Origin of the sequence: Hydrogenophaga sp., assembly GCF_025699295.1 — a bacterium.
Classification (GTDB): domain Bacteria; phylum Pseudomonadota; class Gammaproteobacteria; order Burkholderiales; family Burkholderiaceae_C; genus Hydrogenophaga.
Genome location: NZ_JAILWB010000030.1, coordinates 1 through 42,532, shown reverse-complemented (window position 1 = coordinate 42,532; position 42,532 = coordinate 1). Strand labels below are relative to the sequence as shown.

General features: G+C 67.9%; 46 protein-coding genes, 1 pseudogene and 1 riboswitch. Of the genes and pseudogenes, 21 read left to right on the top strand and 26 right to left on the bottom strand.

Annotation, left to right across the window (positions count from 1 at the left end):
* Together K5880_RS22525 and K5880_RS22520 are read left to right on the top strand one after the other, a co-directional pair.
* Nucleotides 1-1,123 (top strand): annotated as a pseudogene (locus K5880_RS22525) (excinuclease ABC subunit A); the annotation flags it as partial.
* A 4-nt stretch (nucleotides 1,124-1,127) separates the two neighbouring features.
* Nucleotides 1,128-1,454, top strand: a complete 327-nt coding sequence (locus K5880_RS22520) for a hypothetical protein (RefSeq protein ID WP_297658023.1) — start codon at nucleotides 1,128-1,130, stop codon at nucleotides 1,452-1,454.
* 7 nt (nucleotides 1,455-1,461) lie between these two features.
* On the opposite strand, the gene K5880_RS22515 is transcribed toward K5880_RS22520, so the two are convergent.
* Genes K5880_RS22515 through K5880_RS22505 form a run of 3 tightly spaced genes read right to left on the bottom strand, consistent with a single transcriptional unit; the run spans nucleotide 1,462 to nucleotide 3,963 of the window.
* Entirely contained in the window at nucleotides 1,462-1,842 is a 381-nt protein-coding gene (locus K5880_RS22515; protein WP_297658020.1) for a hypothetical protein, read from the bottom strand.
* A gap of 55 nt (nucleotides 1,843-1,897) precedes the next feature.
* On the bottom strand, nucleotides 1,898-3,163 hold the full coding sequence (locus K5880_RS22510; RefSeq protein ID WP_297658017.1) for an MFS transporter: 1,266 nt from the start codon (nucleotides 3,161-3,163) through the stop codon (nucleotides 1,898-1,900).
* A complete protein-coding gene (locus K5880_RS22505) occupies nucleotides 3,160-3,963 on the bottom strand; it encodes an HAD-IIB family hydrolase (RefSeq protein ID WP_297658014.1) in 804 nt (267 codons plus the stop codon). Before K5880_RS22505 ends, K5880_RS22510 begins: the two co-directional genes overlap by 4 nt.
* 102 nt (nucleotides 3,964-4,065) lie before the next feature.
* Nucleotides 4,066-4,154: riboswitch (S-adenosyl-L-homocysteine riboswitch) on the top strand.
* A gap of 71 nt (nucleotides 4,155-4,225) precedes the next feature.
* Between K5880_RS22505 and ahcY the strand changes: the two genes are divergently transcribed.
* From ahcY to K5880_RS22475, 6 genes are all read left to right on the top strand, one after another.
* Nucleotides 4,226-5,659 carry an adenosylhomocysteinase gene (ahcY, locus tag K5880_RS22500; protein WP_297658012.1) on the top strand — a complete coding sequence of 478 codons (1,434 nt, stop codon included), beginning with the start codon at nucleotides 4,226-4,228 and terminating at the stop codon, nucleotides 5,657-5,659.
* Between the two features lie 8 nt (nucleotides 5,660-5,667).
* A complete protein-coding gene (locus tag K5880_RS22495; protein ID WP_297658010.1) occupies nucleotides 5,668-6,423 on the top strand; it encodes a TlyA family RNA methyltransferase in 756 nt (251 codons plus the stop codon).
* A gap of 15 nt (nucleotides 6,424-6,438) precedes the next feature.
* On the top strand, nucleotides 6,439-7,287 hold the full coding sequence (metF, locus tag K5880_RS22490) for a methylenetetrahydrofolate reductase [NAD(P)H] (RefSeq protein WP_297658007.1): 849 nt from the start codon (nucleotides 6,439-6,441) through the stop codon (nucleotides 7,285-7,287).
* 192 nt (nucleotides 7,288-7,479) lie between these two features.
* Nucleotides 7,480-9,690: an autotransporter outer membrane beta-barrel domain-containing protein gene (locus K5880_RS22485; protein WP_297658004.1), complete on the top strand. Its 2,211-nt coding sequence runs from the start codon at nucleotides 7,480-7,482 to the stop codon at nucleotides 9,688-9,690.
* The gene (locus K5880_RS22480; RefSeq protein WP_297658001.1) at nucleotides 9,678-10,565 is read left to right on the top strand and encodes an alpha/beta fold hydrolase; all 888 of its coding nucleotides are present in this window, start codon (nucleotides 9,678-9,680) and stop codon (nucleotides 10,563-10,565) included. The genes K5880_RS22485 and K5880_RS22480 overlap by 13 nt, the downstream gene beginning before the upstream one ends.
* A 156-nt stretch (nucleotides 10,566-10,721) precedes the next feature.
* Nucleotides 10,722-11,135, top strand: coding sequence for a septal ring lytic transglycosylase RlpA family protein (locus K5880_RS22475; RefSeq protein ID WP_297657998.1), 414 nt, complete (start codon nucleotides 10,722-10,724; stop codon nucleotides 11,133-11,135).
* Between the two features lie 17 nt (nucleotides 11,136-11,152).
* Here the strand turns inward: K5880_RS22475 and K5880_RS22470 are convergent, their stop codons facing one another.
* From K5880_RS22470 to paaA, 5 genes are read right to left on the bottom strand one after another with little or no spacing between them, the layout of a single operon-like run.
* The gene (locus tag K5880_RS22470) at nucleotides 11,153-12,265 is read right to left on the bottom strand and encodes a 2Fe-2S iron-sulfur cluster-binding protein (protein WP_297657995.1); all 1,113 of its coding nucleotides are present in this window, start codon (nucleotides 12,263-12,265) and stop codon (nucleotides 11,153-11,155) included.
* A gap of 4 nt (nucleotides 12,266-12,269) precedes the next feature.
* Complete coding sequence (gene paaD, locus K5880_RS22465) at nucleotides 12,270-12,797, bottom strand: 1,2-phenylacetyl-CoA epoxidase subunit PaaD (RefSeq protein WP_297657992.1); 528 nt, start codon at nucleotides 12,795-12,797, stop codon at nucleotides 12,270-12,272.
* A 5-nt stretch (nucleotides 12,798-12,802) separates the two neighbouring features.
* Entirely contained in the window at nucleotides 12,803-13,654 is an 852-nt protein-coding gene (paaC, locus tag K5880_RS22460; RefSeq protein ID WP_297657990.1) for a 1,2-phenylacetyl-CoA epoxidase subunit PaaC, read from the bottom strand.
* Nucleotides 13,654-13,989 carry a 1,2-phenylacetyl-CoA epoxidase subunit PaaB gene (gene paaB / locus K5880_RS22455; RefSeq protein ID WP_297657987.1) on the bottom strand — a complete coding sequence of 112 codons (336 nt, stop codon included), beginning with the start codon at nucleotides 13,987-13,989 and terminating at the stop codon, nucleotides 13,654-13,656. The genes paaC and paaB overlap by 1 nt, the downstream gene beginning before the upstream one ends.
* Nucleotides 13,986-14,999 carry a 1,2-phenylacetyl-CoA epoxidase subunit PaaA gene (gene paaA / locus K5880_RS22450; protein WP_297657984.1) on the bottom strand — a complete coding sequence of 338 codons (1,014 nt, stop codon included), beginning with the start codon at nucleotides 14,997-14,999 and terminating at the stop codon, nucleotides 13,986-13,988. Before paaA ends, paaB begins: the two co-directional genes overlap by 4 nt.
* 183 nt (nucleotides 15,000-15,182) lie before the next feature.
* Between paaA and K5880_RS22445 the strand changes: the two genes are divergently transcribed.
* Nucleotides 15,183-15,866 (top strand): CAP domain-containing protein, encoded by a 684-nt coding sequence (locus K5880_RS22445; protein WP_297657981.1) that lies wholly within the window; start codon nucleotides 15,183-15,185, stop codon nucleotides 15,864-15,866.
* A gap of 13 nt (nucleotides 15,867-15,879) precedes the next feature.
* Here K5880_RS22445 and rlmJ read toward each other — a convergent pair whose 3' ends face one another.
* Nucleotides 15,880-16,797: a 23S rRNA (adenine(2030)-N(6))-methyltransferase RlmJ gene (gene rlmJ, locus K5880_RS22440; protein ID WP_297657978.1), complete on the bottom strand. Its 918-nt coding sequence runs from the start codon at nucleotides 16,795-16,797 to the stop codon at nucleotides 15,880-15,882.
* Nucleotides 16,798-17,003: 206 nt separating this feature from the next.
* Between rlmJ and rplM the strand changes: the two genes are divergently transcribed.
* The 5 genes from rplM to erpA all read left to right on the top strand — a co-directional run bounded on the left by rplM (nucleotide 17,004) and on the right by erpA (nucleotide 19,567).
* Entirely contained in the window at nucleotides 17,004-17,435 is a 432-nt protein-coding gene (gene rplM, locus K5880_RS22435; protein ID WP_297657974.1) for a 50S ribosomal protein L13, read from the top strand.
* A gap of 12 nt (nucleotides 17,436-17,447) precedes the next feature.
* Complete coding sequence (gene rpsI, locus K5880_RS22430; RefSeq protein WP_297657971.1) at nucleotides 17,448-17,840, top strand: 30S ribosomal protein S9; 393 nt, start codon at nucleotides 17,448-17,450, stop codon at nucleotides 17,838-17,840.
* Between the two features lie 102 nt (nucleotides 17,841-17,942).
* Entirely contained in the window at nucleotides 17,943-18,650 is a 708-nt protein-coding gene (locus K5880_RS22425) for a DUF6776 family protein (protein WP_297657968.1), read from the top strand.
* Between the two features lie 29 nt (nucleotides 18,651-18,679).
* Nucleotides 18,680-19,078, top strand: a complete 399-nt coding sequence (locus K5880_RS22420; RefSeq protein WP_297657965.1) for a polymer-forming cytoskeletal protein — start codon at nucleotides 18,680-18,682, stop codon at nucleotides 19,076-19,078.
* 123 nt (nucleotides 19,079-19,201) lie between these two features.
* The gene (gene erpA, locus K5880_RS22415; RefSeq protein WP_297657962.1) at nucleotides 19,202-19,567 is read left to right on the top strand and encodes an iron-sulfur cluster insertion protein ErpA; all 366 of its coding nucleotides are present in this window, start codon (nucleotides 19,202-19,204) and stop codon (nucleotides 19,565-19,567) included.
* 88 nt (nucleotides 19,568-19,655) lie between these two features.
* On the opposite strand, the gene K5880_RS22410 is transcribed toward erpA, so the two are convergent.
* A complete protein-coding gene (locus tag K5880_RS22410) occupies nucleotides 19,656-21,023 on the bottom strand; it encodes a M23 family metallopeptidase (protein ID WP_297657959.1) in 1,368 nt (455 codons plus the stop codon).
* 198 nt (nucleotides 21,024-21,221) lie between these two features.
* On the opposite strand from K5880_RS22410, the gene tyrS reads away from it, so the two are divergent.
* Nucleotides 21,222-22,472: a tyrosine--tRNA ligase gene (gene tyrS / locus K5880_RS22405; RefSeq protein WP_297657956.1), complete on the top strand. Its 1,251-nt coding sequence runs from the start codon at nucleotides 21,222-21,224 to the stop codon at nucleotides 22,470-22,472.
* A 6-nt stretch (nucleotides 22,473-22,478) separates the two neighbouring features.
* Here the strand turns inward: tyrS and K5880_RS22400 are convergent, their stop codons facing one another.
* The 4 genes from K5880_RS22400 to K5880_RS22385 form a co-directional block, all read right to left on the bottom strand.
* Nucleotides 22,479-23,171 carry an ankyrin repeat domain-containing protein gene (locus K5880_RS22400; RefSeq protein ID WP_297657953.1) on the bottom strand — a complete coding sequence of 231 codons (693 nt, stop codon included), beginning with the start codon at nucleotides 23,169-23,171 and terminating at the stop codon, nucleotides 22,479-22,481.
* Nucleotides 23,168-23,662, bottom strand: coding sequence for a heme-binding protein (locus tag K5880_RS22395; RefSeq protein WP_297657950.1), 495 nt, complete (start codon nucleotides 23,660-23,662; stop codon nucleotides 23,168-23,170). Before K5880_RS22395 ends, K5880_RS22400 begins: the two co-directional genes overlap by 4 nt.
* A gap of 104 nt (nucleotides 23,663-23,766) precedes the next feature.
* A complete protein-coding gene (locus K5880_RS22390; protein WP_297657947.1) occupies nucleotides 23,767-24,420 on the bottom strand; it encodes a response regulator in 654 nt (217 codons plus the stop codon).
* Nucleotides 24,417-25,901, bottom strand: a complete 1,485-nt coding sequence (locus K5880_RS22385) for an ATP-binding protein (protein WP_297657944.1) — start codon at nucleotides 25,899-25,901, stop codon at nucleotides 24,417-24,419. Before K5880_RS22385 ends, K5880_RS22390 begins: the two co-directional genes overlap by 4 nt.
* Nucleotides 25,902-25,943: 42 nt before the next feature.
* On the opposite strand from K5880_RS22385, the gene K5880_RS22380 reads away from it, so the two are divergent.
* Nucleotides 25,944-26,873, top strand: a complete 930-nt coding sequence (locus K5880_RS22380; protein WP_297657941.1) for a cation diffusion facilitator family transporter — start codon at nucleotides 25,944-25,946, stop codon at nucleotides 26,871-26,873.
* Nucleotides 26,870-27,319 (top strand): D-aminoacyl-tRNA deacylase, encoded by a 450-nt coding sequence (gene dtd / locus K5880_RS22375; RefSeq protein WP_297657938.1) that lies wholly within the window; start codon nucleotides 26,870-26,872, stop codon nucleotides 27,317-27,319. The genes K5880_RS22380 and dtd overlap by 4 nt, the downstream gene beginning before the upstream one ends.
* Here the strand turns inward: dtd and ybeY are convergent.
* The 3 genes from ybeY to K5880_RS22360 are packed head-to-tail and all read right to left on the bottom strand — an operon-like array spanning nucleotide 27,310 to nucleotide 29,181.
* Entirely contained in the window at nucleotides 27,310-27,765 is a 456-nt protein-coding gene (gene ybeY / locus K5880_RS22370; RefSeq protein ID WP_297657935.1) for an rRNA maturation RNase YbeY, read from the bottom strand. The genes dtd and ybeY overlap by 10 nt on opposite strands.
* Nucleotides 27,765-28,181 carry an MliC family protein gene (locus K5880_RS22365; RefSeq protein ID WP_297657932.1) on the bottom strand — a complete coding sequence of 139 codons (417 nt, stop codon included), beginning with the start codon at nucleotides 28,179-28,181 and terminating at the stop codon, nucleotides 27,765-27,767. Before K5880_RS22365 ends, ybeY begins: the two co-directional genes overlap by 1 nt.
* Before the next feature lie 16 nt (nucleotides 28,182-28,197).
* Nucleotides 28,198-29,181 carry a PhoH family protein gene (locus K5880_RS22360; protein ID WP_297657929.1) on the bottom strand — a complete coding sequence of 328 codons (984 nt, stop codon included), beginning with the start codon at nucleotides 29,179-29,181 and terminating at the stop codon, nucleotides 28,198-28,200.
* A gap of 29 nt (nucleotides 29,182-29,210) precedes the next feature.
* On the opposite strand from K5880_RS22360, the gene ruvA reads away from it, so the two are divergent.
* The gene (gene ruvA, locus K5880_RS22355; RefSeq protein WP_297657926.1) at nucleotides 29,211-29,789 is read left to right on the top strand and encodes a Holliday junction branch migration protein RuvA; all 579 of its coding nucleotides are present in this window, start codon (nucleotides 29,211-29,213) and stop codon (nucleotides 29,787-29,789) included.
* Between the two features lie 3 nt (nucleotides 29,790-29,792).
* Entirely contained in the window at nucleotides 29,793-30,845 is a 1,053-nt protein-coding gene (gene ruvB / locus K5880_RS22350) for a Holliday junction branch migration DNA helicase RuvB (protein ID WP_297657923.1), read from the top strand.
* A 55-nt stretch (nucleotides 30,846-30,900) separates the two neighbouring features.
* Here ruvB and K5880_RS22345 read toward each other — a convergent pair whose 3' ends face one another.
* Both K5880_RS22345 and K5880_RS22340 read right to left on the bottom strand, forming a co-directional pair.
* Nucleotides 30,901-31,269 (bottom strand): YciI family protein, encoded by a 369-nt coding sequence (locus K5880_RS22345; protein WP_297657920.1) that lies wholly within the window; start codon nucleotides 31,267-31,269, stop codon nucleotides 30,901-30,903.
* 74 nt (nucleotides 31,270-31,343) lie between these two features.
* Nucleotides 31,344-33,065, bottom strand: a complete 1,722-nt coding sequence (locus tag K5880_RS22340; RefSeq protein ID WP_297657917.1) for a lysoplasmalogenase family protein — start codon at nucleotides 33,063-33,065, stop codon at nucleotides 31,344-31,346.
* Between the two features lie 103 nt (nucleotides 33,066-33,168).
* Here K5880_RS22340 and K5880_RS22335 point away from each other — a divergent pair, with 103 nt between their 5' ends.
* Nucleotides 33,169-34,281 carry an SPOR domain-containing protein gene (locus tag K5880_RS22335; protein WP_297657914.1) on the top strand — a complete coding sequence of 371 codons (1,113 nt, stop codon included), beginning with the start codon at nucleotides 33,169-33,171 and terminating at the stop codon, nucleotides 34,279-34,281.
* A gap of 22 nt (nucleotides 34,282-34,303) precedes the next feature.
* Here the strand turns inward: K5880_RS22335 and K5880_RS22330 are convergent, their stop codons facing one another.
* On the bottom strand, nucleotides 34,304-35,488 hold the full coding sequence (locus K5880_RS22330) for a DSD1 family PLP-dependent enzyme (protein ID WP_297657911.1): 1,185 nt from the start codon (nucleotides 35,486-35,488) through the stop codon (nucleotides 34,304-34,306).
* Nucleotides 35,472-36,113, bottom strand: coding sequence for a histidine phosphatase family protein (locus K5880_RS22325; RefSeq protein WP_297657909.1), 642 nt, complete (start codon nucleotides 36,111-36,113; stop codon nucleotides 35,472-35,474). Before K5880_RS22325 ends, K5880_RS22330 begins: the two co-directional genes overlap by 17 nt.
* A gap of 105 nt (nucleotides 36,114-36,218) precedes the next feature.
* Between K5880_RS22325 and K5880_RS22320 the strand changes: the two genes are divergently transcribed.
* A complete protein-coding gene (locus K5880_RS22320; protein ID WP_297657906.1) occupies nucleotides 36,219-38,585 on the top strand; it encodes a PAS domain-containing sensor histidine kinase in 2,367 nt (788 codons plus the stop codon).
* A gap of 212 nt (nucleotides 38,586-38,797) precedes the next feature.
* Here K5880_RS22320 and K5880_RS22315 read toward each other — a convergent pair whose 3' ends face one another.
* From K5880_RS22315 to K5880_RS22295, 5 genes are all read right to left on the bottom strand, one after another.
* A complete protein-coding gene (locus K5880_RS22315; RefSeq protein WP_297657902.1) occupies nucleotides 38,798-39,493 on the bottom strand; it encodes a DUF4136 domain-containing protein in 696 nt (231 codons plus the stop codon).
* 45 nt (nucleotides 39,494-39,538) lie between these two features.
* Entirely contained in the window at nucleotides 39,539-40,462 is a 924-nt protein-coding gene (gene ttcA, locus K5880_RS22310; RefSeq protein WP_297657899.1) for a tRNA 2-thiocytidine(32) synthetase TtcA, read from the bottom strand.
* A complete protein-coding gene (locus K5880_RS22305; RefSeq protein ID WP_297657896.1) occupies nucleotides 40,459-41,679 on the bottom strand; it encodes an ATP-binding protein in 1,221 nt (406 codons plus the stop codon). The genes ttcA and K5880_RS22305 overlap by 4 nt, the downstream gene beginning before the upstream one ends.
* Nucleotides 41,680-41,772: 93 nt before the next feature.
* The gene (locus K5880_RS22300) at nucleotides 41,773-42,147 is read right to left on the bottom strand and encodes a dihydroneopterin aldolase (RefSeq protein ID WP_297657893.1); all 375 of its coding nucleotides are present in this window, start codon (nucleotides 42,145-42,147) and stop codon (nucleotides 41,773-41,775) included.
* Between the two features lie 16 nt (nucleotides 42,148-42,163).
* Nucleotides 42,164-42,532: SDR family oxidoreductase (locus K5880_RS22295; protein WP_297657890.1), on the bottom strand; the 369-nt coding region annotated here is incomplete at its 5' end.

Below are 42,532 nucleotides of genomic sequence, written 5' to 3'. Positions count from 1 at the left end.
GACAAGATCACTTCGGACGTGCCCCCACCCCAACCCTCCCCCAGCGGGGGAGGGGGCAAGTCCCTGGCTGCAGATCCGCGGCGCCAACCTGCACAACCTCAACCAGCTCGACGCCGCCGTGCCGCTGCAGCGCCTGGTCGTCATCACCGGGGTGTCCGGCTCGGGCAAGTCCACGCTCGCGCGCGATGTGCTGCTGAGCAACGTGGCCGCCGCCGTGGCCGCGCGCAACACCTTTGCCGGCAAACAAGCCTGGGACGCTGGCGCGCGCCCGACATGGACCGGCTGCGACAAGCTGCTGGGCAGCGAGACCGTGGACCGCGTGCTCGAAGTCGACCAGACGCCCATCGGCAAGACGCCGCGCAGCTGCCCCGCGACCTACATCGGCTTCTGGGACACGGTGCGCAAACTGTTCGCCGACACGCTCGAAGCCCGGGCGCGCGGCTACGGCCCCGGGCGCTTCAGCTTCAACACCGGCGAAGGCCGCTGCCCGGGCTGCGAAGGCCAGGGCATGCGCACCATCGAGATGAGCTTCCTGCCCGATGTGAAGGTGCCTTGCGAGGTCTGCCATGGCGCGCGCTTCAACCCCGAGACCCTGGCCGTGACCTGGAAAGGCAAGAGCATTGGCGACGTGCTGCAGATGGAAGTCGATGAGGCGGTCGACTTCTTCGCGTCCATGCCCCACATCGCCCACCCGCTGCAGCTGCTCAAGGACGTGGGCCTGGGCTACCTCACGCTGGGCCAGCCCAGCCCGACGCTCAGCGGCGGCGAGGCGCAGCGCATCAAGCTCGTGACCGAACTCAGCAAGGTGCGCGACAACGTCACGCGCCGCGGCCAGAAGGCGCCGCACACGCTCTACGTGCTCGACGAGCCCACGGTCGGTTTGCACATGGCCGACGTGGAAAAGTTGATCCGCGTGCTGCACCGCCTGGTCGACGGCGGCCACAGCGTGATCGTGATCGAGCACGACCTGGACGTGATGGCCGAAGCCGACTGGATCATCGACCTCGGCCCCGAAGGCGGTGCCGGTGGTGGCCGCATCGTCGCTGCCGCGCCGCCCGACGAGGTGGTGCGGCTGGACACGCACACCGGGCGTGTGCTCGGGCCGGTGCTGGCCCGGTCGTGATGCGGTGAACGTGTCCCAGGTCATCCACATCCACGCCGAAGCGCCGGACAAGCCCGCGCTGGGTGCACCGTGCAACGGCTGCGGCGTGTGCTGCCTGGCCGAGCCGTGCCCGCTGGGCCGGGTGATCTCCCGCAAGCGTGTCGGTGCGTGCGACGCACTGCGCTGGGACGGCGCCTTGTCGGTCTACCGGTGCGGCGCGCTCACCGACGCGGCGGGCGTGCTGGGCCCGCGCTGGCGCTGGGCCGCGCCGCTGCTGCGCACACTGGCCCACCGCTGGATCGCGGCCGGCGTGGGCTGCGACGCCACGCTGCAGGCCGAGCGCGGCCGCTGAGCGCCGCTCAGCGCACGAACAGCCAGACCACGCCGACCGCGAGCACGGCCACGACCCACAGCAGCAGGCGCGTGCGGGTGCGCAGCACATCCACGGCCGCCACCAGGCGCGTGTTCTGCTCGGCCAGCGCGGCCAGGGTCTGCGCCATCTGCTCCTGCGCGGCGGCCTGCTGGTCGATCAGCTGGCGCGCCTCGATCAGGCGGTTCTTCAACTCGCCCGGGCTGGGCGGCGCGTCGCCCAGGTCCAGTGGTTCGGGCAGGGGCGCGTTGGCCGGCGGCGCCTTCTGGCGGTCCATCAGCTTGCGCGCGGCGTTGAGCACGGTGGGCGCGTGTTCGATCACGTCGCCCCAGGGAATCACTTTCAGGGCAACCAGCCAGGGAATGGCCATGCGGGAGTCCTTTCGCTTGTCATGACGGGGAACGGGCGTTCACCGTGGGAGCAGCTTAAACCCGTGGGGTTCCTGCAGGTGGGGCCGATGGGGCCCGCCGCAAGAGCCACCAGCCCCAGCCGGCCACGGCCAGCAGCAGCGCCGGGAAGCCCAGCGTGGGCGCCCACTGCAGCGCGGCGGCGCCCAGCGCGGGCGCGAGCACGCCCCCCAGCGTATACGACAGCACCAGCACGGCGGTGCTGTTGACCAGGGTGATGCCCTCCTCGCGCGAGCCGATGTCGATCATGGCCAGCGTGTAAAGGCAGCCGCCCGCGCCGCCCCATACGAAGGCCACCGGTGCGGCCAGCCAGGGCGTGCCGGCCACGAAGGGAATGACCAGCGTGGCGAGCAGGGTGATCAGCGCGCACAGGCGCATGAGCGCGATCCGCGCGTCACGCTCGTTGCCCCAGCGTTGCCGGGGGTGGTGCGCCATGCGGTCGGCCATGACCCCGGCCGGCAGCATCATGAGCGCGCTGCCCAGGCCGCTGGCCGAGACCAGCAGCGCCGCCGCCGTGGCGCCCAGCCCGAGGGCCAGGCCGTACAGCGGCAGGATGGACGTCAGGCCGCTTTCGAAGAAGCCGCCGACGAAGCCCACCGTCATGACCAGCGGGTGCGCCAGCAGCGCGTGCCAGACGCCCGAGAGGCCGACCTTGGCGCTGTGCGCGTCGGCCGCGTCGGGCAGGCGCGGGATGAGCAGGCTCCAGAACAGGCCGATGGCCATGGAACCCAGCGCGATCCACAGCGCCGCGTCGCTTTCTGCGCCGACCCAGGCCAGCAACAGCGGGCCGACCACAAAGGTGACGCCGACCATGGTCTCGAAGATGCCCACGTAGCGCCCGCGCTGTCCCGGTGGCGAGAACTCCGCCACCACCGCTTCGGCCAGCACCCAGCGCAGGCCCGAGGCCATGCCGGCGGCGATCTTGAACACGAACCACAGTGCCAGCCACTGCGTGAAGGCAAAGCCGGCGGTGGCGATCACCGGGATCAGCGCGGCCAGCCACAGCGTGGGCCGGCGGCCCAGGCGCTGCGTGATGGCCGATGCGAAGGGCGTCATCAAAAAGATGCCAAGCCAGCCGCTGGCGGCGAACAGGCCGGCCAGCGCGGTCGACTCGCCGCTGCCCTTGAGGCGCAACAACAGCAGCGGCGCGAGCATGAAATAGCCGACCAGCTCGAAGAAGGTGGAGCCGAAGATGACGAACAGGCCGAGGCGCGCCTGGTCGCGCGCGGGCGCCACCGTCGCCGGCAAGCCGGTGTGTGCCGGTGGCAGCGGGTGTTCGCTCACCCGGCGTCTCCGCTGCGCGGCGCCAGCACGGCGTCGGCCACCTCGGCGAAACCCGCGCCGCGTTCGCCCTGCGTCACGTAACGCGGCTTGTGCGCCAAGGCTTGCCAGAAGCGCGCCACGTTGGCCACGCCCACGCTGTGCGGGAAGTGGCCGAACATGCGCGCGTCGTTGGTCGAGTCGCCCACATAGACCCAGTGGTCGAGTTCGTCGTCCAGCGCGCGACCCAGGTGGGACTGCACGATCCAGCGCGCGCCAGCGAGCTTGTCATGTTCACCGATCCAGCCGTTGATGTGGATGGAGCTCACGGTGGCGTTGAGGCCCTCGCTCGTCATGAGTTGCACCACCCGTGCGATGTCGGCCTCGCCCAGGTGCGCGAACTCGCTGTGGTCGATCGCGATGTCGGTCTCGCGCCCGGGGCTGTCGGTGGCCAGGTGGGTGTGCGGCAGCTCGGCGAGCACATGTCGGGCGGCGGCCTGCAGACGTGCGAAGTTCGTGGCGCGCGTGGCCGCGTCCTGCAGGTAGTCGCGCCTCAGTTCGCCCGAGGCGCCGCGCCACAGCGCGACCGCGCCGTTCTCGGCCACGATCGCATCCACCGGCCAGGCCAGGGCGAAGGCTTCGCTCCAGCCCGCGGGCCGCCCGGTGATGGCGAACACGGGCAGGCCGGCCGCGCGCAGGCGCTGCAGGGCTTGCAGCGCATCGGGCGTGATCGCGCCCTCGGTCGTCAGGGTGTCGTCGATGTCGGTCAGCACGCCGCGGATGCGGGCGCGGGCCTCGGCGGGCCATAGGGTGAGCGGGTTCATGGTCATGGGCGGGCGGCAGTGTCGCACAGGCCATGCGGTTTGCGCGGTGCCACCGGCGACGCGCGGCAGGGGCCAGCCGGGGCCTGCTGCGGTAGAATCCCGCGATCCGAGGAGCGTTGCAGCGTCCCCACCGACACCGTCGGCCGCGGGGCGTGAGGCTCGGACCATCCATGCAACGACGCTCATCCACTTCTCGTGCGATGAGTCCTTTCTTACTCAATGTTTGCGAGATGTGGTTTGTCCATCCCTACCGGAGCGAACCATGAATGCACGTCTGAACAACCCCGCTGTCAACGACAGCTCGATCGCCGACCTTTCCCTGGCCGAATGGGGCCGCAAGGAAATCCGCATCGCCGAAACCGAAATGCCCGGCCTGATGGCCATCCGCGAGGAATTCGCGGCCTCGCAGCCGCTCAAGGGCGCGCGCATCACCGGCAGCATCCACATGACCATCCAGACCGCGGTGCTGGTCGAGACCCTGCAAGCCCTGGGCGCGAGTGTGCGCTGGGCCTCGTGCAACATCTTCTCCACGCAGGACCACGCTGCCGCCGCCCTGGTGGCGCAGGGCACGCCGGTGTTCGCGCACAAGGGCGAGACCCTGGCCGAGTACTGGGACTTCACGCACCGCATCTTCGAGTTCGGCGCCGCGGGCACCGAGAACGAAGGCCCCAACATGATCCTGGACGACGGCGGCGACGCCACGCTGCTGATGATCCTGGGCAAGAAGGCCGAGAAGGACCCATCGGTGATCAGCAAGCCGACCAGCGAGGAAGAGACCTGCCTGTTCGCCGCCATCAAGGCCAAGCTCGCGCAGGACCCGACCTGGTACACCCGCAAGGCCGCGCAGATCATCGGCGTGACCGAGGAGACCACCACCGGCGTGCACCGCCTGAAGGAAATGAGCCTCAAGGGCACGCTGCCGTTCCGCGCCATCAACGTGAACGACTCGGTGACCAAGAGCAAGTTCGACAACCTGTACGGCTGCCGCGAGTCGCTGGTCGACGGCATCAAGCGCGCCACCGACGTGATGATCGCCGGCAAGGTCGCCGTGGTCGCCGGCTACGGCGACGTGGGCAAGGGTTCGGCGCAGGCGCTGCGCGCGCTCTCGGCCCAGGTCTGGGTGACCGAGATCGACCCCATCAATGCCCTGCAGGCCGCGATGGAAGGCTTCAAGGTCGTGACCATGGAGTACGCCGCCGACAAGGCCGACATCTTCGTCACCACCACCGGCAACAAGTCCATCATCACGCACGATCACATGGTCGCGATGAAGGACCAGGCCATCGTCTGCAACATTGGCCACTTCGACAACGAGATCGACATCGCCTCGATCGAGAAGTACCAGTGGGAAGAGATCAAGCCGCAGGTCGACCACGTGATCTTCCCCGACGGCAAGCGCATCATCATGCTGGCCAAGGGCCGCCTGGTGAACCTGGGTTGCGGCACCGGCCACCCCAGCTTCGTGATGTCGAGCTCCTTCGCCAACCAGACCATCGCGCAGATCGAGCTGTTCTGCCACCCGGACGGCTACGACATCGGCAAGGTGTACGTGCTGCCCAAGCACCTGGACGAGAAGGTGGCGCGCCTGCACCTGAAGAAGGTCGGGGCCATGCTGACCGAGCTGACCGACGAGCAGGCCGCCTACATCGGCGTGAACAAGGCCGGCCCCTACAAGCCGGACACCTACCGCTACTGATCGCGGCCATGCGGGCCGACCAGCTGCTCGTCGAGCGCGGCCTGGCAGCCACCCGTTCGCAGGCCCAGCGGCTCGTCGCCGCGGGCGTGCAGTGGCGCTTGCCGGGTGGTGACTGGCACGGTGTGACCAAAAATGGCGAGGAACTGCGTGACGCGGTCGAGCTGCGCCTGCTGGACACGGCGGAAACGCGCTACGTCTCGCGCGGCGGCCTCAAGCTCGAGGGCGCACTCGCGCACACCGCGCTGGACGCGGGCGGCCTGCGCTGTCTCGACGTGGGGCAGAGCAGCGGTGGCTTCACCGACTGCCTGCTGCAGCGTGGTGCGCAGCAGGTGGTGGGTGTGGACGTGGGCCAGGGTCAGCTGCACCCGCGCCTCAAGGGCGATCCGCGCGTGGTCTGCATCGAGAGATGCAACGCGCGCGAGCTCTCGGCCAAGGTGCTGACGCAGGCCGGCGGCGCGCCGCCGTTCGACCTGATCGTGGGCGACCTGTCGTTCATCTCGCAGACGCTGGTGTGGCCGGCCGTGGTGCCGCTGCTGGCGCCGGATGGGCACCTGCTGATGCTGGTCAAGCCGCAGTTCGAACTGCAGCCCGGACACATCGGCAAGGGCGGCCTGGTGAAGGACGCGGCGAGTTACGCGGTCGTGCGCGAACGCATCGAGAAGGCCTGTGAGGAACATGGCCTCGTGATGCGGGACTACTTCGAGAGCCCGATCACCGGGGGTGACGGGAACCGTGAATTCTTTGTGTTTGCAAGCAACAAATGATGCAAGGAGGGGGCCGTGAGTCTTCCCATCAGCCTGGAATTTTTCCCGACCAAGACGCCCGAGGGCGCGGTCAAGCTGCGCGCGGTGCGCCAGCAGCTGTACAAGCTCAAGCCCGAGTTCTGCTCCGTGACCTTTGGCGCGGGCGGCTCGACGCAGGACGGCACGCTGCAGGCCGTGACCGAGATCATGGCCGAGGGCTGCCCGGCAGCGCCGCACCTGAGCTGCATCGGCCAGTCGCGCGAGAGCATCCGTGAGCGCCTCGCGGCCTACGCGGACGCGGGCATCCGCCGCATCGTCGCGCTGCGCGGCGACCTGCCCAGTGGCTACGGCATGGGCGGCGAGTTCCGCTACGCGAGCGATCTCGTGGATTTCGTGCGCGCCGAGACCGGTGAGCGTTTCCACATCGAAGTCGCGGCCTATCCCGAGACGCATCCGCAGGCGAAGTCTCCGCTGGCCGACCTCGATGCGTTCGTGGCCAAGGTACGGGCCGGCGCGAACTCGGGCATCACGCAGTACTTCTTCAACAGCGATGGCTACTTCCGCTATCTGGATGATCTGCGCGCACGCGGCGTGGATGTGCCGGTGGTGCCGGGCATCATGCCCATCACCAGCTCCACCCAGCTGATGCGCTTCTCCGATGCCTGTGGCGCCGAGATTCCGCGCTGGATCCGCATGCGGCTTCAGGCGTACGGCGACGACACCGCATCCATCAAGGCGTTCGGGCTGGACGTGGTGAGCGAGCTGTGCGAGCGCCTGCGCAGGGGCGGCGCGCCCGGGCTGCACTTCTACACCATGAACCAGAGTGTGGCGACGCTGGAGATCGTGCAGCGGTTGGTGTCCGCGACGTCCGGCGATGCGGACTGAGCGGCGACACAGCGGGTGCTGAAACAGGAGCAAGTACTGCTGTTCCGGCGCGCGTTAAGGAGATTGTGACAAACTGCTCGCAGCTATTTGTGAGAATTGTAAGAAAATATAACTGAACGCGGTCTGATGCTGCGTTCAAGCAGCGGACCACAGATCCGTTTTTTCTGAAGTTGCCTCACAGGTGCTGCTCGCATGACCCGATATGTCCCGTCCTTGACCTTCAAACGCCTGGCGTTGCCCGGCCTGTTTGCGTTGTCCCATGGATTCACCCTGGCTGGAACGGGCTCCTGCGTGGGTGCGGGAGCGATCAGCGTGTCCGTTCCAGTGGTGGGGGAGTGCGGCCTCGACAACGGTGATTCCCTCACGGTCACTTCCGGGGGCAGTCTCACAGGTGATGGTCTGGGCGCGTCAGTCGGGGTTCGCGTCGGGGCAGGTGTCACGGGCATCCAGATCACCAACGACGGCGCCATCGTGGGAGCCCCGTTCGATGCCATCTGGAACTTGGGCAGCATCGACCGCATCGTCAATCGTGGGCAACTCCAGGGTGGCAGTGCTTTCGCGCTCGGTGTGTACAACCTGGGCAACATCACCGAGCTCAACAACGAGGCGTCGGGCGTGATCTCAGGTTCCAGCACGTGGCCGAACGTCATGGAAAGCACGGGCACTCTGGGCACGCTCAACAACGCAGGCAGGATTCTGGGTGGAATCGAAACGGTCAACACCGTGATTAACGTGCTTGGAACGTCCTCGCGCATCACCGGAGCAGTCGTGAATACAGGCGGCTCCATCCGGTTGCTGTCGGGTTCCGCGTTCACGACAGAGAACACCTTCAGTTCCGCATCCTTTCACATCCTGGGTGGGGCGCGGCTGCAGATCGGATCCACGGGGCATGGCATCAGCGTCAGCAGTGGTGCCGCGGACGCCTTCAACAACGCCGGCACCCTTTATGTACCGGCCGGCGTCCAGGCCCAGATCACCGGCAACTACGCCCAGAGTGGCTCCCTGCGCATCGGTGCCCACAGCACGGCGAGCTATGGGCGCCTCAGCGTTTCCGGCGATGCCACGTTGCCCTTGGGCGCCCGTTTCGATGTGGACGTCAGCGCATTCAACACCCTGGCCGCCGGTGACACGCTCGCGGGGGTTCTGACGGCTGGTGGCACGCTGACCAATTCGGCGCCGGCGGGCAATGTCAGCGACAACAGTGCGCTGTTCAACTTCGAATCCAGGACCAACGGCAATGCCGTTGACCTGGACATCGTGGCAGCTGGCGCGTCGCCCGCGTCCGGCGAAGGCATCGTGCCGGCGGTGATCGACAACCATCTCCTCAACGGCGTACCGACCGCCCGTTTGCTTGATGGCTACATCCGCGGTGGCCATACCGGCACCGACTGGGACAGCGTGGTCGCGGCACTGGGGCGCTTGCCAACGAGTCACAACGTGGCCGAGGCCGTAGGTCAGATCATGCCGCTCATGCATGGCAATGCGGCGCTGGCGGCCCTGGCGCACGGGGCCAGTTCGGGCCCGGCCATTGAGGAACAGAGGGCCCTGACGGGCCAGTCGGGCGGCTCGCAGGCGGGTGGCAACGGCCTGTGGGTCAAGCCGCTGGGCAACTGGATCGACCAGGACGGGCGGAACGCTTTCAGCGGGTACGAAGTCGGCACCTACGGTCTTGTGGGTGGCGTGCAGCGGGACCTGAATGCCGCATCCACCCTGGGTTTCGGCCTGGCCTATCTCGAGAGCACCGTTGACGGCAAAGGATTTGCAGCTGGCCATCGCAGCGACATCGAGAGCGCCCAGCTGATTGGCTACGGGCGCCATGCGATCAACGATGCCGGTTGGCAGTTGTCCTGGCAGGGTGACTACACCCGCAGCCGCATCGAATCGCAACGCGCGTTGAGCTTCATCGGTCGCACGGCGCAGGCCAGATATGACGGCGATGCCTGGCACCTGGGAATGGGTCTGAGCCGGGCCTACGAAATGAATGCGGTGACTGTCAGACCACTGATTGCCCTGGACTGGCGGCAGTTCAAGAGCGATGCCTACACGGAAAGTGGTGCGGGGGCTTTGAGCCTGCAAGTCAACGCCCAGAAGGCGCGGGAGATCATCCTGAAGGTGGGCGCGCATGCGCAAGGGGACATCAACGCACGAACCCAGTGGCTGACCCATGCTGCGGTGGGCTACGACCTCAATGACCAGCGCAATGCGGTGACGGCGCGTTTCAGTGGCGGTGGCGTGGCCTTCACCACCGAAGGGCTGCCTGCGTCGCGAGCGGTAGTGGAGCTGGGCGCAGGTATCCGCTACCGCCGCAGCGAGAGCATGGAGGTCACTGCCCGTTACGACCTGAGCCTGCGCAACGGGCTGCGTGATCAGACGGCGTCCGTGCGACTGGGATGGGCGTTCTGACCTGCGACACCTGGTTGCGGCGGACCTTCGCCGCTGCGCTCGCGTTGCTGTTGCTGCATGGCTGCGCCGTCCCTTCACCGCAAGCGCGCGGCACTCGCACGATGGAGTGGGCGACGGAGCAGGGCTGGCGATCTCTCGTGTTGCCTGGGCGCGTTTTCGATATCCAGGCCTTCGTGCCGGGCAGCTTGCAGCGCGCTCAACGATTGACGGTTTACATCGAGGGCGATGGACTGGCATGGCTCGACCGGCACACGCCCTCGTTTGCGCCGACGCCTGTCGATCCGCTGGGCTTTCGCCTGGCTGTGGCCGACATGGGTGCCGGTGTGGTCTACATCGCAAGGCCCTGCCAATACACCTTTGGCCCGTCGTTCAAGGGTTGCCAGCAGAAGTATTGGGGCAGCCACCGCTTTGCGCCAGAAGTCATCGAGTCAATGAACGATGCCGTGGAGCAACTCAGGCGCAGATATGGCGCTTCCGAACTGGTGCTGGTGGGTTACTCCGGCGGCGCTGCGGTGGCGGCCTTGCTGGCGACGCGACGCAGCGACGTGGCGGCACTGGTGACAGTGGCTGGCACGCTGGATACCGATCTCTGGGCGCGGACGCAGCGCGTGTCGCCCCTGCAAGCCTCGCTCAATCCGAAGGATGTGGCCTCACGGCTGGCGTCTTTGCCGCAATGGCACTTCGTGGGTCAAAAGGACCTGGTGGTGCCAGGCAGCGTTTTGACGAGCTTTCTGATGGGAGCCTCTGGCCAGGACAGGGAGCCCACGCGTTCCCCCGTCATTCAGGTGATGCCGGGCTTCGACCACCAGTGTTGCTGGGCAGCGGCCTGGCCGGAACTGAGCCGTCGATTTGCCGGGCCGGCAGCAGGGCACTGACTCCATCATGGCCGTGCGCGCCTCGTTCTGGTAAAACCGCGAGGTCTTGTCCGCGCTGGAAACCGCTTGTCGGCATGACATCCTGTCCTCAACGCATTTGCCCACCATGAATCAGACCGAAGCAGCAATGCATACCGTTCCATGCTTCAGCGGCGCATGAGTTTCAGGGCCGCCTTCGCGCTGATGCTGGTCTCCGTGCTATGGCTCGGAGGCTGCACGACGCGGGCGCCGTCCATGGCTGACACCGCCGGTGCACCCGGTGCGTCGCCGGTCGATGGGCGCGAAATGGAGCGCGGCATGGCCTCCTGGTATGGGGGAAAGTTTCAGGGCCGGCGCACTGCAAGCGGTGAGCCTTTCGACATGAACGAACTCACGGCCGCGCACAAGACGCTGCCGTTCGGCACCCGTGTGCGCGTGCGCCACGCCGTCACGGGAAGGGCGGTGACGGTGCGCATCAACGACCGTGGGCCATTCGTCAAGGGCCGTGTCATCGACCTGAGCCATGCGGCGGCATCGGCGATCGGCCTGATCCAGGCCGGTGTGGGTCCGGTGGTGCTGCTCGCGCCCTGAGAGGCGGCGCTCGGACTCTACCGCTCGTCGTAGCTCACCACCACGCGGTCGGTGGTGGGGCGGGCCTGGCAACTCAGCACGAAGCCTTTGTCGGTTTCCCAGGGTTCGAGCGTGAAGTTCCTCTCCATCTGCACCGCGCCTTCCATCACCTTGGCGCGGCAGGTGCAGCACACGCCACCCCGGCATGACCAGGGCAGGTCCAGGCCGGCGTTGAGGGCGACGTCCAGCACGCGCTCGTCGCGGTTCATGCGCAGCTCGTGCGGCTTGCCATCGAGCACCACGGTCAGCGCCACCTCGCCCTCGGTGGGAACGGCCGGGTGCCCGAGCACTGCAGCGCGGCGCTGGGTCGCGGGCAAGGCCTCCAGTGTGGGCGAGGTGAACCGTTCGGTGTGCACGCGGTCGGGTCGCACGCCGGCGTCCAGCAGGGCCTTCTCGGTCGCCTCGATCATGGCCTCGGGTCCGCAGATGAAGACCTCGTCCATGCTGGCCACGGGCAGCAGCGTGTCGATCAGGGCGCGCACCTTGTCGCCGTCGATGCGGCCTTCGAGCAAGGGCACCTCCTGCGCCTGGCGCGACAGGATGTGGATCAGCGTGAGCCGGTCGGCATACCGGTCCTTCAGGTCCTGCAGCGCCTCGTTGAACATCACGCTGCCCATGCGCCGGTTGCCATACACCAGCGTGAACTTCGTTGTGGGTGACTCCTCCAGCGTGCTGGCCATGAGCGAGAGGATGGGCGTGATGCCCGAACCGGCCGCAAAGCCCACGCGGTGCACAGCGCGCGGCTTGTGCACCGTGAAGCGGCCGTCCGGCGGCATGGCCTTGAGCGTGTCGCCGGCCTTGAGTTCGGTGGCGGCCCAGTTGGAGAACACGCCGCCTTCCACCGGCCGGATGCCCAGTGTGAGTTCGCCGTGCCGTGTGAGCAGGCTGCGCGGGCTGCTGATGGAGTAGCTGCGCCGCACGTCCTGCCCGTCGATGGTGGCGCGCACGGTGAGGAACTGCCCGGGTTCGAACGCGAAGATCTCGCGCTGTGCGGGCGGGACCGCGAACGTGATGGCCACCGCGCCGGCCGACTCGGGGCTGATGCGGGCGATGGGCAGATCGTGGAAACCGCGGGGGGCTGCTGTGCTCATGGCGTCAATACGGTTTGAAGTAGTCGAAGGGTTCCAGGCAATCGAGGCAGCGGTACATGGCCTTGCACGCGGTGGACCCGAAGGGCGAGGTTTCGGTCGTGTGTGTCGAGCCGCACTGCGGGCAAGGCACCGTCTCGTGCCGCGGTTTCTGGCGCGCGAACTTGAGCACGTTGCCGTTGCAGTGTTCGCCGCCGCCGCCTTGCGGCGGCGCGATCCCGTAGGCGCGCAGCTTCTCGCGCGCGGTCTCGCTCATCCAGTCGGTGGTCCAGGCCGGCGCGAGCTGCGTGACCACACGGGCCGACAGGCCTGCGGTCGTGAGCGCGGCTCGCACGTCGTCCTCGATCTGCCCCATGGCAGGGCAGCCACTGTAGGTGGGTGTGATCACCACCTCGGGCACGCCGTCGGCTCCGGTGCGCACGTCGCGCAGAATGCCGAGCTCGCGCAGGCTGACCACCGGAATCTCCGGGTCGGCCAGGTCGGCCAGCGCCGCCCAGATGGCGGCGTGATCGCGCTCGACGACGGCGGGTGCCATGGTGATCACCAGACTGCTTGCGGATGCGCGCGCGCCAGGCTCTGCATCTCCGCGAGCAGGAAACCCATGTGCTCGGAGTGCACCCCCAGCTTGCCCTGGGTGACGTGGCCGTCGCTGGCCGGGCGTGCGAGCGTGGCCGCGTTCAGCGTGTCGTCTACCAGCGCATCCCACGCCGTCTTCAGGCCCGGCAGGTCGACGCCGGTGCCGTTGTTCGTCGCCTGCGTCTCTGCCTCGCTGCCGGTCCAGAACTCCTGGCAATACGGCAGCAGGTGGTTCAGTGCGGTCTGTGCCCGAGCGTGCGACGCTTCCGTGCCATCGCCAAAGCGCACCAGCCAGTCGCTGGCGTGGCGCAGGTGGTACCGGACTTCCTTGAGCGACTTGGCCGCGATGGCCGCGAGTTGCGCATCGGCCGAGGTCTGCAGGCGCTGCCACGTCAGCACCATGAGCGCGCTGTAGAGGAAGTTGCGCGCGATGGTGGTGGCGTAGTCGCGGTCGCCCGAAGCGGTGCCGGCCAGCGGCCCGTGGTGGGGCAGCTCCAGCAGCGTGAGGTTCCGGAACTCGGCGGTGTCACGAAAATAGGCCAGCGTGTCTTCGGTGAGGCGGCCTTCGACGCGCGCGCCCTGGAGGTGGAGGAAGCGCTGCGCGAGGTCCGCGTCGTTGTTGATGAGCGCGGCTGCGTGCTGGTACAGCAGGCGCGCCTGTCCGAGCAGGTCCAGGCTGTTGTTCGCCAGGGCCAGGTCTTCCTCGAGGATGGGGCCGTGGCCACACCACTCGGCGTTGCGCTGGCCCAGCACCAGGGCGTTGTCCGCCAGGTGCAGCAGGTAGCCGATCGGGGCGTGGGTGGGCGCCGAGACCATCACATGTGCCCCACTTTGTCGGGGATCTCGTAGAAGGTCGGGTGGCGGTAGACCTTGTCGGCCGCCGGGTCGAAGAAGCTGTCCTTGCTGTCGGGCTCGCTGGCGGTGATGGTGGCCGAGGGCACGACCCAGATGCTCACACCCTCCTGGCGGCGCGTGTAGACGTCGCGCGCCATCTGCAGCGCGTGGACCGCGTCGCTGGCGTGCAGGCTGCCGCAATGCTTGTGCTCCAGGCCTTGCTTGCTGCGCACGAAAACCTCCCACAGGGGCCATTCCTTCAGGGACTTCGCCCCCTCTCCCGCTGGGAGAGGGTTGGGGTGAGGGCTGGATGTCATGCGGCCTCCTTCATGGCGCGTTCCTGTTGTTTGCGGGCATGCGCCAGCGCGGCTTCGCGCACCCAGGCGCCGTCGTTCCAGGCCTTCACGCGCGTGGCCAGGCGTTCCTTGTTGCAGGGGCCGTCGCCGTTGACCACGGCCCAGAACTCGTCCCAGTCGATCTGGCCGTAGTCGTGGTGGCCGCGGGCTTCGTTCCACTTCAGGTCGGGGTCGGGCAGGGTCACGCCCAGCACCTCGGCCTGCGGCACGGTGGCGTCGACGAACTTCTGGCGCAGGTCGTCGTTGCTGATGCGCTTGATGCCCCAGCGCATGCCCTGCACGCTGTTCGGGCTGTCGGCGTCGGGTGGGCCGAACATGGCCAGGCACTTCCACCACCAGCGGTTCACCGCGTCCTGCACCATGGCCTTCTGCTCGGCCGTGCCCTGCATCATGACCAGCAGCGCCTCGTAGCCCTGGCGCTGGTGGAAGCTCTCTTCCTTGCAGACGCGGATCATGGCGCGCGCGTAGGGGCCGTAGCTGCAGCGGCACAGCGGAATCTGGTTCATGATCGCCGCGCCGTCCACCAGCCAGCCGATCACACCCACGTCGGCCCAGGTCAACGTGGGGTAGTTGAAGATCGAGCTGTACTTGGCCTTGCCCGAATGCAGTGCATCGAACATCTGGTCGCGGCTCGTGCCTAGGGTTTCGGCCGCGCTGTAGAGGTACAGGCCGTGACCACCCTCGTCCTGCACCTTGGCCACCAGGATGGCCTTGCGCTTGAGGCTGGGTGCGCGCGAGATCCAGTTGCCCTCGGGCAGCATGCCGACGATCTCGCTGTGCGCGTGCTGGCTGATCTGGCGCACCAGCGTCTTGCGGTAGGCATCGGGCATCCAGTCGCGTGGTTCGATCTTGCCGTCGGCGTCGATCGCCGCGTCGAAATGGGCCTGCAAGGCGGTGTCGTGGGGCACGGCCCTGAGTGGCGCACCGGACTGGCCGTCGGCATCGGGCACGTTGAAGGACTGGGTGTACATCGGCGTCTCCTGACCCCGGTTTTCGGGGGCAGGTGCAAGTATATGCAATTAACCAACCGATCGGTCGGCTAATTTTGCAACGCCGGGGCCGGGCGCGACCGAAGCGCGGTCGCGCCGCCGGACAAGCGGTGGCCGACTACATCCGCTTACCGGGGGTTGCGGGCCCGACCGTAGAGTCGGCACATGGTCAATCCACCCAGTCACCCCTCTCGTGTGTCCTTCTTTGCGCGCCCCGCCGTGATCCGGCGACTGGCCGCCGCCGCTGGCGCGGCACTTTGCCTGACGGCCTGTGGCGGCGGTGGGGGCGACGGAGACATTGGCGGGGAGGTCGGGTCCGGCGGTCTCGCCGTGGGCCCCATGGCCGCCAGCGCGGCGGGCGGTTCGGGCGGTGCGACCGGCAGCGGGTCGGGTTTGCTGGCCCTGGACGCCGGCACCAGCTGCGGCCTGCCCGAATTCCGCAACAGCCTGCTGCAGCAGATCAACGCGGCGCGTGCCACGGCGCGCAGCTGTGGTGGCACGCTCATGCCCGTGGCGGCGCCGCTGGCCTGGGACGACCGGCTGTTTTCGGCGGCCGCGCGCCATTCGATCGACATGGCGACCAACAACTACTTCTCACACACGGGGCTGGACGGCCGCAGCGCGTCGCGGCGCATCACCGATGAAGGCTATGCCTGGTCCTGGGCGGGCGAGAACATCGCTGCGGGGCAGTCCACGGTGTCGGCGGCGATGGGCACCTGGCTGGCCAGTCCGGGCCACTGCGCGAACATCATGCGCGCCGATTACCGTGACGTGGGCGTGAGCTGCGTGCAGCGCAGCGGCAGCGACTACGGCCGCTACTGGACGATGTCACTGGCGCGGCCGCAGTGAGCCGGCGGGGTGCTCAGCCGCCCGATTCCAGCGCCTGCGACTTGCCACGACCGCGCCCGAGATGGGTGAGCAACTGTGGCAGTGCGGCCTGCAGCACGCCCTTGAGCGTGTGCGGCGGGTTGATCACGAACATGCCGCTGGCGGTCAGTCCGGGTCGGTCGTCCGGGCCGTGGGTCGGGTCCTGGCCGATGGCCAGCGTCGCCTGGAGCCAGGGCCGTTGAGCCTGGTTGGACAGCGTGCGCAGGCGGCGCGGCAGGTCGTGCGCCTCCGGGCGGGGAATCACCGGGTACCAGACCAGGTAGGTCCCCGTGGGAAAGCGCTTGATGGCGTCTTGTATGCAGGCGCTTACTTTCGAGTAATCGCTTTTGATCTCGTAGCTTGGATCGATCAGCACCAGTGCGCGCTTGGATCCCGTGGCCGACGGTGGCGGCGGCAGGAGTGGCTTGAGACCTTCGAAGCCGTCCTCGCGCGCCACCACGATCTGCCGCCCCGCTTCCAGCTGTGCGATGTTGGCCGTGAGCGTGCGGCTGTCGGTCGGGTGCAGCTCGAACAGCTTGAGCCGGTCGCGCGACTCGGCCCGCAGCAGCTGGTGCATCACGAAGGGCGAGCCAGGGTAGACGCGCAACGCCCCGGATGGGTTGTAGCTGGCGATCAGGTCGAGGTAGTCGTCAATGGCCGGTGCAACGGCCTGCGCCGCCGGGCGGTCGGCTGCCCGCAAGGCACCCATGAGCTTGACCACGCCGTCCCTGGCCTCGTCGCCGGTTTCGGTGTAATCCCCATCGAGCCGGTAGAGCCCGGCCCCGGCATGGGTGTCGACCATTGTCAGCCCCGCATCCTTCTGCATCAGGTGTCGCAGCGTGGCAATCAGCGTGATGTGCTTGAGCACATCGGCGTGGTTGCCCGCGTGGAAGGCGTGTCGGTAACTGAACATGCCCCGATGGTAGCCGTTGGATCGCGCCGCCCGACCGCTGGCGGCCGCCGGTTTGCCAGCCCGGTCCGATATTTCGTACAATCGAGGGCTTCGCAGCGAACTGCTGGCTCCGCGGCGAAGTATCCAGACCCCACCTAAGAGCGTTCCGTCAGAGAACGACCGACCGTGGAAAAGAGCCGCCGAACCAACTCTTCAAGAGAAAACTCATGACCAAAACGTTCAGCGCCAAACCCGCTGACGTGACGCACGAGTGGTTTGTGATTGACGCGACCGACAAGGTCCTCGGACGAGTAGCCAGTGAAGTTGCTCTCCGTCTGCGCGGCAAACACAAGGCCATTTACACGCCTCACGTCGATACCGGTGACTTCATCGTCATCATCAACGCAGCCAAGCTCCGCGTCACGGGCACCAAGGCCCTCGACAAGGTGTACTACCGCCACTCCGGTTACCCGGGCGGCATCTATGGCACCAACTTCCGTGACATGCAGGCCAAGCACCCTGGCCGCGCACTCGAAAAAGCCGTCAAGGGCATGCTGCCCAAGGGCCCGCTCGGCTACGCCATGATCAAGAAGCTCAAGGTGTACGGCGGTGCAGAGCACCCGCACACCGCCCAACAGCCGCAAGTGCTGGAACTCTAAAGGAGCCTTGAGATGATTGGTGAATGGAACAACGGAACCGGCCGTCGCAAATCCAGCGTCGCGCGCGTGTTTCTGAAAAAAGGCAGTGGCAAGATCACGGTCAACGGCAAGGACATCCAGGCCTATTTCGGCCGCGAGACCTCCATCATGATCGCGAAGCAGCCGCTGCTGCTGACCAACCACGCCGAGACCTTCGACATCCAGGTCAACGTGCACGGTGGTGGTGAATCCGGCCAGGCCGGTGCCGTGCGCCACGGCATCACCCGCGCCCTGATCGACTACGACGCTACGCTCAAGCCGGGTCTGTCGCAGGCGGGTTTCGTGACGCGCGATGCGCGCGAAGTGGAACGCAAGAAGGTCGGTCTGCGCTCCGCGCGTCGCCGCAAGCAGTTCAGCAAGCGCTAAAGCCGGCTGCACATGCTCCAGAAACCGCCTTCAAGTTCAAACTTGGGGCGGTTTTTGCTTTCTGGGCCCGGGTTGCGTTTGCTTGCATTTTGAAAGGTTTGAATGCGGTTCCGCCTGCTGCGTAGAAGACTGACCGTCAGCGCACCGAGGGTGTCGGTGCGCAGCACCCTGCCATGGCCTCTGCGCTGGCTGCTGGGCGCGGTGGTGCTGGGCTTCTCGGGCGCGCTCGCGGTCTGGGCCTTCGAGTTCGGCAAGGATATTGCTGGGCTGGACCGCAACGCCCAGCAAGAGCTTGAGCAACTGCGCCGCGAGGTTCAGACCCTGCGCACCGATCTGCAGGAAGCGCAATCGGTGGCCAACACCACCGACAGCCTGCTGATCACAGAACGCAGCGCGCAGGAGCAACTGATGATGCAGATTCGGCAACTGCAGGCTGACAACCAGCTGCTGCGCAGTGACCTGGGCTTCTTCGAGCGCCTGATCCCGGGCTCTGGTAACGGCGCACTGAGCATTCGCGGGTTGCAGGCCGAGCGGCTTTCGGACACCGAACTGAAGTGGCAGGTGCTCATGATCCAGGCGAGCAAGAATGCGCCGGACTTCAAGGGTGCGCTGGAAGTCACGTTCGCGGGCACGCTGGCGGGCAAGCCGTGGTCGGCCAGACAGGCGCCATCGCCCCAGCCGGTGCTGATCAAGGGCTATCTCCGCATGGAAGGCGTGGTGGACGTCCCCGCGCAGGCCGTGGTAGAAAACGTGACCGCCAAGATCCTGCAGGGCAACTCGGTCAGGTCCATGCAATCCTTCAACCTGTAACCCCATACGGTCCGCCGTCAGGAGAATCCATGTTTGCAAAGAAGAAGCAGCCGCCCATCAAGAGCCTGATTGCCCAGGGCACCCGCGTCGAAGGCAACGTGCTGTTCCACGACGGACTGCGCATTGACGGCGAAGTGGTGGGCGACATCCGGGCCAGCGACGAGCAGGCCAGCATCCTTGTGGTCAGTGAGGTGGCGGTGGTGACCGGCCAGATTCACGCCGATCACGTCATCATCAATGGACAGGTCAAGGGCCCCGTGCTCGCCTTCGAGTTGCTGGAGCTGCAGCCCAAGGCCCGAATCGAGGGCGATGTGTCCTACAAGGCCCTGGAAATGCACCAGGGTGCCACCATCTCCGGTCAGCTCAAACCCATGGCCGGCGGTGTCGAAGACAAACCCACACTGAAACTGGCGGCAAACAACAGCTGAAGGCATTCCCGAGCGATTTGCTATAGCATCGCCGGGAACAGTTGCCAGTTCCTGGGTGCGACGCACCCGCCCCGTCATTTCCGCAGGCCATTGACCGGTCGCGGTTCAGTCAAGAGGTATTCCATGAGCGCAGTCGCCGAAAACATTCAGACCGACATGCCGGCACCGCTGGTCTTCACCGACAGCGCGGCGGCCAAGGTGGCCGAGCTGGTGGCCGAAGAAGGCAATCCCGACCTCAAGCTGCGCGTGTTCGTGCAGGGCGGTGGTTGCTCGGGCTTCCAGTATGGTTTCACGTTTGACGAGATCGTCAACGAGGACGACACGACGATGTCCAAGAATGGTGTGTCCTTGCTGATCGATGCGATGAGCTACCAGTACCTCGTGGGCGCGGAGATCGACTACAAGGAAGACCTTGAGGGCGCGCAGTTCGTGATCAAGAATCCCAATGCCACGACCACTTGCGGTTGTGGCTCCAGCTTCAGCGTCTGATACGCGGGTCGCGGCTGCGGCCACAAAAAAGGGAGTCCATCGGGCTCCCTTTTTTTGTGGTGTCAGGACAGTGCCTGTCGAGAGGTCTCTACTCGGCGCTGGCCTGCTGGATGCTGGCCGCTGCATCCAGTTGCAAGCGCTGCAGATGGGCCACGGCGTCGAAGCGCTGGCGCAGGGCGGGTGGCACCGGAACCGATTCGCTCTTGCGCGCGATCGACAGAGGATCCACGTGCACGCCGTTGTCGCGGAACTCCAGATGCAGGTGCGGGCCGGTGGATGCGCCCGTGCTGCCCACGGCACCGATGAAATCACCCTGGTCAACGCGCTGGCCCTTGCGCACGCCGATGCGGCTCAGGTGGGCGTAGACGGTCATCTGGTTGTTTCGGTGGCGGACGTAGATCACGTTGCCGTAACCCCGTTGCACGCCAGCAAACTCCACCACGCCGTCACCGATGGTGCGCACCGGGGTGCCTGTGGGCGCTGCGTAGTCCACGCCCATGTGTGGCTTGCGTGTGCCGGAAATCGGGTGAAAGCGCATGCCATAGCCGCTGCTGACACGCGAGAACTCGAGCGGCGATGACAGGTAGTAGCGGCGTGAGCTCTGTCCATCGAACCCGTAGTAGCCGCCTCTGTGGCCCGGTTCCTCAAACCACATGGCCTCGTGTTCCTTGCCGTTGTTGACGAACTCGGCGCTCAGCACGCGGCCGGTGCGCAAGGCCTCTCCGTCGGCTTCGAGGCTTTCATAGACGACGCTGAACCGGTCGCCCTGGCGAAGGTCGCGGCGGAAGTCGATGTCGCTGGAAAACATCTCGGCCAGCTGAATGGCAATCGGGTCGGGAATGCCGGCCTCGTCGGTGGCCGCGAACAGTGAGCTGCGGATCACACCGCTGGCCAGGCGCGTCGATGCCGTGAGCGCGCCCTGTTCCAGTCGCGACCTGAGCGTGCCGTCCTCGGACTTTTCCACCACCAGGCGGGTGAAGCCGCGGTCATCGGCGGAGAGCCAGCGCGCGGTCAGGCGCAGCAACTCGTTGCGTTCGTTGGCCTCGATACTGACAGGTCGGCCGGTGCGCCCGGCCTGCAGCAGTTGTCGGGCCAGAGGGTCGTTGCGCAGGAAGGTCTGGGCTTGGGAGTCGGGAACACCCAGGCGCTGCAGCAGACTCTGCGCGGTGTCGTCGCGCCGCGTGGTCTCGGTGCGGAACAGCACCAGCATTGCCGCGGGCTGTGCGGCAGAGAGGGCGTCGATGTCGGCCTGCGCCGGCACATTCAGGGCTTCGATGACCTGACGCACCGGGATGTCCGAGGCGTCGGGCGCGAGCGGTGCAATGCCGAAGGCCGTCACCCCGGTGCCCAGCAGGACCACGCCAAGACCGCCCATGATGCGGCGCGGGTGGCGCGAGAGGGTCTGGGCCGTGGCATCAAAAAGCTGTGCCAGCGTGAGAAGTAGCGGACGGGTCAAAATCGGTGTTTCCGGTAAAGCCGTCTCCCTGGGGGGCGGCGCACACAAAAAGAGCGCTTGAGGCGGAACAAGTTCACTCAAACGCCCTGGCGGTGACGAACCGACTTGATATCGTGCAAAAAGTGCGCCAACTAAAATCTGTCACCAGCGACCGGCAGTATAGCCAGCACGCTGTCCCTCGCATCTGAGAAAACCCGTATGAACGCCCTTACAAACGACACCGAAAGTTCTCAAAAAAATCTGCCACTGACGGACGGTGTAAGAGAAGCGCTGGGCGTTACGCTGCGGGGGTGCGAAGAATTGATACCCCAGGCCGACTGGGTCAAAAAATTGTCACAGTCGGAAACCAGCGGGCAGCCGCTGCGCATCAAGCTCGGACTGGACCCGACCGCGCCGGACATCCACATCGGCCACACGGTGGTGCTCAACAAGATGCGCCAGCTGCAGGACCTGGGCCACCAGGTGATCTTCCTGATCGGCGACTTCACCAGCCTGATTGGCGACCCCTCGGGCCGCAACAACACGCGCCCGCCGCTCACGCCGGAGCAGATCAAGGCCAACGCCGAGACCTATTACCGGCAGGCCAGCCTGGTGCTGGACCCCTCCAGAACCGAGATCCGCTACAACAGCGAGTGGAGTCTGCCACTGGGTTCGATGGGCATGATCCAGCTCGCCGCCAAGTACACCGTGGCACGCATGATGGAGCGCAACGATTTCCACGACCGCTTCAAGGCCGGCACGCCGATCAGCGTGCACGAGTTCCTGTACCCGCTGATGCAGGGCTACGACTCGGTGGCGCTCAGGAGCGATCTGGAGCTGGGCGGCACGGACCAGAAATTCAACCTGCTCATGGGCCGCCACCTGCAGGCCGAGTACGGCCAGGAGCCGCAGTGCATCCTGACCATGCCCTTGCTGGAAGGCCTCGACGGCGTGGACAAGATGTCCAAGAGCAAGAACAACTACATCGGCATCACCGAGGACGCGAACTCGATGTTCGCCAAGGTGCTCAGTATTTCGGACACGCTGATGTGGCGCTGGTACACCCTGCTGTCGTTCCAGTCGCTGGCACACATCGAGTCGCTGAAGCAGGCGGTTGCCGCAGGTGCGAACCCCAAGGATGCCAAGGTTGCTCTGGCGAAGGAAATCACCACGCGCTTTCACAACGCTGCGGCAGCAGACGCGGCCGAGCAGGACTTCATCAACCGCAGCAAGGGCGGCATCCCTGACGACATCCCCGAGGTGTCTTTGGGGGGCGCGCCGCTGGGGATGGCACCGCTCTTGAAGTCGGCCGGGCTGGCGCCATCGAACAGCGAGGCCAACCGCCTGATCGATGGTGGCGGGGTGCGGGTCGATGGCGCCGTCATCAGCGACAAGGGCCTGAGACTGCCGGCCGGGACTTTCGTCGTGCAGGTGGGCAAACGCAAGTTCGCCCGCGTGACGCTGGCCTGAACGCTGTCAGCGCGCGCCGGCCTTCTCCAGCATCGCCACCATCGCCGCGTAGCCGCGCGACTTCGCAAGCGCCAGAGGCGTCTGCCCGTTCCGGTCGGTCAACTGCAGGTTGGCACCGGCATCGATGAGTGCACGCAGCGTGGCCTGGTGGCGTGCACCGCCGTTGCCCAGCACGATGGACTCGATCACCGCCGTCCAGTGCAGGTTGTTCACGTGGTCCAGCGGAGCACCGGCGGCGATGAGCTGGCGCACCACGCCGTCATGCCCGAGGTGGGCGGCGGCGATCAGGGCGGTTCCTTCGTAGCGGCTGGTGGTCTGTTTCGCGCTTGCGCCCAGTTGCAGCAGCAGGCGCAGCGTGTCCTCGTCGTCGGCCACCGAGGCGATGGTCACCGCGTCGTAGCGGTCGTTCTCCAACTGGTCGATGTCGGCGCCTGCCTTGGCAAGCGCACGGATGGCCTCGCGCTGCCGCGCGAACGTGGCCACGTGCAAGGGCGTGCGGCCGTGAGCATCGGTGGTGTTCACCACTGCGCCGCTGGCCACCAGGCGCGCGATCTTCCCGGCGTCGCCCTGGTGCGCGGCCGCGTGCAGGCCGCTGTAGGTGGCGGCTTCGCTGGCGCTGGGGGCCACCTGCGCCCAGGCGGGCACGGTGGACGCCAACGCTGCCAACAGCAGGCCGGTGATCAGCGGGCGGCGCCTCATTTCAGTTGGTCCTTCACCTTGTCGATCGCCGCCATGGCGCATTGCTCGTCGAGGTGACCACCGGGCGCGCCACCCACGCCCACGGCACCGATCACTTCATTGCCCACCTTCACGGGCACGCCACCGCCCAGCAGCAGGTAGCCGGGGATGTGGACCAGATTGGCGGCGGCCGGGTTCTTCTGCGAGGCTTCCATGATGGCCTGCGTGGTGTTCTTTGCCGAGGCCGAGGTGAAGGCCTTCAGGCGGCTGGCTTCGAGAGTGTGCGGGCCGGCGTTGTCGGCGCGCATCACGGCGCGCACGCCACCGGCATGGTCGACGACGGTGGCCGACACGTTGTAGCCCGCTGCGCTACAGGCGGCCACGGTGACACTGGCGAGCTGGGTGGCGAGTTCGAGCGACATGTTCTTTTCCACGCGCACGCCCTGCGCACTGGCGAAGGCGGTGGTGGTCAGCGAAAGGGCAATCAAGGCGGTTCGGGCGATGGTTTTCAAGGTGTTCTCCGGTGTTGTGAAACGGTTCGATCAACCGTGGGAGAACTGTAGAAATCGCAGTGCAGATTCACCATTCGTGCGGCTACGCGCGGCCCTCCGTAGAACTACGCAGTGCCGCCGCCCGCGTCGCCGGCGTCGACCAGCGCGGCGTAGTGCCGGATCAGTTGCGCCAGGGAGGGCGCCTGCAGCTTGCCAAACAGGTTGGCGCGGTGGGTCTCCACCGTGCGGGGCGACAGGCCCAGCGCGCGGCCGATCTCCTTGTTGGTCAGGCCCTCGACGATCAACCCCAGCACCTCGCGCTCGCGTTCGGAGAGCTGCGCGTATCGCTCGCGCGCCGTGCGGTCGGCCTGGTGGCGCTGGCGTGAGCGCACATGCTGGCGCACCGCGTTCTGCAGGGCTTCGAGCAGGGCCTCGTCGTCCACCGGCTTTTCCAGGAACTCGGCCGCACCGGCCTTGAAGGCGCGGCGGCACATGTCCACCGTGCCGTGGCCGGTGAGCATGATCACCGGCTGGTCCACGTCCTGGGCCACCAACGTGTCGAGCACGCTCAGACCGCTGATGCCGGGCATGCGCACATCGAGCACGATGGCGCCGATGCCCTCGCGGTCGAACTGCGCCAGGAAGGCCTGCGGATCGCTCCACGGCTGCACGCGCAAACCGACCGTGCCGATCAGCAGGGCCAGGCCGTCGCGCACGGCCTGGTCGTCGTCGATCAGGTGGACGGTGGGCGACAGGGTATACAGATCGGTGTGGCTCACGGTCGATCCTCGTCCAGGGGCAGCAACAGGGTGAAAACGGCGCCGCCGAGCGCGCGGTTGGCCGCGCCCAGGGTGCCGCCCATCCCGTTGGCCAGTGTCTCGCACAGGCTCAGACCCAGCCCCAGCCCACCCTGGCGCGTGGAGAAGAAGGGTTCGAACAGGCGTGGCAGGACGTCGGGTGGAATGCCCGGCCCGCTGTCGGCCACCGTGAGTTCGCCGCGCCCGTCCCGGGTTCCGATCGTGAGGATGAGCGAGCGTTGCGCGGCGGGCACCTGTTCGAGGGCCTGCAGCGCGTTGAAGAGGAGGTTGTGCACGATCTGGTCCAGTGCCACCGCATCGGCCAGTACGGTCACTGTTTCGGTGCCTTGCAGCACGGGCGCGACGTCGCGGCGCTGGCATTCGGGCTCCAGCAGGTAGAGCGCGCGCCGCACCGTCTCGTTCAGGTTGACTGGTCGCAGGGTACCCCCCGCGTCGGGCCGCTCGACCGCGCGGCGCAGCCGGCCCACGACCTCGGCGGCGCGCCGCGCCTGCGCCGCCGCCTGCGCCATGGCGCCGCGTGCCGTGCCCAGTTCGGGGGGCTCGTCATCCAGCAGCCTCTGCGCGGCCTGCGTATTGGCCAGCACGGCTGTGAGCGGCTGGTTGAGCTCGTGCGCCATGCCGGCGGCCAGCTCGCCCAGCGTGTTCAGGCGCGCCACCTGGCCCAGGCGCAGCAGTTCCTCCGCGCGCTGGCGCGCCACGCGCTGTCGTTGCAGGTGGTGCAGCGCCGTCAGCAGTGCAGCCACGGTCAGCATCCAGGCCAGCATGCGCAGCCAGGGCAACTGGCCCGCACCCACGGTCAGTGTGCTGACCACATCGAAGGGCTGGCTCTCGCTGGCCAGCGCCTTGCGCGCCTCCCAATGCCAACCAGCACCAGCGGCGCCCACAGTGTTGTCACCGGGCTGGATCACATGGCGCGCATCCGCGTGTTCCAGCACCACCCGCACCGGGCTGCTTTGAGGCTGCATCGGCCACTCCGCCCACGGCACCATGGCGCGCAGGTCCAGATCCAGCGCGTAGCTGGTGGGTGACGCGGACAGCACCAGCTGGTAGCGTCCTCGTTCAAGGTCGACGGCGCCCAGCGTGGCATGGCGCAGGGTGTGCGAGGCGGCTTCGGCGCGCGCCAGCTGCGGGTCGGCCCAGGCCTGGTCGGGGCCGCGGCGCTGCACCGCCAGTATCTGCGGGTACAGCGCGGGCAGTCGCTGTTCGGGCGACGCGCTGCTCGTACCCTGCGGCACGGGCTGGAGCAGTGCCAGCGTCGCCAGGATGGCGTCGTGCTGCACCACCTGCTGGCTCAGCAGGCGGTGCACGATGCGTGCATCGGTCTCGAACAGCGCACGCTGTTCGGCCAGCGACTGGCGCGCCAGCAGCACCGCGCCCGCCAGCGCCAGCACGAGCCCGCCAAGCACCCACCACCGCACACCGAGCCACAGCTGTTGTCGCATCGGGCGGATTCTGGCATGCGTGCGTGCCGGCACAATCGCGGCATGAACTTCGTGCCGATCCGATGGCTCACGCCCCGGCGCCTCTTGACGGCCTCGATCGGGGTGGCCGTGGTCACGATCGCGCTCAAGACCCTGGCCTGGGTGATCACCGACTCGGTGGGTCTGTTGTCCGATGCCATGGAGTCGCTGGTGAACCTGGCCAGCGCGGTGTTCGGTCTGGTGATGGTGACCATCGCCGCGCGCCCGGCGGACGACGATCACCCCTATGGCCACCACAAGGCCGAGTACTTCTCCTCCGGCTTTGAAGGCATCCTCATCATCGCGGCCGGGCTAGGCATTCTCTGGGCCGCCGGGCTGCGCCTGCTCGATCCGCGGCCGATCGAGCAGGTGGGCCTGGGCCTGGCCCTGTCGGTGCTGAGTTCGGTGCTCAACGGCACGCTGGCCTGGGTGATGCTGCGCGCGGCCAGGGAGCACCGCTCGATCGCGCTCGAAGCCGACGCGAAGCACCTGTTCTCCGACGTCTGGACCTCCGCCGGGGTGTTGCTCGGCGTGGTGCTGGTGAGCGTCAGTGGCTGGCTCTGGCTCGACCCGGTGGTGGCGATGGCGGTGGCGCTCAACATCCTGCGCGAAGGCGCGCGCCTGTTGTGGCGCTCGTCACAGGGGCTGATGGACCGGGCGGTGGAGCCCGACGTGATGGCGGCGATCCAGCGGACACTGGACGGCATTGCGCGGGAGCAAGGTAACACCCATGTCATCCGCTTCGACCACGTGAGCACGCGCCGTGCGGGGCAGCGCCGCTTTGTTGATCTGCACATGCACGTACCGGCTTCGTGGTCACTGGGACGCGCGGCGGCGCTGCGCGGTGACGTGGAGAAGGCGCTGATGGGCGCGGTGGCCGGCCTGCGCGCGACCATCCAGCTGCTGCCGAGCGACGTGGAAACGCATTTTTTCGATGAGGACGATCCCAAATGATCTCGTTGCTGCAGCGCGTGAGCCAGGCCCGGGTGGAGATCGCCGGTGACACCGTGGGCGCCATCGGTCCGGGCTTGCTGGTGCTGCTGTGCGCCGAACCCGGCGACACCGAGGCCGTGGGTGAAAGGATGCTCTCCAAGATCCTGAAGCTGCGCATCTTCGGCGACGACTCCGGCAAGATGAACCGCAGCCTGCAGGACACGGGCGGCGGCTTGCTGGTCGTGAGCCAGTTCACCCTGGCGGCCGACACGAAGAGCGGCAACCGGCCCGGCTTCACCGGCGCGGCGCCACCGGCCCTGGGTGAAGCGCTCTACGAGGCCTTCTTGCGGGCCGCGCGCGCGCAGCACCCGGTGGTTCAGACGGGCCGCTTCGGTGCCGACATGCGGGTGCACCTGGTCAACGACGGGCCGGTGACGATTCCGCTGCGGATCGCGAATCAGGCGTAAGGGTCCGGCTGGCCCAGGCCGGTGAGGATCTCGGTCTCGCGCGCCTCCATGGCCTCGGCGTCCGCCTCGCTGGTCTCGTGGTCCCAGCCCTGGGCGTGCAGCGTGCCGTGCACCAGCAGGTGGGCGTAGTGCTGGGCCAGGGGCTTCTTCAGTTCGGCGGCCTCGCGCGCGACCACGGGTGCACACAGCACGAGGTCGGCCATCACCAGCGGCTCGGTGGCGTAGTCGAAGGTGAGCACGTTGGTGGCGTAGTCGCGTCCGCGGTAGTCGCGGTTGAGCGTCTGGCCTTCTTCGGCATCGACGATGCGCACGGTGATCTCGGCGTCGGCGTCGAGCGCGTGGCGGATGCAGCGGACCACCCAGTGGCGTGGCAGCGCGGCGCGGTGCGCGGCGGCGTCGGGCAGGTCGCCGAACTGCAGGGACAGGCTGAGCGCAGGCAGTGCCATCAGCGCTTGTTCGCCGGCTGGGCGAAGCAGTTGGACAGCAGGGTCTGTTCCTGCGCGGTGTGGTCGGCCGCCAGGAAGCTGAGTTCGCCCTTCATGCCCTGCGTGTACCAGCGCAGGCTGTACTGCTCGTCGAGCGCGATGAAGCGCACACCCGTGGTGGCCCGGCGGCCCTGCAGCATCACGGTGCGGTCGTTGTGGTGCAGGGCGGCAAAGGCGGTGCCGTTGCTCAGGTTCAGGTAGGCCAGCTCGATTTCGGCACCGCCGTCGCAGCGGTAGCGCACGGCCTGGCTGCTGAAGATCAAGGGAGCCTGGGCCGAGGCTTTGGGTGTGGGCGGGTTGGTCTGGGCCGGTGCGCCCGGGGCCAGCGCCACGAGCAGCATGCCCAGCGCACGCGCGAAGGAGTTTGACGAAGACATGGCTGCGGGGCTCCTTTCAGGCGGCAGCGCTGCGGCGCGGGCGTTTCACGGGCGGGGCGTCATCGGGGCCGGGCGAGCGCGCGTCGTAGGCGTCCACGATGCGCGCCACCAGCGGGTGGCGCACCACGTCGGCGCTGGACAGGCGCGTGATGGCAATGCCCTGCACGCGCTTGAGCACGCGCTCGGCGTCGATCAGGCCGCTGAGCTGGGTGCGCGGCAGGTCGATCTGGCTCACGTCGCCGGTGACCACGGCCTTGGAGCCGAAGCCGATGCGGGTGAGGAACATCTTCATCTGCTCGGGCGTGGTGTTCTGCGCCTCGTCCAGGATCACGAAAGCGTGGTTGAGCGTGCGCCCGCGCATGAAGGCCAGTGGTGCGATCTCGATCTGCTGGCGCTCGAAGGCCTTCTGCACTTTGTCGGCGCCCATCAGGTCGTACAGCGCGTCGTACAGCGGGCGCAGGTACGGGTCGACCTTCTGGCCCAGGTCGCCGGGCAGAAAGCCGAGCTTCTCGCCGGCCTCCACCGCCGGGCGCGTGAGCACGATGCGCTGCACCGCGCTGCGCTCCAGCGCATCGACGGCGCAGGCCACTGCGAGGTAGGTCTTGCCCGTGCCGGCCGGGCCGATGCCGAAGGTGATGTCGTGCGTGGACATGTTCTCCAGGTAGCGCGCCTGGTTGGGTGTGCGCCCGCGCACCTCGCCGCGGCGGGTCTGCATGGCCAGCGCGCCGTCGCCGGGTTCGGGCAGCGCGGTGTCGCCGCTGAGCATGAGCTGCACCTGCTCGGGCGGGATCGGCTTCTTCGCCATCTCGTACAGGGCCTGCAGCGTTTCCAGCGCCTGGTTGGCCCGGACCTTGGGGCCTTCAATGCGGAACTGCTCGAAGCGGTGAGCCACCTTCACTTGCAGGGCCGCCTCGATGCTGCGGATGTGGCTGTCCATGGGGCCGCACAGATGCGCCATGCGCGTGTTGTCGGGCGGGGAGAAGGTGTGTCTGAGAATCAAGCCGATAATTCCGCGAAAAGGATTCCCCGATGATAGGCAAGTTGACCGGCACGCTGCTGGAGAAAAACCCACCCCAGATCCTGCTGGACTGCCACGGCGTGGGTTACGAGGTGGACGTGCCCATGAGCACCTTCTACAACCTGCCCGCCACCGGCGAGAAAGTGGCCCTTCTCACGCACTTCGTGGTGCGCGAGGACGCCCAGATCCTCTACGGCTTCGGCACCGGGCCCGAGCGCGAGGCCTTTCGCCAGCTCATCAAGATCAGCGGTGTCGGCCCACGCACCGCGCTCTCGGTGCTCTCGGGCATGAGCGTGGCCGACCTGTCCCAGGCCATCACCGCGCAGGACAGTGGTCGCATCGTCAAGGTGCCCGGCATCGGCAAGAAGACCGCCGAGCGCCTGCTGCTCGAACTCAAGGGCAAGCTCGGCGCCGATCTGAACCTGCCCGGTGCCGCGGCGGCGCAGGGCGATGCGGGCGGCGACATCCAGCAGGCACTTGTGGCGCTGGGCTACAGCGAGAAGGACGCCGCCGCCGCGCTCAAGGCCTTGCCCAGGGACGTGGGCGTGAGCGAGGGCATCAAGCTGGCGCTCAAGGCGTTGGCGAAATAAACCATGAGCATCCAGACCGACGATTTCACCCCCGCGCCGCGCGTGGTATCCGCCGCGCCGGCCTCTCCGAAAGAGGAAGCGATCGAGCGCGCGCTGCGGCCCAAGCTGCTTGACGAGTACGTGGGCCAGGCCAAGGTGCGCGAGCAACTGGAGATCTTCATCGGCGCGGCGAAGAAGCGCAGCGAGGCGCTGGACCACGTGCTGCTGTTCGGCCCGCCCGGCCTGGGCAAGACCACGCTGAGCCACATCATCGCGCAGGAACTCGGCGTGAACCTGCGCCAGACCAGCGGGCCGGTGCTGGAAAAACCCAAGGACCTGGCCGCGCTGCTGACCAACCTCGAAGCCAACGACGTGCTCTTCATCGACGAGATCCACCGGCTCAGCCCGGTTGTCGAGGAAATCCTGTACCCCGCGCTGGAGGACTACCAGATCGACATCATGATCGGCGAAGGCCCGGCCGCGCGCAGCATCAAGCTGGACCTGCAGCCCTTCACCCTGGTGGGCGCCACCACACGCGCCGGCATGCTCACCAACCCGTTGCGCGACCGCTTCGGCATCGTCGCGCGGCTGGAGTTCTACACGTCCGAGGAACTCGCGCGCATCGTCACGCGCAGTGCCGGTTTGCTCAACGCGCCGATGGACGCCGAGGGCGGCTTCGAGATCGCGCGCCGCTCGCGCGGCACGCCTCGCATCGCCAACCGCCTGCTGCGCCGCGTGCGCGACTTCGCCGACGTCAAGGGCAGCGGCACCATCACGCAAGACATCGCCAACCGCGCCCTGGCCATGCTCGACGTGGACCCGCAGGGCTTCGACCTGATGGACCGCAAGCTGCTCGAAGCGGTCATCCACCGCTTCGACGGTGGCCCGGTCGGTCTGGACAACATCGCCGCCAGCATCGGCGAAGAGCGCGACACCATCGAAGACGTGATCGAGCCCTACCTGATCCAGCAGGGTTTTCTGCAGCGCACGCCGCGCGGTCGCATCGCCACGCTGGCGGCCTACAGGCACCTGGGGGTGGCGCCACCGAGTTCGCCCAGCGAGTTGTTCGGCGAATGAAACCGCCGCAAGAGCGCTGGGCGTGCCGGGCGATGCAGGCGGGGCTCGCTGGCACTCAGCCGAAGAAGGACTCCATGGGAATCAGCTCAACGCCCCATCCCCCGGCTTCACCGATGGACGCGGCGGGGTGCATCGCCGCCAGGCGGATGGCCTCCTCCCGGTTCTCCGCCTCGATGATGAACAGACCGCCCACCACTTCCTTGGCCTCGGTGTAGGGCCCGTCGCTGATCTGCGGCTTGCCGCCACGCGGGCGCAGCGCCACCCAGTCCTGCGTCTCGGCCAGTGACGCGGCCACCAGCACCTTGCCGGTGGCCCGCATCCTGTCGTCCATCGCCGGGCACTGGCTCACCAGTGCCTGCACGTCGTCGGGCGCCATCACGGCGAATTTTTCCGGGTTGTAGTACGCAAGGCCGAGGTATTTCATGGCGACTCCTGTGGGTTGATGTTGCCTTGACGACGAAGCAGAGGCCCGGGAATCGACACGTCGTCGAATGGCGATCAGCGCACCCCGCGACCGCCGCGCAACATCCCCATCACGATCAGCACCTGCGCCGCGTAGTAGGTGCCCAGCACCCAGACCTGCGGCATCGGCAGCGGCGAGACGAACCGGTTGATGGCGAGCACGCTGTCGCTGAGCATGAAGAAGCCCGCACCCAGCGCCACCGCGATCGCGGCGCGGTCTCGCAATACCGTGGCGCGGCCGATGGCCTGGGCGGCCATGAGCGCGATCACGAGCACATAGGCCGCCACCGGCGCGCGCAAGCCGGTCGGCAGGCCGCCCAGCCAGAGAAAGGCGTACATGGCCGCGCCGATGCCCAGCGTTGCCATGAGTGCGCGCCGGCTGGCGAACCAGGGTGCGTCCAGGCGAAACAGGGCGATATAGGCCAGGTGGGCCAGCAGGAAGGCCACCAGCCCGGGAATGAAGTAGCCCGGGAACATCAGGAACGCATCGCCCGCGAGCGAAAAGGCCAGTGCGCCGATCAGCAGCACATCGCCGCGCCGCAGGCCCGCCATGCCGCGTGCGTGGGACAGCACCACCGCCATGGCTGCCAGCATGGCCAGGGGCTTGAACACGCGGTGCAGCTCCACCCAGCCCAGCGCCGCACAGGCCATGGACAAGGCCCCGCATTCGATCAGCAGCGCCTCGCCCATGCCGATGCGCCCCTGCATCACCGCGCCGATGGCCCACAGCGCCACCAGCAGCACGGTGAACACGACCGCGCTGCGCGGCAGCGGCCAGCCGTCGGCGAACCAGAGGAAGCCGGCCACCCCGGCCAGCAGCAGCACGAACTGCGCGCCCGCGAACCACTGCACGCCGCGTGCCATGGGCGGTGCATAGCGCTGCACCTGCGCGATGTCGAAGGCGGGCGCAGGGAAGCGCGCGGCCACATCGGCCGGGCGCCAGCCGGGTGGCTTGAACCAGACGCGCAGCTTGTCGGCCCAGCGGCGCGTGTGCCACGAGTCCTTGAGCAGGCCCCAGTACACCTCGCCGTTGGCCCACAGCGGGTCCCAGCTGTCGAGCGGCTTGCGCGTGCCGTAGACGCACTTTTCGTCCTCTTCCTTGAAGCTGCCGAAGAGGCGGTCCCAGACGATGAGGATGCCGCCGTAGTTGCGGTCCACGTAGCGGTCGTTCACCGCGTGGTGCACGCGGTGGTTGGATGGGCTGCAGAACCAGCGGTCGAACCAGCCCAGCTTGCCGACCTGCTCGGTGTGCACCCAGAACTGGTAGAGCAGGTCGATCAGCGCGACCACGCCGAACACCAGCGGCGGCACGCCAGCCACGGCCATCGGGAGGTAGAACACCCAGCCCAGCAACGCGCCCGAACTGGTCTGGCGCAGCGCGGTCGAGAGGTTGTAGTCCTGGCTCTGGTGGTGCACCACGTGCGCGGCCCAGAAGATGGCGCTCTCGTGCCCGGCGCGGTGCAGCCAGTAGTAGCAGAAGTCGTAGAACACCAGCGCCAGCAGCCAGCCCGGCAGGGAGGTCCAGAACGGGTGGTCGGGCCAGATTGCGACGGCCGAGTACACGGCCGTGTAGATGCCCACGCGCAGCAGCCGGGTGAACACGGCGCTGATCTGGCTCAGCATGCCCAGGCCGATGCTGGAGATGGCGTCGTCCAGGCGGTAGGTGTTGCGCTGGCGTATGAATCCGATGGCGTATTCCAGCGCGATCAGCGCAAAGAACACCGGCGTGGCCAGCACGATGATCTGGCTCGGGCTCATGGGGGCGTGGGGTCGGGGTCGCAGTGCATGCGCACATTGTGGGCAGAACCGCGGGCATACGTTGCTGGCAACAACCCGCATGCCGCATGCCAGAATCGCGGGCATGACCGCCGCCACACCGCAGCCCGCCGCGACCGAGCCGGAGAGCGCCACCACGGCGCTGTACCGCGCCGCGCTCGGGCCGGTGAACACCGACCGCTACCTGGACGTGTTCGCGCGTTTCGACGAGGCCGGCCGCGCCAGCCCGGCGTGGAACGCGGCGGCCGGGTGGCTCACGCTGAACTGGATGGTGTTTCGCCAGCTCTGGGGCGCGGCGCTGGTGTACCTGGTGTGCGCCGGGGGCCTGGCCGTGCTGGTGGTCGGTCTCGGGCGGCACGTCCTGCAGTGGCCGCAGTCGGTGGAGTGGGGTGTGCTCGGTGCGTTGCTGTTGCTGAGCATCGCGGTCCCCGGGGCCTACGGCAGCGCCCTTCTGCACGCCGACATCCGCCGCCGCATGACGCGTGCCGTGTCCGAGGCACGCACCGTGCGCGAGGCCTGCGCCACCCTCGAGAAGCAGGCCAGCTCCCGGCGGCGCCTGTGGGGGCTGGTGGTGCTCAACGTGTTGCTGCTGGCCGTGGGCGGCTATGCCGCGATGGACACCAGCTGGCGAACCCGCCTCGCCGGCGCGTCGGACGCAGACCCCACCAGGGCGGCCCCTGCTGAAGCCACCGCCGCGCCGACCCCGGCAGCCAGCGCGGAGTCGCCTGCACCGCCGGTGGCGGCGGAGGTGATCGCGGAGCCCCTGCCGGCACCCGCGCCAGCGCCCGGGCCCGCGCCAATGAGCGTGTCGTTGCCGGACGCCGGAGAGGTGGCACCCCAGGCCGCGCCGCCCCAGCCCCCATCCATGCCCGCCCCCGCGCCGGCCGGGCTCGAGTCATCGCCGCGGTCTGCGCCCCCGCCGCCCTTGCTGGCGCCCCGTGCGGCCAAGCGGGCCGTCGACGCTGCCCCGCAGGCGCACGGCATCAACGTCGGCCTGTTCGCGGACCGCACCAACGCCGAGCGGGCCCAGTCCCTCCTGATCGAAGCAGGCTTCCCCGCCATCCTGCAGAACGTCGACCACCCCAAGGGCCAACTCACCCGCGTGCGCGTCGGGCCATTTGCCAGCCGCCAAGAGGCCGACGAGGCAGCAGCGCGCATTCGCGCCATGGGGCTGGACGCGATGGTGTTCCGGCCGTAGCGCCGGCGTCGGTGGGGTCGCGTCAGCCCAGGGCGCCGCGCGCGTCCACGCGGATCAGGCGCTCGACCTTGCCGTCGACCAGGCCGCCGCGCACGCCCACCATCACGTCGTACAGGTTGACCGTGGGGTCACAGTGGCCCGGCACCAGCCAGACCGTGTCGCCCAGCGCGGGCAGGGGGTGGCCGGCGTGGGCCGCGCGCAGCAGGCCGTGCTCATCGCCGCCGTTGGCGAACACCAGGCCTGGCGGGCTCCATACGGCGGGCGGGCCGCTGTCGATCGCATGGCTCTTGTGGCCGGCGTCGCACACGGCCTGCCGTGCGCTGCGGCTCATGACCTGGCTCTTGACGAACAGCGCGTGCTCGAACACGGGCGCCAGCGGCGCGGCTTCGTTGCGCGCGTAGTCCGCGTCCATGAACAGGTAGGAGCCGGCCTGCAGCTCGCCCCAGACGTGGCTGGCGGTCTCCAGGGTGAAGGTGCCGGTGCCCGCGCCGGTGATCAGCGGCACCGCGAAACCCGCGGCCTGCAGCCGCTCGCGCGTGAGCGCGGCGGCCCAGGCCGCTTCGGCAATCGCCTGCGCGCGCTCGGCCGGGTCGCGCCGGTGCTGGGCGCCGCCGTGGTAGGCCTGCAGCCCGGCGAAACGCAGCACCGGGTGCAGCGAGATCAACCGCGCCAGGTCCACAGCCGGCTCGCCCGGCGGAACGCCGCAGCGGCCATGGCCCACGTCGACCTCCACGAACACGTCGATGCGACCCTCGCCACCCACCTGCGCCGCCTGCAGTGCCTCGGCCAGCCGCAGCACGCCGGCGGCGCTGTCCACGGCCAGGCCGAAGCGCGTGGGCAGGTCGCGCACCGCCTGCGCCAGGCGCTGCAGCTTGGGCAGCGCGATCACTTCGTTGGTGATGGTGATGTCGCTCACGCCGGCGTGTGCCAGCGCCAGGGCCTCGTCGGTCTTCTGCACGCACACGCCGACCGCGCCGTGCGCCATCTGCAGGCGCGCGAGTTCGGCGCTCTTGTGCATCTTGGCGTGCGGCCGCAGGCGCAGCCCATGGGCGCGTGCATAGGCGGCCATGTGCGCCAGGTTGCGCTCCATCGCATCGAGGTCGATCACCAGCGCGGGCGTGTCGATCGCAGCCACGCCCTGGCCGAGCAGGCTCTGCGCGCGGTGCCAGCGCGTGGGCGGCGTCAGGGGCTCATACGCTGCGTTCATCGAGCGGGGCTCCGGTTTGCAGGTGCGCGATGTCGGCCCAGCCCACCAGGCTCAGGCCCTCGGGCGACCACAGCAGGCGGTTGATGGCGGTGTTGGGCAGTTCCCAGCTTCGCGGTGCCTGCAGCTCCAGCCGGGTGGCGGCGCGGTACAGGATGTCGAGCACACCGCCGTGCGCCACCATCAGCACCTGTTCACCCGGGTGTCGCGCGGCCAGTTCCAGCACGGTGGGGATCACACGGCGCTGCAACTGCTCCAGCGATTCGCCGCCTGCGGGCGCGAAGTCGGGCATGCGCTTGCGCCAGGCCAGCGCCTCGGTGGGCCAGCGCTGTTCGAGTTCGGCCCAGGTCCGGCCTTCGAAGCGACCGAAGTGGCGTTCGCGCAGACCTTTGTGCGGCGTGACATGCAGGTGCTTGACACGCGCCACCGCCAGCGCGGTCTCGAAGGCGCGGCCCAGGTCGCTGGCATAGACCGCGGCGATGGGCTCGTCGCGCAGCGCTTGCGCGAGCTGCGCGGCCTGCCAGCGACCGTGCTCGTTGAGCGCAATGTCGGTGTGACCCTGGATGCGGGTGTCCCGGTTCCAGGCGGTTTCGCCGTGGCGCACGGCCAGGATGCGGGTGACTTGCAAAGAAATTCCCAGAAAGCGTGAGTAAGACTGCAACTGTAGCGGCGCCGGTACCCTGCCGGGGTGTCCGTGGCCTGAAAACCGGTGGATTGCGACACAATCCACAGCATGAGTCCATCGCCGCTTGACGGGGATTTTTCCAGCCTTTTCAATTTCCTGCCGATCGGGGCCTACCGCGCCTCGCCCAGCGGTCAGATGCTGCGCGCCAACCAGGCGCTGGTGCGGCTCAATGGTTACGCATCGGAAGCCGAGATGCTGGAAGGCGTGAAGGATGTGGCGCGCGAGTGGTATGTCGAGCCGGAGCGGCGCGCGCAGTTCCAGCAGCAGCTCGAACGCGACGGCTACGTGCGCGGCTTCATCTCCGAGATCCACCGCTACAAGACGCGCGAGCGCGTGTGGATCAGCGAGAACGCCCATGGCGTGCGCGATGCGTCCGGCGAACTGCTGTACTACGAGGGCACGGTGGAGGACATCACCGACCGTGTCAACGACCAGAAGGCCTTGCGCGAGAGCGAGGAGCAACTGCGCGGGATCACCTCGCAGATTCCCGGCATGGTGTTCTCGGTGTTCGTTCGCCCCGACGGGCAGCGCGAGTACCGCTTCGTGAGTTCGGGCGTGCGCGACATCTATGGCCTGGAGCCCGAGGACCTGATGCGCGACCCCACGCTGGTCGCGCGCTACCGCCATCCGGACGATCTGCAATTGCTGGAACAGGACCTGGAGCACATCCGCAAGGGCCCGATTGACCTGGGGGGCGAGTTCCGCATCGTCCTGCCCGACGGCCGCGTGAAGTGGGTGTACCGGCGCTCTTACGCAGTCTCCGCCAGCCAGGAAGGCACGCTGCGCGTGGGCGTGCTGCTCGACATCACGGCGCGCAAGGAGGCCGAGGCGGCCTTGCACGCGAACGAGGCGCTGTGGCGCCTGGCGCTGGAAGGCGCGGGTGATGGCGTGTGGGACTGGGACCTGCGCACCGGCGAGGAGTTCTTCTCGCGCAGCATCAAGGCCATGTTCGGCTACGACGAAGACGACATTGCGCATTTCGCCGTCGAGATGGACGCGCGCACGCATCCCGACGATGTCGCCCAGATGCGGGCCGACCGCCAGGCGCATTTCGAGATGCGCACGCCCACCTACCGCAACGAGCACCGCGTGCGCTGCAAGGACGGCAGCTGGAAATGGGTGCTCACGCGTGGCACGGTGATCGTGCGCGACGAGAACGGTACGCCCCTGCGCATGGTTGGCACCCACACCGACATCACCGAGCACAAGCAGGCCGAGGCCCTGCACCGCGCGCTGGAGGCGCAGTTGAGGGAGTCGCAGAAGATGGAGGCCATCGGCACGCTGGCCGGTGGCGTGGCGCACGACTTCAACAACCTGCTGGCCGCCATCCTGGGCAACCTGGTGCTGGCGCGCGAGGACGTGGGCGAGAACCACCCCGCGCAGGAGAGCCTGATGGAGATCAGCCGCGCGGCCATCCGCGCGCGCCAGCTGGTGCAGCAGATCCTGACCTTCAGCCGCCGCCAGACGCAGGAGATGCTGCGCCAGCCGCTCACGCCGCTGGTGGAGGAAGCGCTGGGCCTCATGCGTTCGCTGCTGCCCGCCGGGGTCAAGCTGGTCGCACGCCTGCCCGCTGCCGGCCTGCTGGTGCTGGCCGATGCCACGCAGGTGCAGCAAGTGCTCATGAACCTGTGCACCAACGCCTGGCAGGCCATCGAGAACCAGGCGGGCGAGATCACCGTGGCGCTGCGCGAGGTGCGACTGGACGCGTCGCAGGGTCTGCAGCTCGGGGGCCTCTCGGGCGGCGCCTATGCCTGCCTGAGCGTGGCCGACAACGGGCCGGGCATGGACGAAGACACGCAACGCCGCATCTTCGAACCCTTCTTCACCACCAAGGCGCCGGGCGCGGGCACCGGCCTGGGGCTGGCCGTGGTGCACGGCATCGTCAAGGCCCACCGGGGTGCGATCGATGTGCACAGCCGTGTCGGCGAGGGTGCGCGGTTCGACGTCTATCTGCCGTTGGCCGACGGTGCGCAGGACGCCGGCGAGCCGCGGGTCGATCCGGTCGACCGCGTGAGGCCGGCAACTCCGGTGGCGCTACCAGGCAAGCATGTGGTTTACATCGACGACTACGAGGCGCTGGTGTTCCTTGTCGGACGCCTGCTGCGCAAGCAGGGCTACCGCACCAGCACCTTCGAGTCGGGAGAGGCCGCGCTGGCCTGGCTGCGCGAGCATCCCCGCGAGCCGGTCGACCTCGTGGTGAGCGACCAGAACATGCCCGGCATGTCGGGTGTGGAGGTGGCGCGCGAGATGCTCGCGCTGCGCCCGGGCCTGCGCGTGGCTATCGTCTCGGGACACGTGAACGACCGCCTGCAGGCTGAGGCGGCGGAGGCCGGTGTGAGCGACGTGATGGGCAAGCAGGACAGCATGGACGCACTGGGCGAGGCGATCCGGGAGCTGCTGGAACGCACGGGATAGGGAGGGCACCCCCCGCGCGCCTCCGGCGCTCCCCCCTCTCTCTCTCACCTTCGGCGGAAGGGGGCGACACCTGGGGCCCCGCCGTGCCGGAGAGCGACCCGCCTCGCATGCCACAACGACCTCAAGGGAGACCGAGGGTCCGGCTCCGCCGGCCCGAGGTGTCGCCCCCCTCCAAGGGGGGAGCGCCAACGGCGCGCAGGGGGTGTTTCAGTTCAGCGCGGCACTTCGATATTGACCTGGCGCAGGCCTTCGGGTGGTGCCGGGAAGTCGCGCAGCGCGGCGTCCAGCATGGCCGACCACAGGCTGTTGGTGCTGTTCCAGCGTCCGTCGTGGGCGGCGCGTGTTTCGTACACCACCTGGCCGCTGGCGGCGTGGCGGATCACCAGCGACACCTCGCGCTTGTAATAAGGTGTCTCGAAGCGCGGAAACAAGGGCGCCCAGATCACCTGGCCGGTGCCGGTCACCACGTAGCCGTGTCCGGGAAAACCGAAAGCCGGGCCGAAGCCACCGCCCCAATAGGCGTCGTAGGGGCTTTCCCAGGGTGCGCGCGGCAGGCGGACGGTGCCGGCGCTCACCTGCACCAGCCAGGGCGCCGCAGCGCCCGCGGCGGCGGGCGTCCAGCCCACCTTGCCCAGGGCCAGCGTGGCCAGTTTTTCCAGCTCGTCCTGGCCATCGCTGGCCGACTGGCCCTCGCGCTGCGAGGGCAGGCGCTCGAAGCGGAAGACCTGCGGCGGTTGCGGAATCACCACCGGTACGCCCGGGGCACTGGCGCGATCGGCCCAGCGCGCATAGCTTTGCACCTGGTTGTCGACCAGGTAGACGCTGGCGCACCCACTCAGGGCCAAGAAGGCGGTGACGACGCCCAGGGTCCTGAAGAATGTGTGCAGTCGCTGGGTGGTGATGGTCATGAAGCCTCCTTGAAGGCCGGTGCACGATGAAGCCCGCAGACGGGCTCAGTGCGCGGCGGCAATCGGTATGACCGCGGCCGGGCCCGATGCGTTCCCTCGGGATCCGTTGCCCGCCGCATCGGCAGTGGCGGCGGGCGAGGGCACAGGCTCTTCGTCGAAGGCCTTGTCACCGTCCTCGCTGGCCACGCCGGTGGCGCGAAGCGTTTCAAACGGAAACAGGTTGCGGTCCATCAGGTGGCTGGGCACGATGTTCTGCAGCGCCGAGAACATGTTCTCGATGCGGCCGGGGAAGCGCTTCTCCCAGTCCTGCAGCATCTGGCCCACCTGCTTGCGCTGCAGGTTGTCCTGGCTGCCGCACAGCGTGCAGGGAATGATGGGGAACTCGCGCAGTTCGGCCCAGCGGGCCAGGTCCTTCTCGGCCACGTAGGCCATGGGGCGGATCACCACGTGCTGGCCGTCGTCGCTCACCAGCTTTGGGGGCATGCCCTTGAGCCTGGCGCCAAAGAACATGTTGAGCAGCAGCGTCTGCAGGATGTCGTCGCGGTGGTGGCCGAGCGCGATCTTGGTCGCGCCCAATTCCCCCGCCACGCGGTACAGGATGCCGCGGCGCAGCCGGCTGCACAGGCTGCACATGGTCTTGCCTTCGGGAATCACGCGCTTGACGATGGAATACGTGTCCTGGTTCTCAATGTGGAACTTCACGCCCAGCTTCGTGAGGTAGGCGGGCAGCACGTCGGCCGGAAAGCCCGGCTGCTTCTGGTCGAGGTTGACCACGATCAGTTCGAACCGGATGGGCGCGCGTGCCTGCAGCTTCTGCAGGATGTCCAGCATGCCGTAGCTGTCCTTGCCGCCCGAGAGGCAGACCATCACGCGGTCGCCTTCCTCGATCATGTTGTAGTCCACGATGGCGCGGCCCACCTCGCGGCAGAGGCGCTTTTCGAGCTTGTGGTTTTCCAGGTCGATGTTCATCGTGGTTCTCTTCGTATGAGTGACTCAGGCTCGCGCCAGGCGTTCCCCGGCATGATGCGCTGCATGAAGGCGGCGAACATGGGCACGGTGAATGCCGTGTCGCCGTGGGTCGGGCTCCAGACCATGCCCTTGGTGATCAGCGAGCTGCGCGTGGGGGCCAGCGAGGACACCTTTTCTTCCAGGCAGGCCGCGATGTCACCCGAGCGGTGCGGCCCCTCGCCCAGCTCGGCCATGGCCCGCAGGTACTTTTTCTCCTTGGGCGTGCAGCGGTCGAAGCGCACGCGGAAGAAGCCCTCGTCGAGCGCGGCGACGGCGGTGACGCTGGCCTTGCGCACATCGTCGATGCCGATCGGGCTGGTGCTCGCGGCCAGCCAGGTGTGGCTGCCCCAGGTCTGCAGGAAATAGGCGTAACCCTGGCTCAGGCGCAGCACCTCGCGCAGCGCGGCCGGGGTGATGGCCACGCCCTCGTCGTGCAGCGGCTTTTCGATGGCCTGTGTGGCCGCTTCGGTGGGCAGCGCACCGATCTCGGGGAAGTCGAACAGGCGTTCGGCGTAGGACTTGGCGTTGCCCATCTGGCCGCGCAGCTGCGGCAATCCCGCACCCACCAGCACCACCGGCAGTTGCCGCTGCGCCGTGCGGTGCAGCGCGGTGATGAGCGCGGCCAGCTGCGCTTCCTCCACGTACTGCAGCTCGTCGATGAAGATCGCCAGGGCCGTGTTCGCCGCCTTGGCCGCGAGGCCGACCTGCTCCATCAGCGCCTGCAGGTCGTGTTCCAGGTCGCCGTTGTCCGCCAGGCCCGGTTCGGCGTCGTAGTCGATCCCGACCTCGATGTCCTTGTAGCTCAGCTTGAGCTTGCTCGCGAAGCCCGCCAGCGCGCGCAGGCCGCGCACCGCGAAGTCCCGGGCCGCTTCGAGCTGGCTCAGGCGCAGCAGTGCCTGGCGCAGCTGCGGCGCGAGCAGCGCTGGCAGCGACCGGCCTTCCGGGGCTTCCAGCCGGACGGTGTGGATGCCCACCATTTCCGCGTCGTCGCGCACGCGGTCGAGCAGCACCGTCTTGCCGACCCCGCGCAGGCCCACCAGCATGGCGCTCTTGGCCGGCCGCCCGATGCGCGCGCGCTCCAGCGCCACCCGCAGGGACTCGCGCAGCGCATCCCTGCCGGCGAGTTCGGGCGGTGGTGTGCCCGCGCCTGGCGCGAAAGGGTTGCGAATCGGATTCATGCGAGGATTCTACTGAAATTTGTTGAGTTACTGATTTTTTATAACTTTGCAAATTTCAGTAGATGCGAGGTCGCACCCCGCAGTGAGCGCCTCTCACCACTGCCCGCTCTCCATGCGGATCGCGACCTCGCAGTCCTCGAAGATCTCCAGCTTGGCGATCTTCACCCGCACGCCGATCACGCCGGGCAGCTGCATCAGCCGGCGCGTGAGTTTGCCGATCAGGCTCTCGAGCAGGTTCACGTGTTCGGCGGTGCACTCGTCGATGATGATCTGGCGCACCTTGCGGTAGTCGAGCACGTGGCCGATGTCGTCGTCGTGCGGCAGCAGCGGCTGCGTGCCCTGGTTGAGTTCGGCGTCGACCTGGATCGGCTGCGGCGTGGACTTCTCGTGGTCGAGGATGCCCAGGTTGGCGTCGAAGCGCAGGCCGGTGAGTGTGAGGATCTGGGTCCCGGCGGACGTGGCTGTCATGGGCATGGGGTGGTGCTCACATCAGGGAGAAGTCGCGCTCGAAGCGCATGAGGTGCTGGCCGCCATCGACCAGCAGGGTGGTGCCGGTGATGGATCGGTTGTCCAGCGCGAAGACCACGGCAGCGGCCACGTCCTGCGGCGTGGACGAGCGGCCCAGCGGCGACTGGCGGTGCAATTCAGCGAACTTCTCGTCGCTTAGCAGATGGCTGGTGAGCGTGAGGCCCGGCGCCACGCCGACCACCCGCACACGCGGGGCCAGCGCCAGCGCCAGCATGGTGTTGGCGGCCTCCAGCGCGGCCTTGGACAACGTGTAACTGAAAAAGTCCGGGTTCATGTTCCAGAGCTTCTGGTCGAGCAGGTTGACCACCGCGGCGCCCTCGGCGCC

Coding starts and splice junctions, on each gene's coding strand:
- K5880_RS22400 (WP_297657953.1), bottom strand. CDS start 23,171: ATGAGGCGCCGCCCGCTGATCACCGGCCTGCTGTTGGCAGCGTTGGCG.
- tyrS (WP_297657956.1), top strand. CDS start 21,222: ATGAACGCCCTTACAAACGACACCGAAAGTTCTCAAAAAAATCTGCCA.
- rlmJ (WP_297657978.1), bottom strand. CDS start 16,797: ATGTTCAGTTACCGACACGCCTTCCACGCGGGCAACCACGCCGATGTG.
- K5880_RS22475 (WP_297657998.1), top strand. CDS start 10,722: ATGAGTTTCAGGGCCGCCTTCGCGCTGATGCTGGTCTCCGTGCTATGG.
- K5880_RS22495 (WP_297658010.1), top strand. CDS start 5,668: ATGCGGGCCGACCAGCTGCTCGTCGAGCGCGGCCTGGCAGCCACCCGT.
- K5880_RS22335 (WP_297657914.1), top strand. CDS start 33,169: ATGACCGCCGCCACACCGCAGCCCGCCGCGACCGAGCCGGAGAGCGCC.
- rpsI (WP_297657971.1), top strand. CDS start 17,448: ATGATTGGTGAATGGAACAACGGAACCGGCCGTCGCAAATCCAGCGTC.
- K5880_RS22330 (WP_297657911.1), bottom strand. CDS start 35,488: ATGAACGCAGCGTATGAGCCCCTGACGCCGCCCACGCGCTGGCACCGC.
- paaA (WP_297657984.1), bottom strand. CDS start 14,999: ATGTACACCCAGTCCTTCAACGTGCCCGATGCCGACGGCCAGTCCGGT.
- ruvA (WP_297657926.1), top strand. CDS start 29,211: ATGATAGGCAAGTTGACCGGCACGCTGCTGGAGAAAAACCCACCCCAG.
- K5880_RS22445 (WP_297657981.1), top strand. CDS start 15,183: ATGGTCAATCCACCCAGTCACCCCTCTCGTGTGTCCTTCTTTGCGCGC.
- K5880_RS22470 (WP_297657995.1), bottom strand. CDS start 12,265: ATGAGCACAGCAGCCCCCCGCGGTTTCCACGATCTGCCCATCGCCCGC.
- K5880_RS22485 (WP_297658004.1), top strand. CDS start 7,480: ATGACCCGATATGTCCCGTCCTTGACCTTCAAACGCCTGGCGTTGCCC.
- ybeY (WP_297657935.1), bottom strand. CDS start 27,765: ATGGCACTGCCTGCGCTCAGCCTGTCCCTGCAGTTCGGCGACCTGCCC.
- erpA (WP_297657962.1), top strand. CDS start 19,202: ATGAGCGCAGTCGCCGAAAACATTCAGACCGACATGCCGGCACCGCTG.
- K5880_RS22380 (WP_297657941.1), top strand. CDS start 25,944: ATGAACTTCGTGCCGATCCGATGGCTCACGCCCCGGCGCCTCTTGACG.
- K5880_RS22300 (WP_297657893.1), bottom strand. CDS start 42,147: ATGACAGCCACGTCCGCCGGGACCCAGATCCTCACACTCACCGGCCTG.
- K5880_RS22305 (WP_297657896.1), bottom strand. CDS start 41,679: ATGAATCCGATTCGCAACCCTTTCGCGCCAGGCGCGGGCACACCACCG.
- K5880_RS22340 (WP_297657917.1), bottom strand. CDS start 33,065: ATGAGCCCGAGCCAGATCATCGTGCTGGCCACGCCGGTGTTCTTTGCG.
- K5880_RS22320 (WP_297657906.1), top strand. CDS start 36,219: ATGAGTCCATCGCCGCTTGACGGGGATTTTTCCAGCCTTTTCAATTTC.
- rplM (WP_297657974.1), top strand. CDS start 17,004: ATGACCAAAACGTTCAGCGCCAAACCCGCTGACGTGACGCACGAGTGG.
- ahcY (WP_297658012.1), top strand. CDS start 4,226: ATGAATGCACGTCTGAACAACCCCGCTGTCAACGACAGCTCGATCGCC.
- ttcA (WP_297657899.1), bottom strand. CDS start 40,462: ATGAACATCGACCTGGAAAACCACAAGCTCGAAAAGCGCCTCTGCCGC.
- ruvB (WP_297657923.1), top strand. CDS start 29,793: ATGAGCATCCAGACCGACGATTTCACCCCCGCGCCGCGCGTGGTATCC.
- paaD (WP_297657992.1), bottom strand. CDS start 12,797: ATGGCACCCGCCGTCGTCGAGCGCGATCACGCCGCCATCTGGGCGGCG.
- K5880_RS22385 (WP_297657944.1), bottom strand. CDS start 25,901: ATGCGACAACAGCTGTGGCTCGGTGTGCGGTGGTGGGTGCTTGGCGGG.
- K5880_RS22505 (WP_297658014.1), bottom strand. CDS start 3,963: ATGAACCCGCTCACCCTATGGCCCGCCGAGGCCCGCGCCCGCATCCGC.
- paaB (WP_297657987.1), bottom strand. CDS start 13,989: ATGACATCCAGCCCTCACCCCAACCCTCTCCCAGCGGGAGAGGGGGCG.
- K5880_RS22425 (WP_297657968.1), top strand. CDS start 17,943: ATGCGGTTCCGCCTGCTGCGTAGAAGACTGACCGTCAGCGCACCGAGG.
- dtd (WP_297657938.1), top strand. CDS start 26,870: ATGATCTCGTTGCTGCAGCGCGTGAGCCAGGCCCGGGTGGAGATCGCC.
- K5880_RS22515 (WP_297658020.1), bottom strand. CDS start 1,842: ATGGCCATTCCCTGGCTGGTTGCCCTGAAAGTGATTCCCTGGGGCGAC.
- K5880_RS22345 (WP_297657920.1), bottom strand. CDS start 31,269: ATGAAATACCTCGGCCTTGCGTACTACAACCCGGAAAAATTCGCCGTG.
- K5880_RS22420 (WP_297657965.1), top strand. CDS start 18,680: ATGTTTGCAAAGAAGAAGCAGCCGCCCATCAAGAGCCTGATTGCCCAG.
- K5880_RS22365 (WP_297657932.1), bottom strand. CDS start 28,181: ATGTCTTCGTCAAACTCCTTCGCGCGTGCGCTGGGCATGCTGCTCGTG.
- paaC (WP_297657990.1), bottom strand. CDS start 13,654: ATGGTCTCGGCGCCCACCCACGCCCCGATCGGCTACCTGCTGCACCTG.
- K5880_RS22315 (WP_297657902.1), bottom strand. CDS start 39,493: ATGACCATCACCACCCAGCGACTGCACACATTCTTCAGGACCCTGGGC.
- K5880_RS22480 (WP_297658001.1), top strand. CDS start 9,678: ATGGGCGTTCTGACCTGCGACACCTGGTTGCGGCGGACCTTCGCCGCT.